The following is a 57671-nucleotide window of genomic DNA, read 5'->3' as shown; positions in this document are numbered from 1 at the left end:
CGCCCCGAAACATCACCCGTACTGACGTGGTCGGCCGCGATCCGGCGGGCCAGTTCGGTGACCTGGACGCCGAGCGCTTCGGGCGGGGCCGACAGGTCGAGGGCGGCTTCCACGATCTGGACGTCCTCGGTACCCGTGATGATGTGGATGTGCGTCTCGTTCTTCGACGCGTAGACGAGGTAGGCACGCCGCAGGTTCATCGCCGTGCAGTACGCGAGTACCTGGTAGAGATCCGATTGGGGCGTGTCGTCCACCTTGTACTTGGCGTCCACGACGGTGAAAGGGCGCCCGTCGGCGGTGTCGAGAACGAGGTCGGGACGCAGCCGGACCCGGTGCGCCCTGTCGAGATGGTGACGCTTGTCCTGGAGCCGCGCGATGTGCCCGTACGGCCGGAGCGCTTCGGCGAGCGCGACGCAGAGGTAGTCCTCGAATACCCGCCACATCTCCAGCATCAACCCGTCCGCGTGGAGGGCGGTGCCGTCGTCGAGTTCGTAGGACGCGCCGCGCAGGACGAGGCCGGCCAGTCCTAGCGCCGACTGGTAGCGGGTGTTGAGTCGCGTGGAGGTCCAGGCGGGCGGCGGGCGGCCGGGGATGAGGCGTTCGACCCCGTCCAGCCTCAGCGGCAGGTGGCGGAGCAGTCTGCGGGTGCCCATGGGAACGCCTGGGAGGGAGAGCAGCCGGTGAGCGGCGGCCAGCAGCAGCCGGTTCTCGGCAATGTCGGTGGTGTAGTCGTCGTACCGGACCTCGACCGGCACCGGGAGGCCGTGGCGGCGCCGGACCTGGTCGATCATGCGGATGCGCCCGCGCACGACGGGCAGGGCCTCCTCCGTGTCCCGGTATCCGAGCAGGACGCCTTGGCGCAGCGCCCGTTCGGCGGAGCGCGCGAAGGCGTGGGCGAGGGCGGGCAGCAGGTCCGGCCGTTCGCCGGCGTCCACGTCCTCCTGTCTCCAGCCGCGGGGGTTCCGCGCGTAGCCGAGGAGGAAGAGGAGCCGGTCGATGGGAGTCTTGGGCTCGACGCGGAGTTCGACGGGAGTCCGCGCCGGCCCCGTCCGCGCGGCACCGACAAGGCCGTTGTCCCGGAGTCGCCACAACCCGGGTCCCGGCCCCGGTGCCACGCGCGCCAGACCGGACGAGAGAAGGGCGGCGGCCTGTTCGGAGGTGAGTTCGTGCTCCGTCCAGGGGGCGTTCTCGCGGAGCCGGACGACGGTCACGTCAGCCTGCTCCGCAACGCGTCCAGCCCGTACCGGGCCGGGACGTCGGTACCGTCCCCGTAGTGGTGCTCTTCCAGCAGGGGAAGGATCTGGGTGCGCCAGATGCGCTCCAGGCCGGTGCCGGTGGCGGCACTTTCCCGCATCAGGTAGGACGGGCCGACCTTGAAGTCGCGGTCCTCGATCCGGCTGTTGAGTTCGGCGAGCAGCCGGGCGGGTTCGTCGGGAAGGTCCTCGCGGTCGAGCCAGCGGGCGAGCATGTCACGGGCCGGGGGCGCGTCGGGGTGGAGCTCGGTGAACCAGAAGCGGCGCCGCATGGCCGTGTCGACGAGGGCGATGGAGCGGTCGGCGGTGTTCATCGTGCCGATGATGATGACGTTGTCCGGCAACCAGAAGCCTTCGTCGCCTTCGGTGCCGTACAGCAGATTGACCCGCTCCTTCCGGTATTCGAGCAGGAAGTACAGCTCGCCGAAGATCTTCGCGAGGTTGCCCCGATTGATCTCGTCGATGATCAGCACGTAGGGGCGTCCGGGGTGGGCTCGGGCGGCGGTGACGACCCGGCGGAGCGGGCCGCGGACAAGGTCGAACGAGACGGTGCCGTCCTCGGTCTTCGCCGGGCGGTAGCCCTCGAAGAAGTCCTCGTAGGAGTAGGCGGGGTGGAACTGGACGAGCTGGACGCATTCCCGGCGGCCGGAGGTCAGGTGGCGGGCGAGGTGCCGCGCCAGGTAGGTCTTCCCCGTACCGGGCGGCCCGTAGAAGATGAGCTGCGGTCGTTCGCGGAGCAGCTCGACGCATTCCTGCAGCCATGCGCGGTCGACCAGGAGGTGGCGGGCGAGTTCGCCGGTCGCGTCGGGGAGGCGCATGGTCCGCTCGGGGACTTCGACGGGCTCTCCCAGCCGCTTCTCCAGGTCCGGCAGCAATGTGGTCAGCTCGACGACCTCGGCGTCGGGGTTGCCCACCAGGACGGAGAACTCGTCGGGCAGCTCGTCATAGTCGGCCGGCCGGTCGGCGTTGCGCCATTCCACGGCCCTTTGGAGATTGGCGCGCTCCCCCACGCTGCTGACGAAGAACGGACGTCCGGTGACGACCCCGAGGTAGATGTCGCTGCCGTTGTTGGTGACGACGATGTCGTTCTCGCCCATGCGGGACAGGAAGGCGTGGTACTCGGCGGTCAGGCGCTCCCGGTCCTGGACGCCGATCCCTGAGTAGTCCTCCCGGACCGCGTGCGCGACCTGCTCGACCGGCGCACCGGGCGGTAGATCGCGCAGCCTGGACGCGGCCAGGGAACACCGGCCCTCGGGGAGCCACAGGTCGGTGATCAGGTCGCCCGCGAGGACGTCCGACGCGCGGACCAGCCACGCGCGCCGCGACCGTGCGTCCTCCTCAACGTCCGGAACGGCCAGGAGGCGCAGGTCGGCGGCGGCCATCCGGTGTTGCGGGTCAGCCCGTCCATCCAGCGCAGGGACGGAGTCCTCGTCCAGGAGACGGAACCACTCCTCACGTTCCGGCTCGGTGAGATGCGCTTCGCGCGGCAGGGCGCCGTCGTCCGCGAGCAGCCGGTGCCATCCTTCCGGCCGGTGGCCCTGGAGCAGCCGGACGAGTGCCGTGGCATCGACGCCAGCTTCGAACGCCACGTCCGCCACCGACGCCCACTGCCCTTCCGGGAGGGCTTCGGCGTACTCGGTGGCGGTCTCGAACCGGTCCTTGTTCCGGCGCCAGTACTGGAACGCCTTGGACGCCTCGTCGTAGAAGGGGACGGGATCTGGGTACTCGTCCAGGGCGGCGCAGCCCAAGCCTGTCGGCCACCATTTGCGGTTGCGCTTGTTCAGCCATCCGGCCTTCTGCAGCCTGGTGGTAGCCCACCGAAACTCCTGCCCGGCGGCATAGCTCCAGCGGTGGTCGTCGGACATCTCCCGCCAGCGGGCTTCCAGATCCGGGACGGCGATGAAGATCTGGTCGGAGAGTTCGCCATAGCGGAGCCCCTCCAGGTCGGCGAACTGATCGCGGCTCGCCAGGATCCGCACGGCGGCGAACGCCATCTCCGCGACTGCGTCGGTACGGTTCGTCACCCGATCAAGGTTCGCAGCCACGAATCGGGCGCACCACGTACTTCGCCACTTCCGGCCGGGTGCCGGGCAAGGTGGTGAGGATGCGACGGCCTCGCCGCACCCGGCGGATTCCGGGAAGAACGTCGGCTCGCACCTACCGTCGTGGGTGGAATGGCCGCAGCGCGTCGAAGGACCACCGCCCGGGGTCGATGCGAGCAGAGGAGCGGATGGTGGGGCTGTGGGCCCCGATGCGGTCGCTGTTCCAGGCTCGGCATGGTCGCAGCGGTCCGCCGTCGCTGGCGTGACGGTGGCCGCACAGGTCCCGCAGCAGCACCGCCCGATGCTCTTGAGTCGCCGTCTGCCGTCCCGCCGTTCGGGAGAGGCAGCGGCCGATGTCGGCTGCTCCGCCTGCGGGAGCCGACAGACGGTCGGCCGTGACGCGCGGCACCGCGAGTCAGGGACCGGGTTGCCGTCAGACGATCGAGCACAGCCCGAATGGCTCACCCGGATCCGAGATCCGGACAAATAGGGCAATCTCATATCGCTTGAATCATTGTCGAACACGCCGTTGATTGCCAATCAAGAGTGTCCAAACCTGGGCGAAGCAACGGCGCTATGGCCAAGATTCGACGTGAGACGCATGGCGGGTGCCGGAATCCCAATGTCGGCACGTGCAAAGTTCGCACGTGCGCGATTACATAGGGGCTCGGCGTGACCGCGACGTCAGCCCCGCGCGTCAAGGCCCATGCCCGGCGAGCCGTTCGAGCGTTGCCCTGACCGAGCGGCCCGTCTCCCCCCAGAGGAAGGGCTGCGAGCGTGGGCGTGGACCACACCGCCGGGACCGACACCCGCACAGAGACCGCCGACAAACCCGCCGCATCCGAACGGCAGCAGAACAACCTGCCCGCCGACAACCCCGGCTTCCCCGGCCAGCCCTCCCGCATCGAAAGCCTGGCCCGCGCCCGCGAAGCCGCCCAGCAGGACAGTGGGACGCAGCAGACCGAGGTGAAAGAAAGCGGCGCCCAACCCGCCGACCAACGCGACGACGAGACAACCGAGTCGTCACAGAGCGACAACGGCGGCAAGGAGACGGAAGCACCTGAACAGACCGAGACCGGGAGCACCGGCCAGGACCAGGGCGAGCGGGGCAAAGATAACGGCGCCTCCGAGACGGGCGAGGCCGGATCGCAGGGACGCCGCGATGAGGAACCTCGTTCCGAAGGCAAGGGCACCCCGGCCGAGAACAAGCCGGAAACCGGCACATCCGGTGACCGCGGGCAGCCCGCCAACCAGTCCCAAGAACAGCGGACCGACACCCGTACCGAAACCGGCGACAGACCAGCCTCACCCGAGCGCCAGTACACCCTCCCGGCCGACAACCCCGGCTCCCCCGGCCAACCGTCCCGCATCGAAAGCCTCGCCCGCGCCCGCGAACCCGCCCAGGAGAACGGCACCCAGCAGACCGAGAACACGAGCATCGGTGACAGGCCTTCTCAGGAGCGTGACGCCCAACCCGCCACAGCCCAGGCCGCGAGCGAGGGCCCGACCAACGGCGTGAACGGCAGGCCCGAGACGGAGCAGGAAGGGGATGCGGGGAGAACGGTCATTGGTCAGGGCACGCCCGAGTCCAGCGACTCTGGTCGGCCTGCGGACGGGTCTGCCCAAGGACGAACCGACGGCCAAGGTGAGACTGCCGACAGACTCGCGCCGTCCGAACGCCAGTACACCCTGCCGGCCGACAACCCCGGCTCCCCCGGCCAGCCGTCCCGCATCGAGAGCCTGGCCCGCGCCCGCGAACCGTTCCAGCAGGAATCCGATGCCCGGCAGGCGCAGGCCACCGGCCAGGAGCAGGACGCGGGCACACCGGCGGCGGACCAGAGTCCTCCCGAGCCCGCGGCCCCCGACGCATCGCCGAACACCGAGCAGGATCCACAGGCCACCGGAAAGCCCGACGCCGAAGGCCCCCAGCCCTACCACGAACGGACAGGCGAGAACACCGAACAGCCCTTCGGCCCGCAGGAGGGCGGGCAAGAAGGCAGGCCCGGCGAACCCCAAGCCCATGAGCGCGCCGCCGAACCGGCCGGTGACTCCGAACAGACCCCGCAGATCCCGGACGGAGAAAGGACCGCCGACGGTCGCAGTTCCCAGCCCCAAGAGGCCGAGCGACCTCCGGAGGAACTCGGCGAGCAGCGCACCACCGATGACGCCGCACGCCCCCAAGAAGCGGCAGGCCGCGACCAGGAGACGTCGGAACGGCAGGGCGAACAAGACGGTGAGCGTGGTAGTAATACCGAGAGCACAGAAGCCACCGAGGCTTCTCCTAATGAGACCAACGAGACAAACCCGGAGGCTCCCCGATATCCCAAACTCTCCGATGTGTATGTCGACAGCTCGGGAAAAGTACACGTCGAACCACGCTACGGACGGGAGCAGACAAGCAACCCCGGTGCCGAACTAGCCCCAAACGAACCCGAAACAACAGACCCAGCAGGCCTACCACCCCGCGAGGACCCGACTAGAGCAGATGTCGGCACGCGAGGACGAGGCGAGTTCGGCAGCCCCGAAAATGATCCAGCCGACCGCGATCCTCGCAAGGAGGATCCTGAGAACTCATCTCGGCGACGGGAATTCCGTCGCGGTGTATTCGACCAGCCCGCTGATGCGAAGAAATCCGTTGACACGCTCGCTGATCCCATTAGGAAGAGCTTTGAGCGAGTCCCGCCAACGGGTCAACATGCAGGCGCCAACAAGGACACGGGTCAGTTCAAATCGCCCGACCATCCGTTGCAAGCAGGCAGCATCGTGATTGCTGCGGCAGGTGCAACGATCGTCGCGATCGAAGGGGCGCGCCGCGGCAAGACGATTGCACGGCGACTGATAGGGAGAAACGATGGCAATCACTGAAAAGCAAGTGGCTGTGTTGCGCGCTCAACTGACCGGACAACACGACGAGCATCTTCGACTTGCAAAGCAACTCGAACACGACGAAGCCAACCGGGAGTATGCAGCCCTGGTAGCCGCCGCTTTCATCGTTGCGGTCGAGCGACGCTTCATTAGAGATGGAGAGTTTGCGGACGAGTCAGAGGTGATCGACTTTGTCGCGCAAGTTCGCGCCAAAAGCCCTGACATGCCGGAAGTCATCGACCCACGGCTCGCTGAAAGCTTGATACTTCATCTACTCGAAAAGGGACCCGTGTTGGATGCCGATGCGGACACCAAGTTCGGGCATCAGATCGTCCTGTTGGCCGCCCTAGCCGGCGATGAGCAGTTCACCGACAGCGAACTCGAAGCCTTCCTTTCTGAGGTTCGCCCCATCGCCGAAGATCTTCTTGAGTAATGGATTACTCGGCAGTTGAGATCCGCGAGGAGAACATCCTCGCCTTGCGCGCCTTTCTGCTGGAAGGGCCGGCAGCTTGGGTGCCCTTGCAAGACGAAATCCAGAAGGACGACGAGACGGCGGCTGGTTACATGGCGCTGCTCTACGGGGCGTTCAACGTCGCTGTGCGCCGGAGGTTCGGGCCGGCCTACAGCATCGGTGAGATCGTCCGCTGCGTCGCCGATCTGCGGATCAAGGCTGGAGAGGACGCGTACCCGATCCACCCGCTCGTGGCCGAGGGCCTGATCCGACGCGCTCTCGACGCCCCTCCAATGAAGGGCGACGGGCCGGACGACCTGAAAGCCGTCCTCCTTGCACAGGTCTACATCTTGCTGTACCTCATCGGCGAGGCGGATTTCGACCGAGCGGGTTTGGAGCAGTTCATCGACGAGGCCACCGCCTACACCGCGCAATGGCTTGCCGTGCGACATACCGAGCCATCCGTGTAACGAGCGGTTCTCGAAGACCTGTCGGGCGGGTCTTGTATGCGGGACGGTCGGGACGGCTCGTGGGCGGCCTACTCCTCGGCGCCGACCACCATTTGGCCGCCCTGGCCAGAAGGACGGATGGGACCACGTGCGTCCTTGGGCGGCGGGGAAATGTGGGCCGCCTCAAGGTCGGCCACAGTGACCAGCGGGCCCGAGCAGATGTCCCCGAGAAGTGACTCCTGGTCGGGTTCGAGCCTTACGAGTAGACCCAGCACGTTCAGTTGGTCGAGAAGTTCGGTGTTGAAATCGTCAGTCCAGTTCCGGGCGTTGATCAGGTCGAGTGGGGAGGCCGCCTTGCGGCGGCGGGGGGTGCGTAACCTGTACCCGACCCACTTGTTCACGATGCGCATGCCTCCGACGTTGTAATCCCAGACGGCGGCGGGCACGGGAGCGATCCGTCCCTGACCGCCGATCAGGAGGGTCTCGGTCTCGGCCTCGTACCGGACGGTCTCGGGCATCTCCTCTGCGGCATACGGGATCTTCTCGATGATGCGGGTACGCTCGGTGTCCGGAAGCCGGGGTGCGGAACGCGGGCGGCCGTCGCGCGCATCGTCGAAGCGCTCGCCGCGGGTGTGCAGCCAGATGACCTGCCGTCCGATATCCAAGGCGCGGTCCCAGAGCGCAACGTCCCGTGTGAGCGGAACCCGGATCCCTGAATTTTCGAGGCTCTCCCTGAAACGTCGCGTGTATGCGGGGTTGGCCACCACTGCGGCGATGTAGGCGAGTAGGTCTTCGCCGGTGACCTGGTCCCCGAACTGGCCGGCGAGATACTTCCGAAGTCCGGGCAGGAAATTGCTTGTTCCCTCACCGTCTCGATAAAGGGGGTGCACACGGCCACCTCGGCCGCCGAAGTGATCGACATCGGGAACGAAGGGGGTCATGGTCAGCCCTGGCCCCTTACTCACGAGATTAGTGTGCTGCTCGCTGACATAAACCTGCTTTTCCCCGGATACTCGCCAGAGATCCGGGCTCGGGCGATCCAGAACCCGTGAATCAAGGATGAGGTACTGCCAATCAAAGCTACGGTAGGCATAGCGTACGATACGAGGTTTCCCGGCTGCTTGATTACGTAATGACGCGGTTTGGCAGAGCTGTCCATGAATTGGACTGGGAACGATGTCCAAGTCACGATCTCTGGTGACCTTCATTAATCGTGCACGTCGATCTGGACGGCTGTTGATCAAGATTAGCCAGCGTTTCTCCAGAATTTCCATGGAAGGGGCGATGACCCAGGTTCGATTCGCTCTTGTCCCTGGCGTCTGCCAAGGCATGATGTCTGCGAGTGATGGGTGGAACGACCAGGCGTCGTCGGAGGGCGGCCGGAATTCGGCGGTCCAGTCGTCGGGGCAGAGGGACCAGCTGGGAGAGTCGAGAGTCAGCGCCCCGAGGGCGTGGAGCTTCTCATCGGCCGTGCCGGTGACCTTGCAGTAGTGGACGTCGGCCGGGGTTTCGGGGTCGGGGTCTCCGTATCGGACGAAGACGGCGATCGCCAGTGGCTGCTGGACCTTGGGGAAGAGCCTGGTCGGAACCGGCGGCTGGTGGCCCTCCGGGGAGAGGTCGATCACCCAGCCTTCATCCGCGACCTGGCGCATGTAGGAGCGCATCCCAGCGAAGGCCGCGCCCGACAGGTAGGAGGACGGAGTGATGAACGTGACCAGGCCCGCCGGGTGGTTCGGATGGGCCTCGAACGCCTTCCAGATCGCCCAGCGCCAGAAGAACACCCAGGTGGCGGCGAGTTTGTAATCAAGCCTGCCGCCCTGACGGAACTCGTCCAGGGACGGGCGCGCCGCGATGTCGGCCGGCTTCTCAGGGGCGCGCCGCTCCTCGATCCACGGGGCGGGGTCGCGGGTGTGGGCACGGTCGAGGTATGGCGGATTTCCGATGATCGCCATGACCGGAACGTCACGCTTGACCCGGTTGGCGCCCTCGCGTGACTTGCGAAGCTCGGCATACATGCGCCCGAAGGCGAGTTCCTGCCTGTCAGGGTCGTCGAACGTGTCGGCGAGGAAGCGCATCTCGTCCGGCGGGACGTCGACCTCGTGCTCTCGCAGCAGGTCGTGCAGGCGGAGTTCGGCGACAGCGAATGGTGTGACCTGCCGTTCGAATCCGATCAGCCGCTTCCGGACGAGTTCACGGAGGCGCTGCTCCGTGGCTCCCCCGCCCTGCGACGCCGCCACGGTCTTCGCAACGGCTTCGACGATCTCGACCAGGAAGGTGCCGGTTCCCATCGCGGGATCCACCACGATGACGTCCTTGGCGGCGAACCCCTCGGGACGATCAAGCTTCTCCTGAAGTATGCGGTCGCTGAATCGCACCATCGCGTGCGCTAGGCGGTCGGGCGTGTAATACGAGCCACTGAGGCGCTTGAGTTGCGGATCGTATTCTTCCAGGAAGAACTCATAGAGCAGCGAATGCGTATCGCTATCCTTCTCGAACCCGTCCCAGTCGACTGCGGAGATGACCCTGCGGAGGGTCTCGATGACGAAGAGGTTGTCGGCCGCCGCAGGGTCGGAGAGCAGTCCGAGCGCTCGGCCGATCAAGGCGTGCTGCTTGCCGAGTTGCCGTCCGATGGCGGGGAGGTCGCGGCCTTCGAAGGAGACTCCTGCGTCACGGGCCAGGAGAAGGGCGAAAGTGATCGTCTGGGCATAGGAATCGGCGAAGTCCGCCGCTTCCGTCATTCTCGGGAAAAGAATGCTCCGCCACTCGTCCGCCAGGGTCGTGAACGGACGGTCTCCGCGAACGAGCTGTTCGTGTTCGAGGACCTCGATGACTTCTTCGCGCAGATAGCGGCATAGGCGGGCCGACGTGCGCAGCAGCGTGCGCAGGTCGGGAGGGGGTGAGGGCGTCCAGTCCAGGAAGCGCCGAACGACCTGGACGAATTCGTCGTCGGCCGGACGGAGCGATCGCCCTGCCCGATCCAAGTCTCCTTCCAGTCGTGCTATGGGCCCCACTCGCACTCCATCGCGATACAAGGTGAACGTGTTCCCGGTCGTCAACAGCAGGTTGGGCAGAAGGCTGAGCTTCTGCCATTGCCGTCCTTCGTGGGAGCGCGTGGGCCAATGTTTCGGGTCTGGACTTTTCGAAGGCCCCTTCACTTCGATGTGGCCGACCCGCCCGCCGGAGAGATCAACGGCGAAGTCAGGGCGGACGGACAGTTCCCGGAGCGACACCTCAGCGTGCAGGGTGACCTTCAGCCCGAGTGCACCTGCGATGTCTCTTACCAACCTTGCCACCGGAGCCTGTATCTGGTGCTCTTCCCCACCGGCTCCGACCGCCAGCGGTTCCCGGACCGCCGCACCGAACGCGGCGACGGCTTCGGCGATCTTGGCGTGGTGGCTCCGCGGCCGCCCGGCGTCGAACGTTGACGAAAGATTGTCCGCGGCAGCGTCGACCATGCATCCTCCCGAGCCTCCGCCTACATTTTCCGCCTTTGCTGCTGAATGGCGATGGCCGATTCCGGCTCACACGGGAAGCGAGGAAAGCGTTTATCAATGAGCCGGTGACAACAATCGCACCGCAAGCCCCTCATACCGCTACCGTCACAGGCGGAGGAACGGCCGTGGGCCGGCGCGGCGTGCGATGAGGGGTCTCAATTTGTCTCGGTTACCGGGGGCTCGGGCTCACGCCGGCCGGGTGTCTGGGCGGTTCGTTGCCGGAACGCAATCTGATCACGAACGGAAGAGCAGTGCCCGATTTGCACGGTTAGCCAGTTTCTTAAACAACTCCGCCAAATTCAGACGTGTCCTCGCAGTGACAATATTCGCACCGGCTCTGGAACGCGTCGACACTGACAATCGAATAGAGTTTTGGCATGGCGGCGGTAACGGTCGACCTCGATCAGGCGCCCACCTCGGAATTGGTGGGCGCGGTATCGGCGATCGCCGCTGAGCTGGCCCGCCGGACCGCGCCGGAATCCCCGGCCGCCTGCGTCGAGCTCGCCCAGCGCCTGGCTGCCGCGAGCGATGTGCAAGAGGCCGCACTCGCCGGATTCATCGGTGTTGTCGATGCCGCCCGGGAAGTACAACGGTGGGGCTTTCCGTCCACCCGCTCCTGGTTGCGCTCACGACTCGGAATGCGTGAGGCCCGCGCCCGAGAACGCCTGACGCTCGCGCGGCAGCGGCACCGCCTCACCGAGGTGTCGAGCCGCTGGGCCGCCGGTGGCCTGTCCGTGGGATACGCCGCCGCGATCGCGGACGCGGTCGCCCGCCTGGCCGACGAGGACTGCGCCGCCGCCGAAGACACCCTGCTCGGCATGGTCGACCAGGGCTTCTCCGCCGGAAAGGTCGCCTCGTTCGGCACGCGCATCCGAGAGGTGATCGCCGTCCGCGACGGTACTGAAACGGCTCCCCGGGACGTCGAGCGCGGCTACGACCGGTCTTGGATCGACTCGACCCGCTCGCTGGACGGCGGCCGCTACATCAAGGGCTGGCTGAACGCCGAAGATGCCGCGATCTGGGACGGCACTCTCGGCCCGGGGGCCAGGCCCGCCGGGCCCGATGACCGCCGCGACCTCTGCGAGCGGACGGCGGCGGCGCTCACCGGCGTCCTGTCCGGCGGGCACCGTGCCACCAAGGTGACCGTCGTCTGCGACCTGGACACCCTCACCGGCGGCACCGCCCCCGCCCGGCTCCCCGACGGCACCCCCATCCCCGCCGCCCAGGCCCGCCGCATCGCCCTGGCAGCAGGCGTCTCCCCTCTCCTCCTCGGGAAAGGGAACCTCCCTCTCTACCTCGGCCGCACCGAACGCTTCGCCAGCCCCGCCCAACGTCGCGTCCTGGAGGCGCTCAACCCGACCTGCGCCGTCCAAGGCTGCGAGATCCCCGGGACACGGTGCGAGGTCGACCACGTTCACGGGTGGGCTCTCGGCTCCCCCACCGACATCGACCAGCTCACCCTCACCTGCGGATGGCACAACAGGTTCAAGGCCGCGAACCCGGCCCGCGTCCACATCGCCCAGGGACCCGACGGCCGCTACACCTACCGCATCCACCCACCCGGAGACGCATCGGCCTCCCCGCCCGGCCGCCCACCGCCCGAGCTCAAGGCCGCGTGATCCTCGGCTCGCCGGACGGTCGCCCGGCCGCCCCTGCGACCGTGCGCGTCATCCGCGGTCGGTGACCGCGCCCGTGAGCGTAGCCGCCGACCGGTGCCGAGGACGGTGGTCGGACACTCGCGCATGCACGGCGCAAGGCACGGCGTGGGCCATGCTGAGGGCCATGCCGGGATGGGACGCCGGACGGACGCCTGCCGCCGAGCCCCACGATGGTTCGTTCGGGCCGTGAGCAAGCAGGGGTGCCGCCCGGTCTGAGCGCGTCGGCTGTCCCCATCGGGCCCGCAGGCCGGACGCTTCTCGGACGTCGACCCGGCGCGGAGTGCAGGTGGGGTCGAAATCCAGCTCGCGTGTGCACATATCCGGCACATCGGTAGCAAGCCGATCTGGGAATTGGACGTCTTGGGGTGAGTCGGGCGCGCAAATGGTGAACGTGCGGAATTTGCCTGTGCCGATATCGGGGTCGTACTGGTTTTCGATGTGCGTAACGCGCATATGTCCGAGGGTGACCGTACGATTACCCGGAGATTGTCGATCGCGCAGCGTTAGCGATCAGTACGGATCGTGTCCGACGCGATATCGGGAGGACGGTCATGCCGAGCCCCTACGTCCGCCGTCGCCAACTGGCGGCCGAGATCCGCAAGCTCCGTGAGAGCCGTGGTCTTACGGCCGATGGTCTGGCCGGCCTCATGTTCTACAACCGCGCGAAAATCTCCCGGCTGGAGAACGCCCAGCGCCGCCCGGACCTGACCGAGATCATGGACATCCTCGACGCCCTCGAAATCACCGGCAGCCAGTACGACCGGATCTGCCAGCTCGCCCGCGAGGCCGCCCAGAAGGGCTGGTGGGACCGGTACGGCATGACCGTGGGTCCCCGCCAGAAGCTCTACGCGGATCTGGAGAGCAGCGCCGACAGCGTCCGCGCCTACAACCAGACCGCGATGCCCGCCGTCCTACAAGCCCCCGATTTCATCATGGCGCTCGTTGCCTTGGACGAGTGCCAGGGCGAGCTCAATTACGTCCCCGAGCGCATGGCCGAAGCCCGGATGCGGCGGCAACGCGAACTCCTCCGTCCGGACGGCCCTGCCTACGAGATCGTCTTGGACGAGTGCGTGATTCATCGGTTGGCCGTGCCGCCCCAAGCGATGATCAGCCAACTCCGGCACATGGTCGGTGTGGTCTCGGCCGAGGAACGGATCAGCATCCGTGTCCTGCTGCATGACGCCCCAATCCCGGGTGGCTTCCTAGCCAAGTCATCGTTCTACCTCTACACGTTCCCTGAGCCAGGCGACTCACCATTGGCGGTAGTGGACACGGTCACCACCGATCTCGTGCTCACCCAGCGCGATGAGGTGACGAGGTATACCGAGATCTACGACCGCCTCAGGGAAGCCGCGCTACCCCGCGAAAGAAGCATCGCCTTCCTCGAACGGGTAGCCAACCGGCTGACCGACCAGACAGGATCGGGAACATGACCAAGGACTTCCATCAGTGGCGCAAGTCACAACACAGTGAACCGAACGGTGAGTGCATCGAAGTCGGGCGAGCAACCGACGGCACAATCGGCGTCCGCGACACCATGCTCAAGGGTAATGGATCGACCCTGGAATTCACCAGGGAAGAATGGCGAACCTTCCTGCATGAGATCTGCATTCGGGAACGCTGAATCTTCGGAACGCCACTGGTCTTGAGGCATGTTTACGCTCCTTAAGGCCGGTGGCGTTCTACGAACGTCACACTCACCTTTCCGGATGGCGAGGTCCTTTTCCTGGAGGGGGATCGAGGATCGTCTTATACTGCCCGCCCGTCTCCATTGCTCGCGCCATCGCATCATAAACACCCAAGATCAGCGCCTTCGTCCGCACAAACCGTTCAGGGTCGTTGCACTGAAAGGCCCCGAAGCTGTCCATAATGTACTCCACGTCCTCACGGGCAACGCCATAGAGATGAAAGTATGCAGCATCCAACTCCGCCCGGATCGCGAATCGCCTCGCATCGTCCCACTTAAATGGCGCCTTGTCATCTTTTAGCTCTTCGGAAAACGATTTCAGCGCCCATGCCATGCAAGAGAGTTCTATTATTCTTTTTTCAATCCACTGCGCGGGAGAGGCACCCGCCTCCCAAGGAGCCCTCTCCTCGTAACTAGCAGGTGGCAACACCGGCAATTGCTTGACGTAGCCATATGTTAGATGAGTGCCGGCCATTTTCTGTCGCAAAATGTAGTCCAATACATACGAGTTCATGTTGGCATATAGACCCGCAACGGGGGAAAATGTCGGCATCATCAGCGGAAGAGTGTGCCCAACGGCCGACAGCAGCAGCACACTGAAGATGGCCGTGCGCTCATCGGTTGCCCGGGCGATGTCACGCCAACCGAGAAGCCATCGCTTATCCCATCGATCTGCGAGCCGATCCACTACATCCTTTTGATCAACCCAGTAACGCGGTAGGACGGTCTCACACGGCGCAGTGGCGGCTTCTGCGGCGGCTCGTCGTGGAAGGGCCGGATGATCTGTTCATCGTCGGGGACCCGCATCAGCGGATTTATGACAGTCATGTGTCGCTGACCAGCCTCGGCATCAATGTCCGCGGGCGCAGCACGAAGCTGAAGGTCAATTACCGGACCACGCAGGAGATCCTGGCCTGGGCGGTGCCGTTGCTGGGGCTCACGCCGGCGCAAGGGCTCGATGACTCGGCCGACACGCTGGACGGTTATCGGTCGCCGATGCATGGGCGGCGGCCGGTCGTCAAGGAGTATCCGGATCCGGACGCCGAGATGAACGGGCTCGTGGAGCAGGTGCGGACGTGGCTGGACGCCGGTGTGGAGCCCAGTGCCATCGGGGTCGCCACCCGGTACGTGTGGGTAATGCGGAAGGCCGCCCGGCGGTTGAAGGACGACGGGATGACGGCCTTTCAGGTGCCCAACAAATCAGCGGGTGTGCAGGTCGGGACGATGCACAAGATGAAGGGGCTGGAGTTCCGCTGCATCGCCGTAATAGGGGCCGATGAGAAGTCGCTGCCGTCGGCGAAGGCCATCACGCCGGAGGATGAAAACGCCAAGGCACATGCGCAGGACGTCCAGAAGGAGCGGTGTCTGTTGTTCGTCGCGTGCACGCGGGCGCGCGACCACCTGTACGTGTCTTATGCGGGCTCACCTAGCCCGTTCCTGCCTAATTGAGGTCGTCGAGCAGCGTGCGTAGTCCGGGGATCTGCGGATGGTCGTCGCCGTAGAGGCCCGTTAGGTCGGCCAGGAGTTCGGTCAGTTCTTTGCGTCCCTGTTCTGTCTCGCCCGCAGCCAGTTTTAGGCGGCCTATTCGTTCGCGGACGCGTAGGGTGAGAGCGTCATAGGGGTTGGCGCTGGAGAGGTCGTCGAGGAGTTCTTGCAGGTGGTCGAGGGCCATGACAGTGGCGCCGACACGGGCCAGGCAGACGGCCTCCTGTTCGCGGCAGTCCAGGACGTGCTTGTCGTCCGGGCCGTACCACTCGGCCAAGCTCACGGCGGCGGCACGGTAGGCGTGGACTGCTCGGCGGTAGTCGCCGCCTCGGAAGAGCAGATCTGCCAGGTCCAGGCGTAGCCCCATGTACTCGGCGTCCTCGTCGCCCAGTGCCAAGCGGGCCGGTTCAGTGAGGTCGGAGAGGATTTCCGCCGCCTGGGTGTAGCGGCCTTCGTCGGCTAGGTCGGCGGCCTCCGCGCGCGCTTGGACGACCTCGTCCAGTGTGGGCAGCTCGACACGTTCTTCTACACGGGCCGTTGAAGGCGCGCCCGTCAGGCGGATCCGGCTGACGGCCGCTGCGTACAGGTGTTGAGGTGCGATCGTGTCGACGATCCCTGGGAGCGGTTCCAGGGAGGACACGAATTCCAGGAGGCGGTGGTACACCTCGTCCGCGTTCGCTGGACGGTCTCCAGGCTGTTTGGCCAGGAGTCGCAGGACGAGGACGTCCAACCCGGGCGGGGTGTCGGGACGCAGAACCCGCGGCGGGGTCGGGGGTTCGTCCTCGTGGCGGCGTAGTACTTCGTAGGGCGTGGCCCCGGGAAAGACCTGGCGGCCGGTGAGCATCTCGTAGAGGACGCAGCCCAACGAGTACAGGTCGCTCTGCGGGCCCGGGCTGCCGTACACCTGCTCCATGGCCGTGTAGCCCGGCGTGTAGGGCGCGCCGAGGCCGGTTGTGGTTCGCCGTACGTCACCGGGCCCGAGACCCACCGCGGCGCCGAAATCGAGGACCTTGACCGATCCGTCTGGGCACAGCATCAGGTTGCTGGGCTTGAGGTCGCGGTGCACCAGCGGACGGCGATGCGCGACGTTCAGTACTGCGCACACCTGGGCGGCTATCAGCGCGGCCCACGAGATGGACAGGTTGTCCTCCGCGTCGAGGACGTGGTCGATCGTCATGCCCTCGACGTACTGCATGACCAGGTAGAAGCAGCCGTTGTGGCTTCCGAAGTCGTAGACGGTGGGGACGCCGGGATGCTCGAACCAGGCCGCGCTACGGGCCTCCTGCTCGAACCGCCCGACGAGCGACTCGTCCGTGACGCGGGTGAACTTCACCGCGAGGCGCCGGTCCAGGAACCGGTCGTAGGCGCGCCACACTTCTCCCATGCCGCCGCGCCCGATCGCCTGATCGAGCTCGTACCGATCGCGCTCCCCGAGGAGATCGCCGCGCCGCAACTGCCACCTCCGCTGCCCGGTGTGCCCGCAGCGTACCGCCGTCAGCCGGACGGCCGGAGCGTCCCCGCGCCGAGCCCTTCGAGGCCGAGGCGCAGCACCTCGGCGCCCAGGTCGCGGGTCGTGCGGAGGGCGGCCTCCAGGTCGGTAAGTGTGCGGAACGCCCGCCCGAGTTCGGCCTGTTCGTCCAGGGTGAGGCGGGGCAGCCGGGCGCGGCGGACGTCGAAGCGGGCCGAGGAGGTGGAGCTGCGGAGCCGGGCGCCCTGTGCGCCGAGCAGCAGCCAGCCGCCGACGAAATGGGGATCGGCGCGCGTGGTGTCGACCTTTACCAGGGCCAGGCCGGGGCCGAGGGCGGCGCCCCCTTCCTCCAGGACCCGGGCGACCGGATGGCGCGCGGCGAGGGAGACGACGATGTCGCCGGGCGATGTCCGGACGTGCTCAGGGTCTGGGGCGGTCCTTCCCGTGGCGGACCTGCCTTCGGCGACGTCCTCCAGGGTCAGGATCGGTTCAGGCCCTTCACCCACGCGTGCCTTGGAGGGCGGCCGGAAGATTTGCAGCACTCCGCCCTTGGCCAACTCCCCCACCGTCGTCATGGGGATTTCCCCCGGTGCCTGAACGTTCCTCAGGGCCGATAGGGGCGCGACCGTCCGAGGCAGGTCCGCGGCCTTCTGCTCTAGTTGCTCGCGGACTGCTGCGAACGAATCTTCCGATGTGGGCGTGCTCCGCTGGGGGAGGTAGCGGGCAGGGGTGAGATCGACCTCGTCGTCCAGCAGATCGATGATGCGCACGACGACGCTTGATTCCGTCCGGTCGGACTTGCCCTTCGTGTAGCGGCGCCAAGCGTCCAGCGCCGTTTTCCGGTAGTTCTCCGGGTCGGACGAGGTGTCGACCATCAGCACATCGTCCGCGGGCTGGTCTCCAGGAGAGGGACGGCGAAGAACCCACACGGTCAGCGCGACGGCCATGTTCGGCACGGCACCGGAGGGAAGCCCTATGACGGCGCGCAGCGCTCCCCGGCGAAGGAGTTCCGCGCGGACGCGCCGTCCAGATCGGCGGTTGGCGACGGCCGGGGGCATGAGCAGGACGACGTGCCCCCCAGGACGGACATGGGCGAGACCGTGTTGCAGCCACGCCAGCTCCGATTCCATGCGCGGTGGGAGCCCGTACTCCCAGCGGGGGTCGCCGGTCAGTTCCTCGTAGCCCCAGCCACGGTCGTTGAAGGGCGGATTGCAGACGACCAGATCGACCGTCCGGCCGGGGAAGGCGTCCGCGAGCAGTGAATCGCCCGCGGAGACCTCCGCAGGGGCGCCGCGCAGCGCCAACTGGATGCCGGACATGCGCGCGGTCGTCTCGTCGATCTCCTGTCCGAGGAGCTGCTCGGCGTCACCGAACAGCTCGGCGGCCAGGTTCAGGTAGGTGCCCGTCCCGCAGGCAGGGTCGAGGACGGTCCGGGCAGGGCCGCCGAGTTCGAGCATCAGCCGCGCGACCGGCTCCGGTGTCAGGTACACGCGGCGGCTGTGGTGCTCCAGGTAGCGGGTGCGGAGGAACTCGAACGTCTCCGCGACGCCCAGTTCGTCCACCAGCTGGGAAAGGGCGCGCGCGATCGAGGCGCGGGGTAGGCCCTTCGGGCCGTCGGGCAGTTCGCCGTCCGCGGCGTCGCTCAGGTCACGTCCAGGTTCGTCGCGCAGCCGGACGAGGCAGGCGCCGGCGAAGGTGAGCACGTCGGCGAGGTCGGCGTCCTCGCCGGCCGCCGACCGGAGGGTCTGCCAGACGCGCTCGCGGACGGGCGAGTCGGCCAGTTTCCCCTGGCCGCGCAGCCAGTCCTCCACCTCGGCGAGGGAGAACGTCGGGCTGGCGGCCGTCCCGCCGACCGGCTGGGGGAAGTCGTCGTGACGGCGGCGCCAGTTGCTCACGGCGGCACGTCCCACCGCGGCCAGGCGGGCGATGTCCGCCGCGGTCACCGTCGCATCGTTCGGCACCCTTCACTCCCATCAGCCGACGAGCACGCTGACCACACCCTAGCGCCTGCAGTGCCGGTTGATCTGATTCACGCTACGCCACGCCCAGACCACCACACAACTCACTATGATCCGAGATTTATAGGTTGATTGCGTTCACAGCATCCTCTGTGGTTCCCTGTGTATCGAACCTCCCCCGGATGAGAGCGGGTCGATGGCCATGCATGTCCCGACGATGGCGCTGCACGAGTTCGACGACGCCCGAGACGCGATGCCCCCCAACGGCCTCGGCCCGCGGATCCAGCGCTTGCGGGCGTGCGCGACCCGGGCCGGGATGTGCGCCTGCTGCGGAGTCGCGCGCCGGCTGCTGCGGCTGTGCTTCGCCGCCGTCCGGCACGGCGACGCCGCCATCGCGGAGATGCTCCTCACCGAGGCCGAGCACTACATCGACACCGGGGCGCACCACCCGAACTGCCCGCAGGTGCCGCGACCCGCCGCGCGCGGCGTCCGGACGCCGGTACAGGGGCGGGTATCCGGCTGGGACGGGTACCCGGGCGCCCTCGTCGCCGCGACCGACGCGAGCTGGAAGCGCGGCACCTGCGGGCTCGGCTATGTCGTCAGCGACGGCCGTTGGGGCATGCGCGGCTGGACGTTCGGGCCGCAGGACCCGACCGGGCCCCGGAAGGTCCTGGTCAGCGAGCTGCGCGCGGTGGCCCTCCTGCTCGACCGCGTCGGGGACGGTCCCGAGCTGACGCTGCTCGTCGACAGCCTGTCCGCGCTGCGCCTCCTGCGGGCGTGGCGGCGCGGCGAGACCGCCCGGATGCCGGACGGCTACGACCTGCGTCCCCGCCGCTCCGGCCCACCCGCCCTCGTCCGGCTGGCGAAGGGGGTCGCGGGCCGTCCCGGCCTGCGCCTGGAACACGTCCGCGGCCATTCCGGACACCCGCGCAACGAGACCGCGGACTCCCTGGCGTCCATCGCCCGGCGCCGCGTCACCGAGAACTTCGATTCCCGTTCCCGCGCGGAGGGCCTCGTCGAGGCGTTCCTCCGCGCCTGGCACGACAGCGACCGCGGCGATATCGCCGCCTGAAGACAACGGAGAAGAACATGACTTACGGACAGCGCCCCGTTCCGCCGGCCATGCCGGGCTACGGGCCTCCGCCCAGGAAGCGCGGGAAGGGCTGCCTCTATGCGGTCTTCGGCGGCATCGCAGGACTGGTCCTGATGGGATCCTGCGTCGCGGTCGTGGCCTCCTCGTCCGGCTCGCCGTCCACGACGTCCTCGTCGTCCTCCACACCGGCCGCGCAGAAGAAGGGCGGGGAGAAGAAGGCGTCGACGAAGCCGGTCACCAACGGGATCGGCCGCGAGTACCGGGACGGCAAGTTCGCCTTCATCGTCACCAAGGTCAAGAAGGGCGTGAAGAAGGTCGGTGACGAATACGTCGGCGACACCGCGCAGGGCCAGTTCGTCTTCATCTACGTGACCGTGAAGAACATCGGGAACAAGGCCCGGACCTTCACCCATCACAACCAAACCCTCATCGACACGAAGAGCCGCAAATTCGAGGCCGACCCAGAGGCGTCGCTGTGGACGGACAAGGACTCCAAGTCGTTCCTTCAGCAGATCAACCCGGGAAACTCGGTCAAGGGCATCCTCATCTACGACGTTCCGCGCGGCACGAGGCTCAAGGCCATCGACCTGCACGACTCGATGTTCTCCGGCGGCGTCACCGTCCCCCTCGGCGGAAAATGACGGGGCGCACCACGGCAACCGGTCACCCGGCCTGAGCGTCCCACCAGACACAAAGGCTTCTCCCATCACATCAGGCAAATTCACCGTCATCGGCGGGCGGGATGACAGGAGTCACGGCTTGACTGATCGCAATTCCACCCTCGCGGAGGAGTAGCGCGCCGTCGATCGCGCATACGCGTGCTACGAGCAAAGGTTCCGGACCAATCGCGAGACGTTCCGCCCTTCGGAGGTCACCGACTCCCATGCGGGTACGGCGTTCATTCCGGACGTGGCACCCGAGGTGCGCTTCGAGGGCGACCTCCACGGTGAGGCCCTGGTCATCGCTCGGGTGGACGTCAGCGAGGACGGGGAGTCAGGGACCTGGTACATCGGGCGCCGCAACGTCCGCGACGAGACCGGCGACACGTTCGTCGTCAACTGGCAGACGCGAAAGGCGACCGAGTGGATGCTGCGGCGGCCGGACGCCCCCGGCGGGATACGGCTGCGTCGCCAGCTTCGCTGCGAACGCGACACGGTCAAGGACTTCCGGGACGAGATCAGGGTGACCGCCGCGGCCCCTCCGCGGACCCTGTCCCTTGATCAGGCCCAGGTCTCCTCGCCCGCCGAGCCGGGCGAGGAGACCGCGCCCGCCCCGGAACACGCGGTCCCACCCGCCGAAGGGCTGAAGGACTTCCTTCTCCAAGACCTGGAGCGGGCCCGCGACGGGCACATGCGCGACATCGTCGAGACGATCCAACGCGAGCAGCTCCTGCTGGTGGCGGACGAGCGCAAGGGCGTCCTCATCGTGCAGGGCGGGCCGGGCACCGGTAAGACGGCAGTGGGGCTGCACCGAATCTCGTGGCTCCTCTACAACCGGCATTTCAAGACCGGCGAGGTACTGGTGGTCGGGCCGCACCCCGGCTTCCTGCGTTACGTGCGCGGCGTCCTGCCGCGCCTCGGGACGCGCGACGTGACGGCGGTCGAGCTGAACAAGCTCTGGGACTCCCCGCGCAGCACCGACCCGCACGCCGCGCGGATGGTCAAGTCGGACGCCCGGATGGCCGAGGTGTTGCGGCGTGCCGTGGTGGGGATCCCGCGCGCCGACGCGCTCGGCCGACTGCGCGACGGCGTATTCGACGTCCAGGTGGACGGTGTCCGGCTTGCCGTGGACGGCGCGGTTCTGCGCGAGTTCACCGAAGGGAACGAAGCCGCGCCCTTCGCGGTCCGCAAGCGCGGCTTCGCGAATCACCTGATCGATCACCTGATGCGGTCGTACGCGGAGGCGGTGCCGGGCCGCACCGACGCGGACGTCCGCCGCAGGATCGCCCGGGATCCGCGGGTCGTCGGGCTGGTGAACACCGTCTGGCCCAACGTCACCGCCGAGAGCGTCCTGCGCGGGCTGCTCGGCGACCCGGCAGTGCTCCGGGCCGCGGCCGACGGTGTGCTCACCTCGGAGGAGCAGGCGGCGATCGGGCGCCCGCCGGCCGCGCGCGTCGGCGAGGAGCCCTGGTCGCGCGAGGACCGCGTCTGTTTGGAGGAGCTGCGCGTCCTGCTGAGCGGCGAGGGCCCGCCCCGCTACCGGCACATCATGGTCGACGAGGCGCAGGAGCTGACCCCCATGCAGGCCCGGTCGCTGGCACGGCGCTGCCCGAGCGGGTCCATGACCGTCCTCGGCGACCTCGCGCAGGCGACCGGAGAGCACGCTTACCAGGACTGGTCCGTGCTCGGCGAGGCCCTCGCGACCGGGGACGGCTGGTATCTGGAGGAGCTGACCATCGGCTACCGGGTGCCGCGGGAGGTCATGGAGTTCGCGGAGGTTCTCGGCCGCACCGTCTCCCCCGGTGCGGCGTTCCCCCGCTCGATCCGGCCGGTCGGCCCGGACGCGATCACGGTGGTTCCGGCGGACGCGTCCGCCCTCCGGTGCGAGGCCGTCGAGCGAGCCCGGTCCCTCCTCTCACCGGACGACGACCGCTCCATCGCGGTGATCGTCCCTGCGGCCCGGCGGGAGGACATCGCGGCGATCCGCGCAGAACTCCCGGACGATGGCCGCGCGACCGTGCTGACCGCGGCGGAGGTCAAGGGCCTGGAGTTCGACCATGTGGTCCTGATCGAGCCGGCCGAGATCGCCGCCGGGGCACCCGGCGGTCTCGGCCGGCTCTACGTGGCGATCACCCGGTGCACAAGGTCACTGGTGATCGTGCACGCTGCTCCGGTTCCACGTGTTCTGCTCCCGGCCACCGTCAACGCAGAGGAAGGCGACTACGTGATCGACGCACCCACGCCCGCGGCCGCACTCCAGGAGACCGGATCCGGGACCGGCTTCGAGGCGTTCATCGCGGACCTCGAGTCGACCGTCCGGGAAGAGCGCCGGAGCACCGTGCACGAAGGCGTCAGGCACGCTCTGATCTCCGAGCTGTACACGGGGGGGCTCGTCCCCACCGTGAACTCCCCCACCGCGGACGTGATCTGCGATGGAAACGGCGGCAGGATTCTCTACGAGGTTCTGGGCGAGGGAGGCAACACCTACCGGCGGATGCGGGACGCCGTTCTGCGCATCCTGGAGGTCCAGCACGCCCAAGGCGAACCAGCGGAGCACCGGTTCCTGGTTCTTCCCGAGGCGCCCGCGGAGACGTGGGCACCCGAGGTCCTCAATGAGGCGTTCGGCATGTCCGTCATCTGGCGCGCCGAGGGTCGGTGGGAGGGCCGCAATCTCGACCTGGCCCTGGGCCGAACCAAGCCATGACGGCGGTCGCCACCGTCCCGCCCTCCGATGAAGCCTGAGATCAGGTCAGCGACGAACCTGGGAGCCCGCGGAGGTGCTCCGGCTGCGTCATGATCCGACGGTGGCCTCGCCGCTTTTCGCAGGCTGCGAGGCGGGTCTTGCGTGGTCGCGGGTGTCCGGTTCGGGGAGGCTACAAAGCTGGTCGGATCGGACCATTTGGTGCCCGGCATATCGTCGGCGACGACGAACTTTTCCCGTGGCGTTGTGCCTAGCATCACCAGCCATGGGTGACCTAGACGACATTCAGGCGTGGCTCGATGAGCGGCTTCCCCGGCTGCTTGAGGAGCACGGTGTTCCGGGCGCGGGGTGGGCTGTTCTCCAGGGCGACCAGGTGGCCGACGGAGCAGCCGGGTTGATCAGCAAGGCGACCGGGGTCGAGGCGACCGCGGATTCGGTCTTTCAGATCGGGTCGGTGACCAAGCTCTGGACCAGCACTCTGGTCATGCAACTGGTCGATGAGGGCACGGTCGACCTCGACCGGCCGGTACGCGGCTACCTGCCGGAGTTCCGCATCGCCGACGACTTGGCGACCGAACGGATCACCGTACGGCAGTTGCTCAACCACACCGCCGGGTTCGAGGGTGACATCTTCACCGACACCGGGGTGGGCGACGACTGCCTGGAGAAGTACGTCGCGACACTGGACACGGTGCCGCAACTGTTCCCGCCCGGCGAGCAGTTCTCGTACAACAACGCCGGCTACTGCGTGCTCGGCCGGCTCGTCGAGGTGCTGCGGAAGAAGCCGTACGACCAGTGCCTGCGTGAACACCTGATCGCGCCGCTGGGGCTCACCCACACCGCCACCGGTCCCTATGAGGCAATCATGTTCCGCGCCGCGGTGGGGCACGTCGAGCCGGAACCGGGCGCCGGGTACGTGCCGGCGCCGATGTGGGCCATGGCGAGGTCGAACGCCCCGGCCGGGTCGATGCTCTCGATGCGGCCGCGGGATCTGGTCGCCTTCGCGCGGATGCATCTGGAGGACGGCGTGGCGGCCGACGGCACCCGGGTGCTGGCGCCGGGGACCGCCGCATGGATGCAGGCCCGGGAGGTCGGCCTGCCCGATCTGGGGCTCATGGGAACGTCATGGGGCCTCGGTTTCGAACGGTTCGACACGCCGGACGGCGTCATCATCGGGCACGACGGCAGCACCATCGGGCAGAACGCCTTCCTGCGGATGGTCCCCGAGGCCGGGCTGGCCGTCGCGCTGCTGACCAACGGCGGCGACGCCGTCCCGCTCTACCGGGAGATCGTCGGCCACGTGCTCGCCGAGCTCAGCGAGGTCCGGCTGCCCGCCCTGCCCGCACCGCCCGCGGAGCCCCGGCGGATCGACGCCGGGCGGTACGTCGGCACCTACTCGGCTCAGGTCTTCGACCTCACCGTCAGCCAGGACGAGGATCAGCGGATCTGGCTAGAGCAGACGCCCAAGGGGGTCTTCGAGGAGATGGGCGGGCGGCCCGAGCGGACCGAACTCGTCCACTACCGCGACGACATGCTCATCCCGGTCGAAGCCGAGCAGGGCATGTACATGCCGCACGCGTTCGTGGGGGACGACGGCAGCGGCCACGCGCTGTATCTGCACCTCGGTCGTGCGGTCCGCCGCGCCGACGCCTGATCACCGAACACGAGGAACCGTGATGAAGCCAACCGCTCTGGGCCTCTGCCTCGCCCTGTCAGCAGCCGCGCTCGCCGGCTGCGGGGGCAACTCGAAGAGCAGCGGGAACGCCGTCGTCGACGGCGGCACCTTCTCCTTCGGGCTCTCCTCGGATCCGGGCAACCTGGACCCGCAGATGGGCGCGGGCACCTCTCTGTTCACCGTCACTCAGTTCGCCTACGATCCGCTGGTCAGCGTCGACGGCCGCACCGGCAAGATCCAGTCGGCGCTGGCCAGGAGCTGGCAGGTCCGGGGCGAGACGGTCACGCTGACGCTGGCCGACGGCATCACCTGTTCCGACGGCACTCGCCTCACCGCCTCCCACGTGGCCGAGAACCTCAACTTCGTGGCCGACCCGAAGAACAAGAGTCCCTTCCTGGGGGCCTTCCTCCCCGCCGGCGCCAAGGCGAAGGGCGATGACGCCACCCGGGTCGTGACGCTCACGCTGGCCGGGCCGGCCCCGTTCGTGCTCAACGGACTGGCCGGGCTGCCGATCGTCTGCCCCGGTGGAATGGCCGACCGGTCCTCGCTGAAGACGGGGACGGCCGGCACCGGGCCCTACAAGCTGATCGAGGCCGCTCCGGGCGACCACTACACGTACGCGATCCGGGACGGCTACACGTGGGGCCCGAACGGTGCGACGACCGCGACCAAGGGGCTGCCGAAGACGATCGTGTTCAAGAGCGTCGAGAACGAGACCACGGCGGCGAACCTGCTGCTCTCGGGCGGGCTGAACGGAGCTCAGATCAACGGGCCCGATGCCGTGCGGCTGGAGAAGGCGGGCCTGTACGCGGCCAAGACCCCGGTTCTCGTCGGGGAACAGTGGTACAACCAGCACGCCGGCCGGGCCACCGCCGACCCCAAGGTACGGAAGGCGCTGACGCAGGCGCTCGACCTCGGCCAGTTGCGGAAGGTGCTCACGTCCGGCCGCGGCGCCGCGGCCACCACGCTGGCCACGAACGAGCCGGTCGCCTGCCGCGGCGACTCGGTCTCCCGCGCCTTGCCGGCCTTCGACCCGCAGGCGGCGGCGACCCTGCTCGACCAGGCGGGCTGGACCAGGGGCGGCGACGGCAGGCGCACCAAGGGCGGCAAGCCGCTGCAGCTGACCTTCCTCTACCAGAACAACAACGGCAGCAGCGGTGACGCCGCCGCCGAGCTCGCGGTGAAGCAGTGGAAGGCGATCGGCGTGGAGGCCACCGCGCACAGCCAGAACGAGACGACGTTGACCAACACGATTTTCAGTGCCGGGAACTGGGACGTCGCCTGGGTCTCGGTCAACCTCAACACGCCGGACCAGCTCGTGCCCTTCCTCTCGGGGCCGGCGGCGCCGGAGGGGAACAACTTCGCCGCGATCTCCGACCCGGCGTACGACAGCGCGGTGAAGTCGGCGATGGCGATCCCGGGCGAAGCCGGGTGCCGCGCCTGGCTCTCCGCGGAGTCCGGCCTGATCTCCAAGGCGGACATCGTGCCGTTCGCCAGCAAGGTCGTGCACACCTTCGGCAAGGGCGCCGAATTCCAGACACCCGGGCAACTCGTTCCGACCAGCATCCGCATGCTGGCCAGGTAGCGAAGGATGGCAGCGGACATGCCGGTGGCGTTGACCGTCCCGGGCAGCACGCGACCACGGCTCCGGGAGCGTCCGTGGGTACGGTTCGGCGTCCGGCGCCTGAGGCGGCTGCTGGTCTCGCTGTGGGTCCTGGTGACGGCGTCCTTCGCGATGATCCACCTCATCCCGGGGGACCCGGTCCGGGGGGCGCTCGGCCCCACCGCGCCGGCGGAGCTGGTGGAGGCACGCCGGCACGCCCTGGGCTTGGACGATCCGCTCATCGTCCAGTACCTCCACTACCTGAAGGGGCTGCTCACCGGGGACCTCGGCACCTCGCTCGCCTCGCAGCTGCCGGTCTCCGACGTGGTCGCCCAGCGGCTGCCCGCCACGCTCGCCCTGGCCGTGCTCGCCTTCCTGACGGCCGTGGTCCTGGCGATCCCGCTGGGCGTCGCCATGGGTGTGCTGACCCGGCGCGGCCACGGGCGGCGGACCGAGCTCGCCTTCACCACGACCGGCATCATCATGGCGACCATCCCGGACTTCCTGATCGGCGTCGCGCTGGTCTACGTCTTCGGGATCCGGCTCGGGTGGCTGCCGGTCGCCGGTGACGACACCGCGTCGGCGTACGTCCTGCCGGTGTTCTCGCTGGCGATCGGGCCGGCCGCGATCCTGGCCCGCATCGTCCGCGTCGAGATGGTCGCGGTGCTGGAGGCGGACTTCGTCCGCACCGCGCGGGCCAAGCGCCTTCCCGCCCGGACGATCTACATGGGCCATGCCCTGCCCAACGCCGTCACGTCCGCGCTGACGGTGGGCGGGCTCCTGCTGAGCGCGCTGGTCGCCGGCACCGTGCTGGTCGAGAACGTCTTCGCCTGGCCGGGCCTCGGCAGCACGATCGTCAGGTCCATCCTCACCAAGGACTATCCGGTGGTGCAGGCGATCGTCCTCGTGTACGGCGTGGGCGTGCTGATCAGCAACCTCGTCGTCGACGCCGCCCTGGCCGTGCTCGATCCCCGCTCGAAGATCCGGGAGGACTGACCGATGCAAGGACGCTGGAGGCGGGTCGTCCGTACGCCGCTGGGCCTCACGGCGACCGTGCTGGTGGTCGCCATGGCCGCCCTGGCCGTCCTCGGGCCGGTCCTGTGGGGATCCGGCGCCGACGCCGTCGACACCGACGCCATCCTGGCCCGGCCGTCCGCCGAACACTGGGCGGGAACGGACAACCTCGGCCGGGACATCCTCCTGCGGGTCCTCGTCGCCGCCCGGTTGTCGATCATGCTCGCCCTGCTCGCCATCGTCATCGCGGTCGTCGCCGGGCTGCTGCTCGGCTCGGCGCCGTTCGTGTTCGGTGGCCGGTCCGGCCGGCTGGTGGCGGCGGGGGTGAACATCGCCGTCGCGTTCCCCGGACTGCTGCTGGCGCTGTTCTTCGCGGTCGTGTTCGGCGTCGGCGCGACCGGTGCGGTCCTGGCCATCGGGCTCGCGGGTGCCCCCGCGTTCGCGCGTCTCACCCAGACACTCGTCGCCGGGGTGGCGGCACGGGACTACGTCGCGGCCGCCCGCACGATGGGGGTCGGCCGGTTCCGCATCCTGGTCCGTCATGTGCTGCCCAACATCGCCGAACCGCTGGTCGTCAACTCCGCCATCGGCGCCGGTAACGCGCTGCTGTCCTTCGCCGGGCTGTCGTTCCTCGGCCTCGGCGTCCAGTCCCCCTCCTACGACTGGGGCCGTCTGCTTTACGAGGGCATCGGCAACCTCTACGTGAACGCCGCCGCGGCACTCGCACCCGGTGCGGCGGTGCTGCTGGCCGGGCTGGCGTTCAATCTCTTCGGCGAGTCGGTCGCCAAGGGGCTCGGCATCCCCATCGGCATCGGCCTGCGTGCGGAGGTACCCGCACGTGCCGGGTCGGCGAGCAGGCCGGAGCCCGCGGACCGCGGCGGCGACGCCGGAGACCGGTCCTCCGACATGGTGCTCGACGTCCGCGACCTCAAGGTCACCGTCTCGGGGCCGTCGGGTCCCGTACGGCCGGTCCGCGGGGTGTCCTTCGACGTACGCCGCGGCGAGGCGGTCGGCATCGTCGGCGAGTCGGGCTCCGGCAAGTCCATGACCGCCCTGGCGGTCACCCGGCTGCTCGCCGACCAGGGACACGTCGACGCGTCCCGGCTCGAATTCCTCGGGAAGGACCTCCTGGCGCCGGACACCGCGGTGCGGCGGCGGATGCTGGGCACCACGCTGGCCATGGTCTTCCAGGACCCGATGACCGCGTTCAACCCCACCCGCCGGATCGGCGCCCAGCTGGCGGAGGTGGCGACGCATCACCAGGGCATGAGCCGCCGGGACGCGATGGCCCGCGCCGTCGACCGGCTGACCTCGGTCCGGATCTCGGGCGCGGACACGCGTGTCCGCCAGTACCCCCACGAGTTCTCCGGCGGAATGCGCCAGCGGGCGATGATCGGCATGGGGCTGATGGGCAGCCCGGCGCTGATCGTCGCGGACGAACCGACGACCGCGCTCGACGTCACCGTGCAGCAGCAGGTACTGGACCTGCTCGCCGCGATCCGCGAGGCGGACGGCGTCGCGCTGATCCTGATCAGCCACGACGTCACCGTGGTCCGCGAGGTCTGCGACCGGATCCTGGTGATGTACGCCGGCAGGATCGTCGAGGACCTGCCGGCCGGCGGCCTGGCCACCGCCGCCCGGCACCCCTACACCCGGGCGCTGGTCGACGCGGTGCCCGACATGACCACCGATCCGGCCGAGCCGCTCGCGACCATCCCGGGCCGCCCGGTCGACCCGGCCGACGTGCCGTCCGGCTGTGCCTACGCCGACCGGTGCCCGCTCGCCGACGCCCGCTGCCGGGCCGAGGACCCGCCGCTGGAGGCCGACCGGGCCGACTCGCCCGGCCACCGGGTGGCGTGCTGGCACGCGGGTGAGCCGCTGCCGGATCCGCCGGCCCTACCGGACGACCAGACCATCGACCACCTGGTGGAGTCGCCATGAGCGAGCGAGCCGAGCGAACCGAACTTCGCTTCGAGGATGTCACGGTCCGCTACGGCCGGACGACCGCCGTCGACGGGGTCAGCCTGACCGTGCCAGAGGGTGAGGTGGTCGGGCTCGTCGGCGAGTCCGGCTCCGGCAAGACCACGCTGGCGCGGGCCGCCGTCGGCCTGGCCCCGCTCACCGGCGGCCGGATCACTCTCGGCGGCGACCCGGTCCCCACCCGAGGCAGGCCGCGTCCGCTGCAGATGGTCTTCCAGGACCCCTACTCGTCACTCGACCCGCGGATGACGGTCGGCCGAGGCGTGGCCGAGGCGATCCCGCCGGGCGGCTCGCGCGCCGAGCGGAGAGCCGAGGTCGAGCGGCTGCTCGATCTGGTCCATCTGAACCCGGACTGCGCCGGCGCCGTCCCGTCGCGGCTGTCCGGCGGCCAGCGGCAGCGTGTCGCGCTGGCGCGGGCGCTCGCGGCACGCCCCCGCGTGATCATCGCTGACGAGATCACCTCCGCCCTGGACGTCTCGGTCCAGGGGGCCGTGCTCAATCTCGTCCGTGAGCTCCAGCGCGAGCTCGGCCTGGCGATGCTGTTCATCTCCCACAACCTCGCGGTCGTCCGCTATGTCGCCTCGCACGTCGCGGTCATGCGGCACGGCCGGCTCGTCGAACAGGGGCCGACGAGCCGCGTGCTCACCGATCCCGACCACGACTTCACCCGCGAACTGCTCGCCGCGGTACCCGGGCGAACGACACGAAGGAACAGGCCATGAGCGAGCGAAGCGAGCGCATCGATGAACACAGTGCCCCTGGTCACTCCACCGACGAAGGAGGACCCATGAGCCGCCGGCTGCGCGTCGAGGACCTCACCGACCTGGCCGTCCCATCTCATCCGGTGCTGTCGCCGGACGGGAGCCGGATCGCGTACGTGCTCCGGACGCTGGACGCGGCCGCCGACCGCGCCATCGATCGGCTGTGGCTGGCCGGCACGGACGGCGCCGCACCCCGGCGCCTCACCGCCGGTCCGGCCGACACCGCGCCGGCCTGGTCGCCGGACGGAAGCCGGATCGCGTTCCTCCGCGACGGTCAGGTGGCCGTGCTCGACGCCGGAGGAGGCGAGCCCGAACGGCTGACCCGCCTGCCGCTCGGAGCCGGGGCTCCGCACTGGAGCCCGGACGGCCGCCGGCTCGCCTTCACGGCGCCGGTCGACCCGACCGGCGGCGCGCGGGCGCCGATGGTCTCCGACGGCCTCGACTACCAGGCGGACGGGGAGGGGATGCGCGGCCCGGTGCGCCGGCAACTGCACGTCCTGGACCTGGACGGCGGCGGGATCCGCCAGGTCACCGACGGACCGGAGAGCGCCGGCGCCCCGGCCTGGTCGCCGGACGGCACCGTCCTCGCCTTCACCCGCAGGGCCGGCGCCGACAGCGACCTGCGCCACCGCACGCCGGTCCACCTGCTGGAGGTGGACGCACCGCACGCACGGCCACGCGTGCTCGCCTTCGCCGACGGGGTCGCCGCCACCGTCGGCTGGGTCGCCGACGGCTCGGCACTGCTCGTGGTCGGCTGGTCCGGCGACCCGGCCGGGCACGCCCGCCTGTACCGCGTCGACGCGGCCGGCGGCGAGGCCACCGACCTGTCGGGCGCGCTCGACCGCAACGTGATGCCCGGCGCTCCCGCCTATCCCGGCAGTCTGCCACGGGAACACGAGGGCCGGGTCGTGTTCTGCCTGCGCGACCACGGCTGCACCCACCTGTGGTCGGTCACGACCGGGGGCGATGACGCGCGCCCGGTCGTCGCCGGGGCGGGCCGGGTCGTCTCGGGGCTGTCGACCGGTGGCGGCCGCGCGGCGTTCGCGCTCACCACCCCCACGTCATTCGGTGAGATCGCGGTCGTGGACCTGGCGACCGGGGCCGAGACCGTGCTGACCGACCATGGCGCCGCGCTCGCCGACGTCGACCTGTACCCCCGCGAAGAGCGCTGGTTCACCATCTCCGACGGAACCGCGGTGCAGGCATGGCTGATGCACGATCCCACACGCAAGGGCCCGCGGCCGCTGCTTCTCGACGTGCACGGCGGCCCGCACAACGCGTGGAACGCGGCGGCGGACGAGATCCACTTCTACCACCAAGAGCTGGTCGCCCGCGGCTGGGCGGTGCTGCTGGTCAATCCGCGGGGCAGCGACGGGTACGGCGAGGAGTTCTACGACGGCGTCCGCGGCGGCTGGGGCGTCAAGGACGCGGCCGACTTCCTCGAACCGCTCGACCGGCTCGTCGCCGAGGGATTCGCGGATCCGGACCGGCTCGCGGTGGCGGGCTACAGCTACGGCGGCTTCATGACCTGCTGGCTGACCGGCCACGACGACCGGTTCGCGGCGGCCGTCGCCGGCGGCACGGTCAGCGACCTGGTGAGCATGGGCGGCTCCAGCGACGACTGCCACTTCCTCAGCACGTACGAACTCGACGGCGCCCCGTGGGAGAAGCCCGCGGAGTACGCCGCGATGTCACCGCTGACCCGCGTGGCCGGCGTCCGCACACCGACCCTGCTGCTGCACGGCGCCGCCGACCTGACCTGTCCGCTCGGGCAGGCGCAGCAGTGGCACACCGCGCTGCGCGAGCGGGGCGTCCCGACCCGGCTGGTCGTCTACCCGGACGCGTCGCACGTCTTCATCCTCCTCGGCCCGCCCTCGCAGCGGCTCGATTTCAACCACCGTGTACTGGACTGGCTCGAACAGCACACCCGCCGGGCGGGGCGTGCGCGCATCGACGGCGCCCACTGGCAGCGGCGGCTGGCCCGGCTCGCCGAGCGGCACGACGTACCCGGCGCGCAACTGGGCATCCTCCGCATCGGGGAGGACGACGACGAGCTGGTCGAGGCCGCGCACGGCGTCCTGCACGTCCGCACCGGCGCACCGGTCGCCACCGACTCGCTGTTCCAGATCGGCTCGATCACCAAGGTCTGGACCGCGACCGTGGCCATGGCCCTGGTCGACGAGGGGTTGCTCGCGCTGGACACGCCGGTCGCCGAGGTCCTGCCCGAGCTGCGGCTCGCCAGTTCCGAGGTCACCAAGTCGGTCACGCTGCGGCATCTGCTCACCCACACCAGCGGCATCGACGGTGACGTGTTCACCGACACCGGCCGCGGCGACGACTGCCTGGAGAAGTACGTCGACGTGCTCGGCGAGGCCGGGCAGAACCACCCGCTGGGCGCCACCTTCTCCTACTGCAACTCCGGCTACGTGCTGCTGGGCCGGGTGATCGAGAAGGTCACCGGGCAGACCTGGGACCAGGCGCTGCGAGACCGGCTCTGCACCCCGCTGGGCCTGACGCACACGGTGACCCTGCCCGAGGAGGCGCTGCTCTTCTCCACCGCGGTCGGCCACGAAGAGCGCGACGGCAGGCCCGACACGGTGCCCGCCTGGATGCTGCCCCGGTCGATCGGCCCGGCAGGGCTGATCGACTCGACCGTCGCCGACGTCCTGGCGTTCGCGCGCCTGCACCTGACCGGCGGCCTCGCGGCCGACGGAACGCGGATCCTCAGCGAGGAGAGTGCCGCCGCCATGGCCGCGCACCAGGCCGACCTGCCCGACAAAGAGGTCCTCGGCGACTCCTGGGGCCTCGGCTGGATCCGGTTCGGCTGGGACGGGCACCGCCTGATCGGCCACGACGGCAACACTCTCGGCCAGACGGCGTTCCTGCGAGTGCTCCCCGACCAGGGCCTCGCCGTCGTCCTGCTCACCAACGGCGGCCGCCCCCGCGACCTCTTCCAGGACCTGTACCGGGAGATCTTCGCCGAGGTCGCCGGCATCACGATGCCGGAGCCGTTCGCGCCATCGCCCGAGCCGGTGACCGTGGACGTGACACCCTACGTCGGCGTCTACGAGCGGGCCGGCTTGCGGACGGACGTCGAGAACCGCCCGCAGGGACCCCTGCTCCGCACCACCATCACCGGCCCGCTCGCCGAGCTGGTACCCGACCCGGTCGAGGAGCACCCGCTGGTCCCGGTCGGTCCCACCTTGTTCGCCGTCAAGTCGCCCGAGGCGGAGACCTGGGTGCCGGTCACCTTCTACGAGCTGCCGACCGGTGAGCAGTACCTGCACTTCGGCGTACGCGCCACCCCGAAGGTGGACCGGTGATCCACGACCTGCTCGCCGACGCGCGCGCCCTCATCGAGTGCGAGTCGCCCTCCACCGATCCGGCCGCCGTCGCACGCTCGGCCGAGGTCGTCGCCCGGGTCGGCACCGCCCGCCTCGGCGTCGCACCCGAGCGGATCGTGCTGGACGGATGTACCCACCTGCGCTGGCGACTCGGGGCCGGACCGTCCCGCGTGCTGCTGCTCGGCCACCACGACACGGTCTGGCCGCTCGGCACGCTGGCCGGCCACCCGTGCACCGTCGAGGACGGGATCCTCCGCGGACCCGGCTGCTTCGACATGAAGGCCGGCCTGGCCATGGCGTTCCGCGCGGCCGCCGGGCTCGACGGCGTGACGCTGCTCGTGACCGGCGACGAGGAGATCGGCTCGCCCAGCTCCCGCGCGCTGATCGAGCGAGAGGCCAGGGCGGTGACGGCCGCCCTGGTGTTCGAGGCGTCCGCCGACGGCGGTGCCCTCAAGACCGAGCGCAAGGGCGCCGCGCGATACGAGATCCGCGTGGCCGGGCGTGCCGCCCACGCCGGGCTCGAGCCGGAGCGGGGCGTGAACGCCACGGTGCAACTCGCCCACCAGGTGCTGGCCGTCAGCGTGCTCGCCGACCGGGAGGCCGGGACCACGGTCACGCCCACCGTCGCCCGCGCCGGAACCACCGCCAACACCGTCCCTGCCGACGGCGCGTTCGCCGTTGACGTAAGGGCCAGGACCGTGGCGGAACAGGAACGGGTCGACCGGGCGCTCCGCGCTCTGGGGCCCACGGTGCCCGGCGCGCGCGTCGAGACGATTCCCGGCCCGAGCCGCCCTCCCCTTGAGGCCGCGGCCTCGGCACCGCTCTATGGGTTGCTGTGCCGGATCGCCGGGGAGCTGGGACTGCCCGGGCCGTCCCAGGCCGCCGTCGGTGGCGCATCCGACGGGAACCTCACCGCCGGCGTCGGCACGCCCACCCTGGACGGCCTCGGCGCGGTCGGCGGCGGCGCCCATGCCGCCGACGAGCACGTCCTGGTCGAGGAGATGCCCGCGCGGACCGCGCTGGTGCGCGCGCTGGTCGAACGGCTGGTGGCCGCCGCACCGGATCCACTCGCCACGTCCACCGCGGCACGGCCGTGACCGCCGACGAGCTGAGGAGCAGGAGCGCCGTGACCGAGCGGAGCGAGAGAACCGACAGCCCCGGCACCGTGGTCACGGGGCTGGCGAAGGAGACCCGGTGACCGATATCAGCGTCGCGAACGCGGAGCCGGTGCTGGTCTCCGCGGCCCTGGCCGCGGAGACCGCGGCCAGTGCGGCCGGCGTCTCCGTGCGCGAACTCACCGACATCACCGAGCTCGCCGACGTGGTCAGCCTGTTCGCCGCCATCTGGGGCCGGTCGGACAACCCGCCGGTGACCATCGAACTGCTGCGCGCCTTCGCCAAAGCCGGCAACTACGTGGTGGGCGCGTTCGACGGCGACCGGCTGATCGGCGCCTGCGTGGGCTTCTTCGCTCCGGCGGGCGGCGTCCTCCACAGCCACATCGCCGGTGTCTCGGCGGACGCCACCGGCCGCAGTGTCGGTTTCGCGCTCAAACAGCACCAGCGGGCCTGGGCGTTGCTGCGCGATGTCGACGAGATCGCCTGGACGTTCGACCCGCTGGTGGCCAGGAACGCCTACTTCAACCTCGTGAAGCTGGCCGCGCGGCCGGTGGAGTACCTGCCGAACTTCTACGGCCCGATGGTCGACGCCATCAACAGCGACGGAGAGACCGACCGGCTCCTGGTGCGCTGGCGGCTCCGCGACGACGCGGTGGCCGTCGCCTGTCTCGGGGGTGGTGCCGGCGAGGTGGCCGCGGACGAGCTGAAGGCGGGCGCCGTGGTCGCGCTGGACATCGCCGAGGACGGCGGCCCGGTGCCCGGCAGGCTCGACGGCGCGACCTCACTCGTCGCCGTGCCCTGGGACATCACGGCACTCCGCGCGAACGAACCGGAGCTGGCACGGCGCTGGCGGCTCGCCGTCCGCGGGGCGCTCATCGGCCTGGCCGAGCGCGGTGGGCGGATCGACGGCTTCGACCGCACGGGCTGGTACATCGTACGGAGTGAATCGTGAAACTCACCGACGTCGAACTGCGACGGATCTCCATGCCCCTAGTGGCGCCGTTCCGCACCTCGTTCGGCACCGAGAGCGCCCGCGACATCCTGCTCGTGCGCGCGATCGCTGAAGACGCCGAAGGCTGGGGCGAGTGCGCGGCGATGACCGGTCCCCGCTACTCCTCCGAGTACGTCGACGCGGCGGCGGACGTGCTGCGCCGGTTCCTCGTTCCCGCGGTGATGGCGGCCGGGTCGCCGGCGGCCCACTCCGTCGCGGAGGTCCTCGCGCCTTTCAAGGGCCACCGCATGGCCAAGGCGGCGCTCGAGATGGCGGTGCTGGACGCCGAACTGCGCGCCGAGGGCCGCTCGTTCGGCCGGGAGCTCGGCTCCGTGCGCGAACGGGTCCCGTGCGGTGTCTCGGTCGGGATCATGAACAGCGTTCCCGAGCTCCTCGACGCCGTCGGCGGTTACCTCGCCGAGGGCTACGTCCGCGTCAAACTCAAGATCGAGCCCGGCTGGGACGTCGAACCGGTTCGCGCGGTCCGCGAGCGGTACGGCGACGACCTGCTGCTCCAGGTGGACGCCAACACGGCGTACACCCTGGCCGACGCGCGGCACCTGGCCCGGCTGGACCCCTTCGACCTGCTCCTGATCGAGCAGCCGCTGGACGAGGAGGACATGCTCGGCCACGCGGACCTGGCCGGGCGGATCCGGACACCGATCTGCCTGGACGAGTCCATCACCTCGGCCCGCGACGCCGCGGCCGCGATCCGGCTGGGCGCCTGCCAGGTGGTGAACATCAAGCCGGGGCGGGTCGGCGGATACCTGGAGGCCCGCCGGATCCACGACGTCTGCGTGGCGCACGGCGTCCCGGTGTGGTGCGGCGGGATGCTGGAGACCGGCCTCGGCCGGGCCGCCAACGTCGCGCTCGCCGCGCTGCCCGGGTTCACGCTGCCGGGCGACACCTCGGCTTCCGGCCGGTACTACGCGTCCGATATCACCCGGCCGTTCGTGCTCGACGAGGGCCACCTCGCCGTCCCCACCGGGCCCGGACTCGGCCTGGTGCCGGCGCCGGACCGGCTCGCCGAGGTCACCACCGCGACTGAACGGATCACCTGTTGAGCGGTCAGGCTGGATGACCGCCGTGGGGCGCGTCTACCGTGAGATCGTGCAGCACTCGGTCACCGCGGGCCCACGCGCGAATCTCAGCCGGGTCGTCGCCGACCTGGGCGCTACCCTGCTCGAACTCGTGCACGGCGACCCCGACCGTCCGGGAGAGATCAGCGCGGTCGTGTTCCACGACCCGCTCGACCAGCCGGTGCTGCCCTCCCACGCGCTGGTGCTCGGTGTCGGAGTCGAGGCTCCCGGCCGTGTCGCCGCCCTTCTGCGTACGCTGGGGCGCCAGAACGCGGCCGCGCTCGTCCTCCGCGAGCCGGTCCCGCTCACCGACGCGGTACGGGCCGCCGCCGACGAGGCGTCGGTCGCCGTGCTCGGCCTGCGCCGCGGCGCCCCGTGGGGCCACCTCAGCGAGATGCTCCGGTCCCTGCTCAACCAGGGCGCGGCCGCCGGTCCCGCCGAGGAGGAGTCACTCGGCGGGCTGCCCGCGGGCGACCTGTTCGCGGTCGCCAACGCCATCGCGGCGCTGCTGGACGCACCGGTCACCATCGAGGACCGCAACTCCCGCGTGCTCGCCTTCTCCGGCCGCCAGGACGAGGCCGACCCCTCCCGCGTCGAGACCATCCTCGGCCGCCAGGTGCCGGAGCGGTACGCGCGCATCCTGCACGAGCGCGGGATCTTCCGGGATCTGCTCCGCAGCGACCAGACCGTCTTCATCGAACCCATCGCCGACGGGGCGGGCGGCTACACGCTGCCACGCGTCGCCGTCTCCGTGCGTGCGGGCGATGAGGTGCTCGGTTCCGTCTGGGCGGCGATACCCGAACCCCTCAGCGACGAGCGCGACGAGGCGCTGCGCGAGTCGGCCAAGCTGGTCGCCCTGCACATGCTCAGGGTCCGCGCCGGCGCCGACGTGCAGCGGCGGATGCGGGCCGACCTGCTGAGCACCGCGCTCGAAGGCGGCGTCGGCGCGGGTGAGGCGCTCGAACGGCTCGGCCTGTCGGGCCAGCCGCTGCTGGTCCTGGGCGTGACTCTCGACGAACGCGGCCTGCACTCCACCGACAGCGCCACCGTGGTCCACGACCGGCAGTCGCTCAACGACGCGTTCGCCCTGCACCTGTCCGCGATCCACCCCCGGTCCACGGCGGCGGCGATCGGCGCGGTCACCTACGGGCTGGTGCCCCTGACCGGCCCCCCGGACAAGGCGGAGACCGGCGCGGTGCGGATCCTCCAGGACTTCCTGGACCGGGTGGGCGACCGGCTGCCGCCGATCAGCGCGGTGGGCCCGATGGCGCTCGACCTGTCCGGTGTGGCCCACAGCCGATCCTGCGTCGACCGGGTTCTGCGGGTGCTCCGCGAGGGACGCCTCCATCGGCGGATCGGCCGTTTCGACGAGCTGCAGGGCGAAGCGCTGATCTCGGAGCTGCGCGACCTCACCAGGGCCCGGGGCGAGAAGCCGGCGGGAGCGCTGGCGCGGCTGATCGACTACGACCGCCGGCACCGCGGCAATCTCGTCCAGACCCTCCGCGCCTGGCTGCACGCCTTCGGCGACGTGGCCGCGGCCGCCGAATCGGTCGCCGTCCATCAGAACACCTTCCGCTACCGGCTCCGGCGGATCGCCGAGGTCGGCCAGTGTGATCTCGGCGACCCCGACCAGCGATTCGCCATGATGGTGCAACTCCAGGTCCTCCGCGTCAACACACCACCCGACGCCTGATCTCCGCCGACCGAGAGCGCCCGACGCCGATCGACGCGTCGCTCAGCAGCCTTCCTTCGGACATCGTCGACCTTTCGCGTGGTCAGGTGGGGAGGGTGGAGAGGGCCTTGGTGTAGAGGTGGGTCGGGTCGTTCGGGGCGGGGGTGTAGTAGCCCGGGAGCGGGGGGAGGTCGCGGGCGTGCGGGAGTAGGGCGTGGACGACGTCGGCGGCGCTGGTGGGGCGGGTGGACGGGTCTTCGGCGAGGAGGGTGTCGATGACGTGCGCCAGTGGTCCGGGGAGGTCGTCGCGGAATCCCGCGGGTCGCTCGGCCGGGTGACGGCCGGTGAGGAGTTCGTGGAGGACGCAGCCGGCCGAGTACAGGTCGGCGCGGGCGTCGGCGGCGGCGTAGCCGTCGAGTTCGGGGGCGATGTAGCGGGCGGAGCCGGGGGCCTCGCCGGGGCGGGTGATCGCGGAGAACTCGGCGGGGTCGAGGGCGGTGGCGACGCCGAAGTCGAGGATCCGCACGGTCCCGTCGGGGGCGAGGACGATGTTGGACGGGGTGAGGTCCCGGTGGATCAGCCCGGCGCCGTGCGCGGCGGCCAGGGCGGCGCAGAACTGCGCGCCGATCAGGGCGGCCCAGGGGACGGGGAGCGGGTCGTCGCCGCGTTCGGCGATGAGGTCGCGGAGGCTGACGGCGCCGGGGACGAGTTCCATGACGATGAACAGTTCGTCGTCGTGGGCGCCGAAATCGTACAGGGCGGGGATGCCGGGGTGGCGGAGGCGGGCGAGGATGCGGGCCTCGCGGTAGAAGCGGCGGCGGGCGGCGGAGCGGTCGGGCAGACCGGGACGGATGATCTTGATGGCGACCGTGCGGTTGAGGCGGTCGTCGGTGCCCTCCCAGATCTGCCCCATGCCGCCGACGCCGAGGGGCTTGCCGCGCGCGTAACGGCCGCCGATCTTCACCGGTGCCCCAGGAACGGGCTCGGTTCGCCGTGCCAGGTGACGTGGAGGGTGTCGCGGGCGCGGGTGGCGGCGACGAACAGCAGGGAGCGGGCGCGCTGGAGTTCCCGCCGGTAGCGGGCCGGGTCCGACTGCTCCCATCTGCGCAGGTAGGACTGCGGGACGAGACCGTCGGAGACACCCGCGACGATCACGTGCTGGTATTCGAGGCCCTTGAAGCGGTGCATGGTGCCGATGTGGACGACGTCGTCGACGCGGGGCCCGTCCGGCCCGATGGAGGCGGCGGGGATGCCCGCGCGGGCGAGGCGGGCCTCCATCTCGGCGACCATGGCGCGTTCCGGGACGCTGATCGCGATGGACGGCGAGGGCCCGTCGATCAGCTCGCTGACCGTGGCGGCGATGTAGTCCTGCTCGTCCTCCCAGGTCGGGGCGCCGTGCAGGACGGGCCGGGAGCCGCGCAGGACGGAGCGGTAGCCGCCGAGCTCGTCGGTCTCGCCGTCGAGGTCGTCCCAGGACTCCTCGCCGAGGAGCCGGACGGCGGAGCCGAGGATCTCGTGCGTGGTGCGGTAGCTGAGGGTGAGCCGGGAGGAGCGGCGCCCCCGGATGTTGATGCCGAGGACGCTCAGCGAGACGTAGTTGTCGTAGAGCCGCTGGTGGACGTCGCCGACGAGGAAGATGTCGTCGGGGCCTTCGGGGACCATGGCGCGGAGCATCTTCCAGTGCGCGGCGGCGAGGTCCTGGGCCTCGTCGACGACGATGTGGGAGTAGCGCGGGCGCATCCGGGCGACGGAGGCGTCCTCGCGGTGGATGTTGAGGCCGCCTTCCCGGTGCCGGCGCATCTTCTCGGCGCGTTCCTGTTCGAGGCGGGCGGCGTGCTCGGCGACCTGCCGGTAGGTCCACAGGTTCTTCTCGTCGAGGCGGAGCCGGAACTTCTCGACGAGCCGCCAGATCTCGGCGCGCTGGGCGCGGCCGATGCTGCGTCCGCGTCCGGGGCGGCGGGTGCGGAAGTAGTCGGCGCGGGAGTTGCCGGACATGCCGAGGATGACGTGGGTCCATTCGGCGTGCAGGAACTCGGGGTCCCAGCGGGTCTCGCCGAGTTCCAGGAGCAGGTCGCGCCATTCCCGGACGGCTTTGGCGTCGTCGATCCAGCGGCGTTTGCCGCCGGGTTCGGCGCGGGCGACGACGTCGGCGGCGAGCTTGTCGATGTTGACGATCTCGACGCGGGACGCGGTTTCGGGGCCGCCGAGTTCGAGGAGGCGTTTGCGGAGGTCGGCGGCGAGGTTCTTGTTGTAGGTGGTGAGCAGGACGGGCTTGTCGTCGCCGGGCGGGAGCCGGTCGACGAGGTGCTTGACGCGGTGGAGCGCGACGATGGTCTTGCCGGTGCCGGGGCCGCCGCTGACGCGGGCGGAGCCCTTGTAGGCGCGCTCGACGAGCTTGCGCTGGCTCGGATGGAGGAACACCTTCCAGCGGCCGAAGTCGTCTTCGAGGACGGCCTGCAGTTCGGTGTCGGACGTGGTGACGCGGGTGGCGGGGCGGCTGAGGGCGGTGGCGTAGTCCTCGGTGTCGACGTCGTCCTCGGCCTGGACCGGCGTGGTGATCTTGTCGAGGACCTCGTCGAACGTCCCGCCGAAGTACAGTTCGAGCAGCACTTCCTCGGTGAGGGCCGGGGCGAGTTCGGTGAGGCCGAGCAGCTCCTCCTCGGTGGTGATCTTCCTGATCAGGGGGAGCAGGGCGGCGGCGACGCCGAGTTGCAGGAGCTGGTCGTCGGTGAACCCGCCGAACAGCGGCGGCGCCTCGGCGGGTTCCGCCGGCGCGGCCGGTTCCGCGGGCGCGGGCTCGCGGGTGACCGGTGGCGGCGCGGGCGCGGCGCGGGGGGTGGAGACGTTCTCCTCGACGCTGACGAGGTCGACGAACTCGATCCCGCCCGTCACATCGTTGATCTTGTACTGGTAGCGGTCGAGGTTGTCGTAGACGTCCTTGCGGTGCCGGACGGCGACGAGGATGTAGTCGCGGTTGCCGGCGTGCAGGAGCAGCGCCCGGTAGTCGGCGCTGATCCGGGCGGAGTACAGCCGGTCGTGGCCCTGGAGCTGCTTGAGCCGCAGGCCGCGCGCGTCGGGGTTCTTGCGGAAGTCGTGCTGGAATTCGTAGATCGCGCCTTTGACGACGCGCGGCAGCTTCTGGATCTCCTTGTCGGCCTTGTCGAGCAGCCGCAGCGTGGCCTCGCCCTGCGTGGTCATGAATTCGCCGCCTTGGTTCGTTCCGCCAGTTCGTCACAGTCCCACCAGGCCGCCGAGCGGGTCTCCCAGCCGGCCTTCGCGTAGGCGTGGTAGCGGCCGGTGGCCTCGTCGTCGTTGCCCGCGAGGACGACGGCGACCTTGGCGTCCGGCCAGGCCAGTTCGGCCTGCCACGCCTGTTCGCCCAGCTCGTAGCCGACCTCGGGGGCGGGGGCGCCGTGCGCCATCAGGCAGCGCGCGAGGTCGGCGAGCTGCGGTTCGTCGGGGTCGAGGAGGTCGAGCGCCTCGGCCCAGGCGGGGTCCGGCGCGGCCGCGCCGGGCGGCGGGGGCGCCTCGGCGTCCGCAGGGACCGGCGGCGGGCTCGGCTGGCGCGGGCTCGCGTGCGGGATCGGCTGGTGCGGGTCCGGCCTGGGAGGTTCGGGTTCCGGCCGACCTTCCGGGACGCTGCCGGGCGGCAGGTCGTCGGGGTCGAGCGGCAGCAGGCCGAGCGTCGACAGCAGGCCCGCACCACCCGTGACGGCGAGCGCGGCGGGGTCGAACCCGGAGAGGTCGGTGTGGGCGAGTTGGACACCGTCGCCCTCCCCGTACGACAGGAACTGCAGGAGGTTGCCCCAGTACAGCCAGGCGTGCCAGCGGCGGCGGTGGGCGTCCTCGTCGGCGGTGATCGCGGCGGTCCGGTCGTCGATGACGGCGAGGGCCGTCCAGGCGCGCGTCCGGGCGTTCGCGACGACGGTGACGGGGCAGCCGGAGGCGTCCTCGGTGCGGACGAGCATCAGGTCGCCGGGCGGCGGTTCGGGCAGGGCGTCGTCGCCGCGGACGGCGGCGGTGAGCAGGTCGCCGATCCCGCCGGGCGAGGCGCGCCGCATCTCGGCGCCGGGCATCACGAGGCCGGTCGCGGCCGCTTCGGCACGGCGCCGCCAGCGGTCGGCGTCGGGGTCGGACAGGAAGGCCAGCAGCGTCTGGATCGGGTTGGCCCAGATCAGGTCGGCCAGCTCGGCCGGGTCGCCGCCGCCGTGGAGGTAGCCCTCGCGGGCCCGTCCCTGGGCGATGCCCTGGTACGGGACCCACGCGGGCGACTCTGGGAACAGGCCTCTCTCCCAGTGCTCGACGTCGTCCCAGGTGATCTGGAAGACCACGCGGCCGTGGGCGCGGAGACGGGCGCGTTTGGCGGCGTCGCCGGCGAGCCGGTTGGCGTGCGGGGCGGCGTGGTAGTTGTAGCCGTCGAGGTAGACGGCGACTTCCAGGGGCGCCCCGTCCAGCCGTTTGAAGTAGATGTCGGGCCGGGTCTCCTTGATGGTGTTCTGCAGGATGACCTGCCAGTGGACGACGTCGTCCCCGGAGGTGATGCGCAGGTCGGCGGTGCGCCGGTCGTTGAGCCGGGGGCCGGAGCTGAGGGCGCGGCCGCTTCCGGGCTTGCGCGCCCACCGCATCAACGCGTCGAGGAACCGGGCCTCCAGTTCGCTTTCGACCTGGTTGACGAGGGAGATGTCGTCGGTACTGGCGACGGACGCGGTCTCCCAGTCCTCCAGGAGTTCGGCGAGCATCTCGACGGCGAGGCCGCGGTCGGCCTTGTCGAACTCCTCGCCCCGGACGTGGCGGAGCAGGCAGCGGTGGCAGGCCGCCTTGCCCTCCTCGTTGGCGCACGGGCAGTGGAACACGACCTCGTACGCCTCGTGCAGCACTTCGCGGAAGCCCGCCTCGGTGGACATGCGGTGCAGGTAGCCGGTGCCGCCGGGCAGCGTGTCGTGCAGGACGAGGAACCGCCGCCGGTGGCCGCTGTGGTGCAGGTGGTCGGGCATGGTGGCGGTGACGATCCGCAGGTGGGCGGGGTCACCGCCGTACCTGCGGGCGATCCCGGCCATCAGCGCGGCCTCGAACGTGACGGTCCGCTCGGGGATCATCGTGGTGGCGATGGGGACGAGGATCCGCAGGGCCTCGGTGCGCAGCTCATGGGCGAGGATCAGCGGTTCGTGCTCGACGTCGCCGCCGCGCCGCTGCGGGCACCAGGGGCGGTGGTGGCTGCGGGACGCGTCGTATCCGGAGGTGGTGCCGGTGGGCCTCCCGTCCCCGTCGGGCGGGCCGCCGGAGGTGGCGCCGCCGCACGTCCGGCACACGTGGAACGGGTTCAGCCGCCGCAGGTCCCCGGCGAAGGGGTCGCCGGCGGGGCGGTCCATGCGCAGCGACCCGAGGTTGAAGCGGCGGATCACGGCGCGGCGGGTGAAGTCGACGCCGAACACGCGTCTGGCGTGCCGCCAGGCGCCGGGCGCGATCTCGTCGCGGGGGATGTCGACGGCGACGGCGGTCTCGTAGTAGCGGCGCTGCCGGTCGTCGTGGTCGTCGCGGATGCGGGCGTCGTCGCGCAGGTCGTGGGCGGTGACGCGGGTGGGGATGAGGACGGTGTGCAGGCCGCTTCTGTCGCCGATGCGCTCGTTGCCGCAGCGGGGGCAGGGGCCGTGGTCCTCGGCGGCGGCGGTGGTGCGGACGTAACCGCATTCCTGGCAGACGCGCCACTGCCGGTAGGCGGGGCGCTGCGGGGTGCCGATGTCGAGTCCGGTGATCTCGTGCCGGTAGCCGCGGATGTAGAAGTGGTTGCCGGGGGCGAGTTCGGTGAGGGCGGTGGACGCGGACCGCTCGTATTCGCGGAGTTCGCTGGAGAAGCGGCGGTCGCCGCGCGCCCTGTTCGTTCGCTGCCCGCCGGTCCGCTGCCGGTCGGCGGGCGCGGGCGCCTCGCCGGCCTCGTCGCCGACGCGCTCCTCCCAGGTGAGGGTGGCCTCCAGTGCGGTGGAGGTGTCGATGAGCGAGTAGTTGGGCAGCAGCCCGAGTTCGACGAGGGTGCCGTGGGCGCCGCCGCGTCCGATCTCGGCGATGCGGGCCTGGACGGCGCGGCGTTCGGCGCGCAGCTCGCCGCGGCGGTTCCGCTGCTGCAGATCCGAGTCGATCATCGCGGCGATGGCGGCGTCGATGACGTCCAGGCGGGCGCGCAGGTCGGCGAGCCGCTCGTCCCAGACGCGGGTCGCGGCGGCGATGCCCTCCTTCAGTCCGGTGACGGCGAAGTCGCGCAGCCGCCGGGCGGCCTCCTCGGTGACGCCGGTCTCGGGGTCGCCTTGGGCGAACAGGGCGAGGAACCCGCCGGCGAGGGCGTCGCCTTCGGCGAGGACGGCGTCCTGGAACGCGGTCAGCCATCCGGACTCGCCGAACAGCGCGGACGCGAGGCGCGGCATCGGGGGCAGCCCGTCGAAGCGTTCGCGGGCGGCGAGGTCGGCGAGGTGCGCGACGTACTGGCGCTGGAGGATCTCGACGGCGGACAGGTGGCAGCCGGGCGGGACGATGTCGCCCGCGATCATGTCGGTGGGGTCGGTCAGGTAGTACCGGTCGCGGGGGTTCCGCCCGATGAGCGTCAGCAGGAAGGCGTTGCCGGTCTTGCGTCCGGCGCGTCCCACCCGCTGGACGTAGCCGGCCGGTGAGCGCGGCAGCGACGCGAGGACGACGGCGGACAGGTCGCCGATGTCGATGCCGAGTTCCAGCGTCGGCGTGCACGCCAGAACGTTCGGGTCGCTGTAGCGGGCGCCGTCGCGGAACCTCCGCTCGACGTCCTCGCGCTGCGGCCGGGTGAGCTGGCCGGTGTGCTCGGCGGTGATGACGCTGAACGGGCGGGCGCTGCGGTAGAGGCGGCGGTAGTAGTCGTTCTCGTACAGGTCGCTGCGGCGCGTGTCGGTGTCTAGGTGTCCGGTGCAGCGGTAGCGGGGGCAGGGCGCCTCGACCCATTCGCGCAGGCTTTCGGGGTGAACGGTCTGCTGCCAGTTGCAGACGGGGCAGTAGACGCCGGCGTTCTCGACCTGGTCGTCGTCGAGTCCGCGGACCTGGACGTGGCCGGGCCGCAGCCCGAAGACGGGGGTGGCGCCGTCCCCGGCGGTGCGGCGCGCGATGACGTCCTCCTCGGTGAGGACGTTCAGCAGCCGGGACAGGTAGTGGCCGGACGCGCCGTGTTCGATGCCGAGGCAGCGGGCCGTCCAGTCCTGGAGCCAGCTGTGGCGCCCGGTGATGCCGTCGAACTCGCTGCGGTTCTTCGGCGCGCCGAGCACGAACCGCGGCGCGGACAGGCCGCGCGGGAACGCGGGCATCCCGTCGGGGCGCTTGCCCCAGATGGTCATGTACCGCTTGGTTCCGGCGCCGTCGATCCACGCGTCGAGCCAGTGGTGCTGGACGGCGCCGCGCATCCGCATGCGTTCCAGCAGCCCGCGCACGTACGCGACGTAGGTGTCGTGGCCGGGGAGGCCGGTGAGGGCGGCGGGTCCGGCGAGCTGGAGGTCGCGGGCCAGGCCGGCGATGCGGTCGATGTCGCGGACGGCGACCTCGGCGGCGACGGTGCGGGTGAGTTCCAGCGTGCGGCCCTGCCGGGAGCGGAGCCCGAACTCCAGGACGGACGCGAACGCGAGCCGTTCCCCGATCAGCGTCCAGGTCCGCGCGGACCCTTCGGATTCGCCGGCGAGGAGCGCGTCCACGTCGTCGCGGTCGTGCAGGTCGGGCGGCACCACCGAGGGGAGGTATTCGGGGACGCTGGCCTCCTTGACGGTGTCGGAGATCAGCTCGTGCAGCGGTTTCGGCCCGTCGGCGTCGTCCAGCTGGGACGCGAGGAGCAATCGAAGTGAGAACCCGAACGACCGGTTCGCGACGAACCCGGCGCGGTGCGCGGCGTCCTGCACCGAGTCGTTGAACAGGAGGGTCTTGCGTTCCTGCTTCTGGAGCTGGCCGCCGGTGAACAGTTCCGTCACCGCGACGGACGCGAGCGCGGCCAGCCCGGAGCCGAGGAACCGTGTGCCCTGTTCCATGCCGCAGGCGGGGCAGCGGTCGTTCTCGGCGTCCCGGTTGCTCTCCTTGCCGTGGGAAAGGTCGGCGAGGACGAACACGTCCCGGAAGTCGGCCTTGGCGGAGTTCTCCAGGTCCTTTTCCGGGTCCAGCGGCCGGACGTGCCGGCCGTTCGCCGCCAGCACGAGGACGTTCGGCCCGCCCTGCTCCCCCGCCGCCCGCGCCTCCACCTCGCGCCGCGTCGCGGTGATCAGCGGCCGGACGAGACGCTTCTCGGAGATGCCGGACCGGTAGATGCGGGCCGGTTCGGCGACGAGGTCGTGCGGGTCGCGTTCCGGGGAGATCGCCGCCCAGCCGGACCGCCCGCAGTGGCGGCAGTACACGGCGGGCAGCATCTCCCGTCCGCCGCCGGTGACGGTGGTCTCCGCGTCGAGTGGCGGAGGGGCCTCCCCGTACCAGGCGAACCCGGGCCGGGGGCCGACCGCGCGGAGCAGCCGCGTCACCGACCGCACCCACAGGTGCGTTTCGATGTGGAGGAAGGGGCGACCGGCGTCCTCTGGATCCCTTGCTTCGGACAGCAGGGCGACGAACCGCGCGAGAGCCGTCGCCGCGTGCACGGGGGACAGTCGTATCGCCGTGCCCCAGCTGTAGGCGCCTTTGCGCGGGAGGAGTTCGAGGATCTCCCCGAGCGTGTGCGGCTTCCCGTCGAGGACCTCCAGGACGGCGCTGGTGAGGATGTGCTGCCGGAGGACCTTGCCGAGTTCCTGCGGGGTGAGCGAGTCCCGTCCGGTGACGGCCTGCATGATCTGCGCCATGGCGCCGTCATCGCCGTGCGGGTCGGGAACGGACGCGAGTTCCTGCGGGTCGGGAAGGGGGAGGGTGTAGTCGATCCCGGCGTCTTCGATGAACTCGTCGGTGCTCTGCCGGTCCTCCCCGATCACCGAGTCGGGGCCGAAGGGAGTACCGAACACCGCCTCGGCGACCCGCCGGATCTCGGCTCCGTCCCCGCTCTCCCCCAGCGTCGCGCTCGTCGCGACCGGGCAGATCCCGCCGAGGGGCCTCCCGGGCTCGCTGTGCCCGAGCGCCGCCGCGAGGCGCCGCAGGAGCATCGCCACATCGGTGCCCTGCGCGCCGTCGTAGGTGTGGAACTCGTCCACGACGACGTAGGCGAGGTCGGCGTCCTCCCAGAGCGGGAGATCGTCGGCGCGCTGGAGGAGGAGGTCGAGCATCTTGTAGTTGGTGATGAGGATGTCGGGCCGCGACCGCCGGATCTCGCCCCGGTGCGTGTACACGCGCGGGTAGCCGGTCTCCGGGGTGTCGCCGATGTAGAGGCCCGCGGTGACGTCGCCGAGGCCGGGCTGCCGGAGGTAGTCGTCGAGCCGCTGGGCCTGGTCGGTGGCGAGCGCGTTCATCGGGTACAGCAGGACGGCCTTCACGCCCGTTTTTCCTTGAGCGCGTGCCCTGCGGCAGTGGTCGAGCACCGGGATCAGGAACGACTCGGTCTTGCCGGAGCCGGTCCCCGTCGTGATCAGCGTCGGCTGCGCCTGGTGATCGAACGTCGTCAGGCGCCGGAACGCGGCGGCCTGATGGCGGTACGGGACGAACCCGGCCGGCGCCCATTGCATAAGGTCCCGCCACCCGTCGCCCTCGACGCGGAAGGGGGTGCGGATGCGCAGGTAGGGGCCACGGAAGATGCCCTGCTCAGGATGGTTGAGGAAACGTTCCAAACCCTCGCGGACCTGCTCATCCGCCAGCGCGAACGTCGTCGTGAGGTACTGCGTCAGATTCCGCCGAACCTCATCGGCCGCCAACGTCGGCCTCATCCCGCGCCCCTCTCCATCAGTCACTCCCCCGCCGAGCTGGCCGATCTTGAAGCGAGCGACTCATTCCAAGATCGGCCCGCGTGCTCATCAGGCCCGGTCGAGAGCCCCTTCCTTGATTGCTTGCATCAGGCTTCCGAGCTGCGCCCGGTTCACGACGAGCCGTCCGCCGTCCGGGTCCATTGAGTCCCTGACCCCGACTCCTTCGGGCAGCACGGCCAGTTCGATGCACGCTTCATCGGTCGCGCCACCGCTGTACGAACTCTTGCGCCACGCGGTAGTCATGCGTACTCCTCCATCACCTTGCAGATCAGAGCCCTGGAGGCGTCCTCATGGAGGGCTTTCGCTCCAATCCGCTCGAAGTCGATGCTCAGTTGCCTTACCTCGGACGGGACCTCCACCAGGCGGCCTCCACGAAACGCCCCAATGTAGGCGATGTCCCGAGCTTCCAGACTCATGATCTGAAACGGGCCGTCAAGACCTATATACGCCCCGGCCGACCTCGGGATGACGCGAATGATCACATTGGAACGCTCGCCGAACTCCAGCAGGCGTTGAAGCTGCGCCTTCATCACCTCTGCGCCGCCGACTGGACGGTAAAGGACACCCTCGTCCAGCAACACGAGCAGCAGCGGGCCAGAGGAGCCACCCAGAAGCGTCTTCTGACGAGCCATGCGTGCAGAGACGGCAGCCTCGACGTCAGCAGTACCGCCGACCTCCACGAACGCGCGGGCGTAGTCCTCAGTCTGGAACGGGACGGGGATGACCTGGCCCTGATAAACCCTGATCACAGTCGCCTGTGACTCGTACTGGGTGTACTGCCTGAACCAGTCGGGCTCATGCGCTGTACGGGCGAACCAAATCAGCATTTCGAAAAGCCTAGGCGTGTTGTACTTTTTGTCCAGCGCTCTCGCTTGGTCGTCGTGCAGCTTGAGGCGCCCGGCCTCCATGTTGGAAACAGTCGAGCGAGCAGCGTTGATGATCTGCCCGCATTGGGTCAACGAGTGATCATGCTTCTCTCGTTCGAAGCGCAGTGCGTACGCCAGAAAGTGCCACAGAGAGATCTTGGGGTCGAGCGGCTCCCTGGTGTTGGCCATGCACCCTCCACTGTTTCCGGATTTCCCAGATACGCGCGAGGTTATCTCCTCTGCCTGATCCTGGAGATAGAAATCCGGAAACACACAAGGGAAGGCGGGGCGATGCTCACAACGCCCGACTGCCTGCTGATGCCTATGCTGGCCTCGAAGGCCGCGCCTGGCCTCGCACGCACACTGACGCGAACGCGACTGCACAATTGGGGCTGTACGCACATTTCGGACGATGCATTCCTGATCGTCTCGGAATTGATCACCAACGCCGTGGCAGCGACGCCCGGCAAGGAGATCCGCTACCAGTGCAGCCGCGACACCGCCGGCGTCCTCATCGCGGTATGGGACGCCAGCCCGACCCCTCCACGAGTACACCCGCTGACCGAGCTGACGCTCGAAACGCTGGACGTCTCCGAGGAGAACTGGGACGACAACGGCGGCCGGGGCCTCCCGATCGTCACGGCCCTCGCCACCGAGTGCGGCCACACCCCCGACCCATCCGGCGGCAAGTGGGTCTGGGCTCGTCTCAAGCCCTGACAGGACGGCGAAGCCAGCGGCGTGCTGTTCACGCGGAAGGTTCCTCCGACCAGCACGCCGCACCGCCCCCGGCGGCACGCCTTCACCGCAGCCTCGCCGCAGAGGCTGCCCTGTGGCTCCTCGCCGGACCAATCCGATCACGAGGTAGCCCCTCGCCGCCTGCCTGGAAATGCATCCAGCAAGAGTTGCCCGGCCCATGGCAGAAGACCACCAGCGAGCCCCGCAAGGACACCTGCGATGAGCAGGGCGCGGTTACCTGCGGCCTCTCCCGACAAGTATGTGTACGCCGCATACTCCTGCTGCATGGTGGCCGACTCCTGCGGGAAAACTCCCAACCTCTCAGGCTCTTTATCAGAGGCTTGCAAGGTAACTCCGAGCCGGTCATCCCTGCCCGCTCCCGAGTCTCTTCTGTACTGCGAGGTCAGATACAAAAGCCTGACGACAATATTCCACCTCTTAGGGCTGGAAGTCTTCAGAGACTCATCACGGACCGGAAAGTACTCAACGTCGCGGTCAAATACAGCCCTGGGAACATTGACGACCCAAACGGTTGGCGTCGTCACCGAAAGACGAAAACCGGACACGCTGAAGAAGCTTTGCAGCAGATCGCCTGAAACGGAGACTTCATGACGCCCCTTGCCATCGCCGCATGACATACCTTTGACACGCTGGACGCCTCGCTCTTCCGCCGGTGATCCAGCCGCGGAGACCCCGGAAGACGCTTCTATGTTGCGCAACTTCGCCTGATTGAAGAGCCCCAACGCCCAGGGCATGCAAGCTTGCGCCTTCCGCGCCCCTTGCATCTTCACTGTCAGGTACATCTGGGTATTTACCTGACCTTGCTCCGATGGGGGTTCCCCAGTAGCGAGTGCATGCTTGACTTCTACATCAACAAGATCAGTCTTCTCGGGGAGATAGACGGTTATCACGCCGTCGAAATGTTCTGACGGCGCTGGCGGCGCCGAAACAGTGAAGCGATCCCAGGCAGCAACAGCCAAAGCAATCCCGAGCCCTGCAAAAACGAAAGCCAACACGACTTTCAACTTGGAGTTCTGAGCTCCAACTTCCTGAGACGCCGGGGAACGGCCCGGCGGCTCTCCTTCTCCCCCTTGAGGGTTATGTTGCCGCTGGCCCGAAGATGCCTGACGCAACAGACGAATCAGAGCGGCCGCTAAGGTCAGCCCACTAATGAGCGTCAAGACCTTACGCAAGCCAGCCCAGCCCCTCTCACCTTCGGGCAACCTGCCATCCAACGGATGAATAACAACCGCCCGGCCAGCAGGACGCAATCGAGTCCAGCGCAACCCATCTACGCCGAGGAATCTTCGCCGCCGGGCGTCCACCCCTCAGCCTTCGCCCGCTCCAACCGCTCCGAGAACACAGCATGCGCCTGCCGATACTCAGCCTCCCGATCGGCCTTGTAGAACGGCGCTCGGTACCCCACTGGAACAGATGAGTCGGCACCCGAAGCAAGATAGTCCATCAATTGATCAAAGTGCACCCTTGATTGGACGTACCCATAAGCGTTGTGATTCTTCGCGATCTTTCGGCCGTCAGCGTCGAACCAAATGTTCGATTCATAGTCAGCAAGAACTGGGTAGCGCGAGCGGTAGACCGCAATCAACTGCTCAACGGTCATCCCGAGCAGCAATGAAACCAGCGCGTCAATCTCAACCAAAGCCGCTCTACGCTCTCGCTCTGATCGCAACGGTGTAACAGGACCCCATTCTCTGTCTACGGCCTTAGGGGAACTCAATGGCTTAATCCCCGGCCAATATGCAGCCCATTCATCACTCAACCAAGAGTCGTCATACAATTCACCCCAAAGACCAGCATAGTCTCTGGTAAGGCAGTTGAGGCGAAGGGTTCTTAGCAACAAGCTTCGCGCCAAAGGATGATCAGAATCAGGTGCTGGCATAACCCGGGCGTCCGCCTTGCGAAGATCCGAGCGGCCGCTTATTCGCAGCAAGTAGTCGAGCGGGAGTGCCGCCCAGAAGCCCGCCGTCAAAGCGGTGAAGCGATTGTCAATGACAGCCATCGTATGAACGGCATCTACATGAGCCGGCCCTGGCGGCAGTATCGCGGCGTAAAGCGACCGCTCTCCATTGAAAGGAATCATGCGTCGCCAGGCCAGCCGATAAAACTTAGTGTATACCCCGGCTCGACCATGGATAGACCATCGGTCTTGCGCGTTGCGATATTCGTCAAGCCCTGAGGCTCGTCTGTAGTTTGTCGCCGGGATTGCGTCTACCGGTAGGTCATTTAGGTCTTGAGCACGGTCCGAACTCTTGAACCTAGGCGGCTCCTTAGCGAAAGGGGTAGCAACACTGATGTGAGATCCCTGGAGGATGACTTCTTCCAATACCTCCGGTCTCCCTACCTGCCAGCGGATCAGCCCGTTGCTCTTGTCGTTCGCCTCATCATATCCCCGACTGATAGCGGGATTACTAGCACCCAATCTCCTTTTGTAATTTGCCAGAACGCCGATTGCGTCGACTTCACCTGTTGTAATCGGATAGAGGAGGGGAGTCTGCTCGACTGGCACGTTCGCTGCACTCAGAAGTCGTCGCCATTCAGCCAGCACACTTTTATTCACTTTAATAATTCTTGCCCTATGCGGCCTTACATCCCACTTGCCTTGGTATTTAATTCCGGGCGTTTCTCCCGTTCCGTCATCATTAAGTGATCCAAGAATCACGTTACTGTCATAGAGGTCACTGAAATGGAGGAAGTCCACGTCACCTTCGACGCCATAAATATGGAGACCAAATTCTTGTGTACGACTAAGATCCTCGAATGCCCAGTTTGCTGCGTTGATGAATTTTGCATGAATACGAAGGTGCCTATAGGCTCTTGAGCGAAGCAAACCTTCCTTCACTCCACCGAAATGCGTGTCTGGGTGAATGAATCCAATAACCCCAGTTGGGCTAATGTTCCGCCAAGCACGACACATGAATGCACGGTAGAGGTCAGGTTGCGTTCCCGAGAGCAGTGAGTAGACGCTCCCTGATCCAATAAACTCCACCATGCCTGCGTGTTCGGCCATGGCATGCAGGAAGTATTCCACTGTCACCGGCTCCTGCAAGAGAGCACTCTTACGGGAGAGGCGGTCAGATAGGCTTGGCTTATCCACGAGCACGAACCAAGGCTCAACCTCAGCAAGAATTGCTGCCTCTTCCCAGCGCGGACGCACCCAGGGAGGGTTGCCCACCTGAAGGTCGAAGCCACCCCTTTGGAAGATTTGTGCGAACTGGAGTTCCCAGTGGAAGCAGCCCTGCTGCCTGGCGATGTTTTCGACAGTGTTGAGCCAAGGGAAACGCTCATTGAGCTTGAATTCGTTGTCCATGCCCATCCAGGCAGGGAGTTGGTCTTCGTGCTCGCCCAACTCTCCCAACGACGCGAAGTGGGCACCGAGGGAGTCTTCCGGGATGTCCGTGGTGCCGAGGAGGGCCTCGGCGAAATCGAGCCAGTCGTCCAGGTCCGCGAGCGGGATTACTGAGCGGCGCTCGACGCGGGCGGGCTTGCGGGGTGACTTGGGCCGCGGCTTCGACTGGTTGATCGGGATCTGGACAGGGGTCTCCCCGAAGAGCGACGCCGCCTCCCAGCTTTGCGGGAATCCGGTCGGGTCGGGGTCCGGCGCCTCAATGACGGCGGGGGCGGGCGGGACGCTGTCGAGGACGTTCTCCTTCAACCGCTCGTAGATGCCGTCCGAGCCGTCCAGCAGGCCGGCCTTGTCGAGGGGCCAGAACCAGAGGGCGCACCACGTGTCCATCAGCGTCTTGAGGCGCCAGAAGGGCGTGCCCGGATACATCAGGTCTTTGAGAATTTGCTCGCGGGAGACGATCTCCTCCCCCGGCTCGCGGAGGTCGTCCGCTCCCCAGACCTGAATACGGCGGCTGATGTCCTTCTCGGACAGCTCCAACCGCTTGATGACCAGCTCCCACAGGTACTCCGCGCGGCAGGCGAGGCCCTGGAGGCGTTGGACCTGGGTGAGCTTCTGTCCCTGCTTCTTCTTGGTGGACGGGTCCTTGAGCATTCCCTTGCGCCAGTCGCCGAGGCGCTTGGCGTCGTCGAGCGCGAGGTTCTTGGCTTCCTTCTCGCTCGCCACCGCACCCCAGCCCTGGGCGGGCAGCAGAAAGTGATGGATGTGGCCGTCGGGGATCGGCCCGTCGCGGAAGGGGTGGTCCTTCGGCGCGGTGGTGAGCCACGCCTTCTTCTTGAGGTGGTGCGCCTCGTACAGGCGGCGGCCCGCGCCGATGAGCGAGTTGCCCCGGCGCAGGTGCAGGCCGAACCATGGAGCTTGCAGGCCTCGGTGCATGACGTTCAGCCACAGCGAGACCTCGGCCAGTTCGACGGCCGTCTCGTTGAGGTCCACCCCATACGAATTGTGCAGGGCGATGTACGCCTTGACCTTCTGGAGTTCTTCCGTGTAGCGGTCGGGTTCGAGGCTCTGGTTCTTCTCGGCCTGTCGCCTCTTGAGGTACTCGGCGGCGACCTGGTTCATGGCCTCGTTGAGGAACGCGCCGGAGCCGAGGGCGGGTTCGCAGATCGTCCAGTCGAGGATCTCGCGGGCCTTGGTGGTCGTCCCGTCCTGGTCGAGGCGTTCGCGAAGCGCGAGCTGCACGGTGACCTGCGTCAGGGACTCGGGTGTGTAGTAGGACGCGCTGGTCTGGCGGTCGCGGCCGGCGAGCCGATAGACAAAGGCGCCGGGCTTGTAGCGGACGCGCTCGTCGGTCTTGATGCCGTTCTCGTCCACGCGGCGGACGAAGACGGCGTCCTCGTAGTCGTCGGCCTTGGAGGCGGGGATCATCCAGGAGCCGTCCTTGGGGTCGCCGTTCTTGGCGACCTCGTACAGCTCCTCCTTCGCGATGAACCCCGTGTACGACATCAGCCCCTCGTACACCGCGCCGAGCTGGTTGATGCCGAGTTGCGCGTACGAGATGAAGCCGCCGCGTTCCTTGCGCTTGCCCTTGGCGAGCATGAGGAGGCGCAGCACCTTGTACAGAGCCTCGTTGCGGAGGCGGGTGTCGATGGGCTTGGAGTCGGGGTCGTCCTCGTCGAGGTCGATCGCGGCCTTGCCGATGAAGCGGGTGCGTTCGGGGTTGAAGAGGTCCGACTTGAGGGGTTCGAAGCGGAGACCTTCACCGTCCGAGCCGAGGGTGCGGCCGGCGCCGCGCGGGTTGCGGCCGTCGTTGACCATGCGGAACAGCAGGTCGAGCGACTCGTAGAGGTGGACGCTGCGGCGCGACTCCTCCGAGACCAGGTCGCGGACGATCAGGTCGCCGAGGCGGGCCATGCTGTAGCCCCTGACGTACGCCTCGTCGTCGGTGGGGAGGATGCCGAGTTCCGGGCGGGCCTCGGCGTACAGCAGGAACAAGATCCGGTAGAGGTAGCGGAGGGCTTCGCGGCCGAGTTCCTTGGCAAAGGCCGCCGGTTCCATGACCTCTTCGGGGCGGACACCCTGTTCCCTCATCCGGTCGAGGACCTCGTTGGCGATGATCTCGACGGATTCGCGGAGTCCTTCGCGCAGCTCCTTGGACACGCCGACGGCGTGCTGGCGGGAGCCGGAGAGCAGTTCGGCGAGGGGTTCGGCTCCGCCCTCCTCGGGCGGGAGCAGCGAGTCGGCGCTGAACAGGGCGGCGATCGTCTCGATCTCGGCGGTCGCGGCGGTGCTGCGGCCGAGCGCGACGTCCAGGCTGACGGCGAGGTACCGTCCCTCGCCCCACGTCATCCGGTCCGCCAGGATCACCACGCCGCCCACGAGGATCAGCACGTAGCGGGGCGGCTCGTCGGCGGCGAACAGCCACGACGCGAGCTTGTCCCCGGTGCGGAGCATGTGCGGGTGGTCGAGTTCGACGGGGGTGAGGAGCCGTCCGGCGCTGCTGGTGTCGAGGGCGGCGTCGACGTCCGGGGCCCATCCGCACTCGATCGCTATGACGCTGGAACGGTCGGCCGGCTCGGCGTGCGCGACGGCGACCTCGTACTGCTTGTCCGACCGCTCGACCGTCAGGACGCGCGGCTCGGCGTCGAAGCCCAGGGCGCGGAGGACGTCGCCGTGCAGATCGTGGAGTGCCTTCTTCCACTCCTCGATCTTCGGAAGGTCCTTGCCGTCGCGGACGGTCTCCATGGCGTCGGCGAAGAACGGACGGTCCTTGAAGTAGCTGCGCTTGAGGCCGCGCAGGCCGGTGCGCGGGGTGGGGTGCCCGTCCTTCTCGGCCTCGGTCCAGCGGGCGAGCAGCCCGTCCTTCTTCTTCAGGTCCTTGGGGAGGACCTCGGCCAGGTAGTGGGCCGAGAAGTAGTCGCCGCGGTTGACGATCGAGTCGTACGTCACGAGTCCCCCTCAAGGACGGCGAGGATGCGCAGCAGCGGCTCACCCGTCGTCTCCAGGCTCTTGAGCAACTGCTTCTGGTCGGCGACGGTGCCGGTCACCTGCCCGCGCTTCTTCGCGCCGTGCGATGTCCCGTCCAGGCTCTTCAAGCTCTCCCGCTCCCACAGTTCGAGCTGCCCGTCGTACTCCCGGAGGGGCCGCGCCACCTCGTCGTCGTGCCGGTCGCGCTGCTCGTCCAGGTGGCGGCGCGCGGCGTGGATCGCCGGCTCGATGAGGGGCGTGAGTCCTTCGATGTCGGGCGTCCGGCTCGTGTTGATCATCGTGGGGCCGACCCCGGCCTCGGTGAGGACCTCGGTCATGTCGCGGACGACCGGCGCGCCCGGCAGGCCGCTGATCGCCATCCAGTCGACCACCGTGGGCTGACCCAGCGCGTTGGAGTAGATGCCCTGGACGAGGAACGTCGGCTCGTCCACCCTCGCGGCGATGACGGGCGCGGCCCGCCGGACGAGCTGCACCTGCACCTTGTCCACCAGCCACTCGACCATCGGGTGCAGGTCGGACAGGTACGCGATGTCCGGCCACATGGTCTTGGTGCGGCGGGCCTCGTCCAGCTTGCGCTGCGCGAGGCCCCGGTCGAAGGTGACCTTCATCCGTTCGGTGATCTTGTGGGTGCGCAGGTAGGACGCCGGCAGCGCGGACAGCCGATGGACGAGGTCGGGGGGCGGCTCGAACGCGAGCAGCCCGCCGTCGTCATCGACGCGCAGGTGCGGGCACACCGTGCGCAGCGCCTCCCGGACGAACTCCTCCGTCGACCCGAACAGCTTCGGGACGCGGGCGCGCCTGACCTCCGCGCGTGCCTCGCCCTGCTCCACCGCGCCGAACAGCTCGGCCATGAAGTCGACCGGCGGCGCCTCCGCGAGGGACTCCTCGACCGACTTACCCCTGAGGAGGTCCTTGATGAGCCGGTCCTCCTCCTTCTTCGCCGTGAATTCGCGGGTGACGGCCTCCGCCGTCCCGATGCTGCGGTGCGCCTCCTCCTCCCGCTTGAGGAGCTTCTCGGCGACGGTCGTGTCGTCCAGCGCGCCCTCGGTCCGCGAGGTCAGGACGATCGCACGGAACTGCGGCTCGTGCTCCTGCCCGTACCGGTCGATGCGGCCGTTGCGCTGCTCGATCCGGATCAGGCTCCACGGCAGGTCGTAGTGAATCAGGTGGTGGCACTGGCGGTGCAGGTTAACGCCCTCGGACGCCACGTCTCCGGTGAACAGCAGCCGGACCTTGCTGTCGGAGAGGGAGAACTCCTCGACGATCTCCTGCTGCCGCTGGTCGGAGAAGCCGCCGTGCATAATCCGCACCTGGTCGGCGGCAAGGCCCAGTTCGGCGGGCACGATCCGGGCGAGCCA

Annotated in this window: 35 protein-coding genes (2 of these 35 only partly in view); 21 read left to right on the top strand and 14 right to left on the bottom strand. The window is 69.0% G+C overall.

Annotated features, from left to right (window positions below; translation table 11 throughout):
- A protein-coding gene (locus BM339_RS08965; RefSeq protein WP_075020491.1) for an McrC family protein crosses the window boundary here: on the bottom strand, nt 1-1211 show its 5' portion. 25 nt of this gene lie to the left of the window's left edge; only the first 1211 of its 1236 coding nucleotides appear in the window; the start codon lies at nt 1209-1211; its stop codon lies off the left edge, out of view.
- Nucleotides 1208-3277, bottom strand: a complete 2070-nt coding sequence (locus BM339_RS08960) for an McrB family protein (protein WP_143118321.1) — start codon at nt 3275-3277, stop codon at nt 1208-1210. Before BM339_RS08960 ends, BM339_RS08965 begins: the two co-directional genes overlap by 4 nt.
- Nucleotides 3278-4072: 795 nt before the next feature.
- On the opposite strand from BM339_RS08960, the gene BM339_RS48525 reads away from it, so the two are divergent.
- The 3 genes from BM339_RS48525 to BM339_RS08945 are packed head-to-tail and all read left to right on the top strand — an operon-like array spanning nt 4073 to nt 7081.
- Entirely contained in the window at nt 4073-6160 is a 2088-nt protein-coding gene (locus BM339_RS48525; RefSeq protein ID WP_143118320.1) for a hypothetical protein, read from the top strand.
- The gene (locus tag BM339_RS08950) at nt 6147-6593 is read left to right on the top strand and encodes a hypothetical protein (protein ID WP_075020488.1); all 447 of its coding nucleotides are present in this window, start codon (nt 6147-6149) and stop codon (nt 6591-6593) included. The genes BM339_RS48525 and BM339_RS08950 overlap by 14 nt, the downstream gene beginning before the upstream one ends.
- Nucleotides 6593-7081 (top strand): hypothetical protein, encoded by a 489-nt coding sequence (locus BM339_RS08945; protein WP_075020487.1) that lies wholly within the window; start codon nt 6593-6595, stop codon nt 7079-7081. The genes BM339_RS08950 and BM339_RS08945 overlap by 1 nt, the downstream gene beginning before the upstream one ends.
- 68 nt (nt 7082-7149) lie before the next feature.
- Here BM339_RS08945 and BM339_RS08940 read toward each other — a convergent pair whose 3' ends face one another.
- The gene (locus tag BM339_RS08940; RefSeq protein WP_083597457.1) at nt 7150-10515 is read right to left on the bottom strand and encodes a type ISP restriction/modification enzyme; all 3366 of its coding nucleotides are present in this window, start codon (nt 10513-10515) and stop codon (nt 7150-7152) included.
- Between the two features lie 416 nt (nt 10516-10931).
- On the opposite strand from BM339_RS08940, the gene BM339_RS08935 reads away from it, so the two are divergent.
- From BM339_RS08935 to BM339_RS08925, 3 genes are all read left to right on the top strand, one after another.
- Complete coding sequence (locus BM339_RS08935) at nt 10932-12173, top strand: HNH endonuclease signature motif containing protein (protein ID WP_075020486.1); 1242 nt, start codon at nt 10932-10934, stop codon at nt 12171-12173.
- Between the two features lie 590 nt (nt 12174-12763).
- The gene (locus BM339_RS08930; protein WP_075020485.1) at nt 12764-13645 is read left to right on the top strand and encodes a helix-turn-helix domain-containing protein; all 882 of its coding nucleotides are present in this window, start codon (nt 12764-12766) and stop codon (nt 13643-13645) included.
- Nucleotides 13642-13836, top strand: a complete 195-nt coding sequence (locus BM339_RS08925) for a DUF397 domain-containing protein (RefSeq protein ID WP_075020484.1) — start codon at nt 13642-13644, stop codon at nt 13834-13836. Before BM339_RS08930 ends, BM339_RS08925 begins: the two co-directional genes overlap by 4 nt.
- 73 nt (nt 13837-13909) lie before the next feature.
- On the opposite strand, the gene BM339_RS48520 is transcribed toward BM339_RS08925, so the two are convergent.
- Nucleotides 13910-14587 (bottom strand): hypothetical protein, encoded by a 678-nt coding sequence (locus tag BM339_RS48520; protein WP_177287631.1) that lies wholly within the window; start codon nt 14585-14587, stop codon nt 13910-13912.
- A 77-nt stretch (nt 14588-14664) separates the two neighbouring features.
- Here BM339_RS48520 and BM339_RS08920 point away from each other — a divergent pair, with 77 nt between their 5' ends.
- Nucleotides 14665-15348: a 3'-5' exonuclease gene (locus BM339_RS08920; protein ID WP_256255271.1), complete on the top strand. Its 684-nt coding sequence runs from the start codon at nt 14665-14667 to the stop codon at nt 15346-15348.
- On the opposite strand, the gene BM339_RS08915 is transcribed toward BM339_RS08920, so the two are convergent.
- Nucleotides 15341-16837 (bottom strand): serine/threonine-protein kinase, encoded by a 1497-nt coding sequence (locus BM339_RS08915; RefSeq protein WP_075020482.1) that lies wholly within the window; start codon nt 16835-16837, stop codon nt 15341-15343. The two genes, BM339_RS08920 and BM339_RS08915, sit on opposite strands and share 8 nt — an antisense overlap.
- Before the next feature lie 41 nt (nt 16838-16878).
- Entirely contained in the window at nt 16879-18813 is a 1935-nt protein-coding gene (locus tag BM339_RS08910; RefSeq protein WP_075020481.1) for an N-6 DNA methylase, read from the bottom strand.
- A gap of 193 nt (nt 18814-19006) precedes the next feature.
- Here BM339_RS08910 and BM339_RS08905 point away from each other — a divergent pair, with 193 nt between their 5' ends.
- From BM339_RS08905 to BM339_RS08845, 13 genes are all read left to right on the top strand, one after another.
- Nucleotides 19007-19882: an RNase H family protein gene (locus tag BM339_RS08905; RefSeq protein WP_075020480.1), complete on the top strand. Its 876-nt coding sequence runs from the start codon at nt 19007-19009 to the stop codon at nt 19880-19882.
- Nucleotides 19883-19899: 17 nt separating this feature from the next.
- Entirely contained in the window at nt 19900-20544 is a 645-nt protein-coding gene (locus BM339_RS08900) for a DUF4352 domain-containing protein (RefSeq protein ID WP_075020479.1), read from the top strand.
- A 268-nt stretch (nt 20545-20812) separates the two neighbouring features.
- On the top strand, nt 20813-23266 hold the full coding sequence (locus BM339_RS08895) for a HelD family protein (protein WP_075020478.1): 2454 nt from the start codon (nt 20813-20815) through the stop codon (nt 23264-23266).
- 262 nt (nt 23267-23528) lie between these two features.
- Complete coding sequence (locus tag BM339_RS08890; RefSeq protein WP_075020477.1) at nt 23529-24917, top strand: serine hydrolase domain-containing protein; 1389 nt, start codon at nt 23529-23531, stop codon at nt 24915-24917.
- A 22-nt stretch (nt 24918-24939) separates the two neighbouring features.
- Nucleotides 24940-26523, top strand: coding sequence for an ABC transporter substrate-binding protein (locus BM339_RS08885; protein WP_021592506.1), 1584 nt, complete (start codon nt 24940-24942; stop codon nt 26521-26523).
- An 18-nt stretch (nt 26524-26541) separates the two neighbouring features.
- Nucleotides 26542-27537: an ABC transporter permease gene (locus BM339_RS08880; RefSeq protein WP_075020476.1), complete on the top strand. Its 996-nt coding sequence runs from the start codon at nt 26542-26544 to the stop codon at nt 27535-27537.
- A gap of 3 nt (nt 27538-27540) precedes the next feature.
- Nucleotides 27541-29496, top strand: coding sequence for a dipeptide/oligopeptide/nickel ABC transporter permease/ATP-binding protein (locus tag BM339_RS08875; protein ID WP_075020475.1), 1956 nt, complete (start codon nt 27541-27543; stop codon nt 29494-29496).
- Nucleotides 29493-30257: an ABC transporter ATP-binding protein gene (locus BM339_RS08870; RefSeq protein WP_021592503.1), complete on the top strand. Its 765-nt coding sequence runs from the start codon at nt 29493-29495 to the stop codon at nt 30255-30257. Before BM339_RS08875 ends, BM339_RS08870 begins: the two co-directional genes overlap by 4 nt.
- A 65-nt stretch (nt 30258-30322) precedes the next feature.
- The gene (locus BM339_RS08865) at nt 30323-33619 is read left to right on the top strand and encodes a serine hydrolase (RefSeq protein ID WP_075020474.1); all 3297 of its coding nucleotides are present in this window, start codon (nt 30323-30325) and stop codon (nt 33617-33619) included.
- Nucleotides 33616-34737, top strand: coding sequence for a M20/M25/M40 family metallo-hydrolase (locus tag BM339_RS08860; RefSeq protein WP_075020473.1), 1122 nt, complete (start codon nt 33616-33618; stop codon nt 34735-34737). The genes BM339_RS08865 and BM339_RS08860 overlap by 4 nt, the downstream gene beginning before the upstream one ends.
- Nucleotides 34738-34834: 97 nt before the next feature.
- Entirely contained in the window at nt 34835-35707 is an 873-nt protein-coding gene (locus BM339_RS08855) for a GNAT family N-acetyltransferase (RefSeq protein WP_075020472.1), read from the top strand.
- A complete protein-coding gene (gene menC, locus BM339_RS08850) occupies nt 35704-36810 on the top strand; it encodes an o-succinylbenzoate synthase (protein WP_075020471.1) in 1107 nt (368 codons plus the stop codon). The genes BM339_RS08855 and menC overlap by 4 nt, the downstream gene beginning before the upstream one ends.
- A 46-nt stretch (nt 36811-36856) precedes the next feature.
- Entirely contained in the window at nt 36857-38518 is a 1662-nt protein-coding gene (locus tag BM339_RS08845; RefSeq protein ID WP_075020632.1) for a helix-turn-helix domain-containing protein, read from the top strand.
- A gap of 82 nt (nt 38519-38600) precedes the next feature.
- Here BM339_RS08845 and BM339_RS08840 read toward each other — a convergent pair whose 3' ends face one another.
- The 5 genes from BM339_RS08840 to BM339_RS08820 all read right to left on the bottom strand — a co-directional run bounded on the left by BM339_RS08840 (nt 38601) and on the right by BM339_RS08820 (nt 49415).
- Nucleotides 38601-39461, bottom strand: a complete 861-nt coding sequence (locus BM339_RS08840; protein ID WP_075020470.1) for a serine/threonine-protein kinase — start codon at nt 39459-39461, stop codon at nt 38601-38603.
- Nucleotides 39458-41695 (bottom strand): UvrD-helicase domain-containing protein, encoded by a 2238-nt coding sequence (locus tag BM339_RS08835; protein WP_075020469.1) that lies wholly within the window; start codon nt 41693-41695, stop codon nt 39458-39460. Before BM339_RS08835 ends, BM339_RS08840 begins: the two co-directional genes overlap by 4 nt.
- A complete protein-coding gene (locus BM339_RS08830) occupies nt 41692-48321 on the bottom strand; it encodes a DEAD/DEAH box helicase (protein WP_075020468.1) in 6630 nt (2209 codons plus the stop codon). The genes BM339_RS08835 and BM339_RS08830 overlap by 4 nt, the downstream gene beginning before the upstream one ends.
- A gap of 87 nt (nt 48322-48408) precedes the next feature.
- Entirely contained in the window at nt 48409-48603 is a 195-nt protein-coding gene (locus BM339_RS08825; protein WP_075020467.1) for a DUF397 domain-containing protein, read from the bottom strand.
- Nucleotides 48600-49415, bottom strand: a complete 816-nt coding sequence (locus tag BM339_RS08820) for a DUF5753 domain-containing protein (RefSeq protein ID WP_075020466.1) — start codon at nt 49413-49415, stop codon at nt 48600-48602. The genes BM339_RS08825 and BM339_RS08820 overlap by 4 nt, the downstream gene beginning before the upstream one ends.
- Between BM339_RS08820 and BM339_RS52430 the strand changes: the two genes are divergently transcribed.
- Nucleotides 49329-49943: an ATP-binding protein gene (locus tag BM339_RS52430; RefSeq protein WP_337959903.1), complete on the top strand. Its 615-nt coding sequence runs from the start codon at nt 49329-49331 to the stop codon at nt 49941-49943. The two genes, BM339_RS08820 and BM339_RS52430, sit on opposite strands and share 87 nt — an antisense overlap.
- A gap of 137 nt (nt 49944-50080) precedes the next feature.
- Here BM339_RS52430 and BM339_RS48510 read toward each other — a convergent pair whose 3' ends face one another.
- From BM339_RS48510 to BM339_RS08805, 3 genes are all read right to left on the bottom strand, one after another.
- The gene (locus BM339_RS48510; protein ID WP_143118316.1) at nt 50081-50986 is read right to left on the bottom strand and encodes a hypothetical protein; all 906 of its coding nucleotides are present in this window, start codon (nt 50984-50986) and stop codon (nt 50081-50083) included.
- Nucleotides 50987-51252: 266 nt separating this feature from the next.
- Nucleotides 51253-56274 carry a restriction endonuclease gene (locus tag BM339_RS08810; RefSeq protein ID WP_075020464.1) on the bottom strand — a complete coding sequence of 1674 codons (5022 nt, stop codon included), beginning with the start codon at nt 56272-56274 and terminating at the stop codon, nt 51253-51255.
- Nucleotides 56271-57671, bottom strand: the 3' portion of a protein-coding gene (locus tag BM339_RS08805) for a DEAD/DEAH box helicase (protein ID WP_075020463.1). Its footprint extends 1377 nt past the window's final position; 1401 of the gene's 2778 nt are visible here — the last part of the coding sequence; its start codon lies off the right edge, out of view; the stop codon is at nt 56271-56273. The genes BM339_RS08810 and BM339_RS08805 overlap by 4 nt, the downstream gene beginning before the upstream one ends.

The organism is Actinomadura madurae (assembly GCF_900115095.1).
Taxonomy (GTDB): domain Bacteria; phylum Actinomycetota; class Actinomycetes; order Streptosporangiales; family Streptosporangiaceae; genus Spirillospora; species Spirillospora madurae.
This window is presented reverse-complemented; position numbering and strand designations above follow the sequence as displayed.

Bases quoted from the DNA above. Each gene is read 5' to 3' on its own strand.
- BM339_RS08905 (WP_075020480.1), top strand. From the start codon at position 19,007: ATGGCCATGCATGTCCCGACGATGGCGCTGCACGAGTTCGACGACGCC.
- BM339_RS08835 (WP_075020469.1), bottom strand. From the start codon at position 41,695: ATGACCACGCAGGGCGAGGCCACGCTGCGGCTGCTCGACAAGGCCGAC.
- BM339_RS08830 (WP_075020468.1), bottom strand. From the start codon at position 48,321: ATGAGGCCGACGTTGGCGGCCGATGAGGTTCGGCGGAATCTGACGCAG.
- BM339_RS08875 (WP_075020475.1), top strand. From the start codon at position 27,541: ATGCAAGGACGCTGGAGGCGGGTCGTCCGTACGCCGCTGGGCCTCACG.
- BM339_RS08940 (WP_083597457.1), bottom strand. From the start codon at position 10,515: ATGGTCGACGCTGCCGCGGACAATCTTTCGTCAACGTTCGACGCCGGG.
- BM339_RS08885 (WP_021592506.1), top strand. From the start codon at position 24,940: ATGAAGCCAACCGCTCTGGGCCTCTGCCTCGCCCTGTCAGCAGCCGCG.
- BM339_RS08925 (WP_075020484.1), top strand. From the start codon at position 13,642: ATGACCAAGGACTTCCATCAGTGGCGCAAGTCACAACACAGTGAACCG.
- BM339_RS08900 (WP_075020479.1), top strand. From the start codon at position 19,900: ATGACTTACGGACAGCGCCCCGTTCCGCCGGCCATGCCGGGCTACGGG.
- BM339_RS08880 (WP_075020476.1), top strand. From the start codon at position 26,542: ATGCCGGTGGCGTTGACCGTCCCGGGCAGCACGCGACCACGGCTCCGG.
- BM339_RS08865 (WP_075020474.1), top strand. From the start codon at position 30,323: ATGAGCCGCCGGCTGCGCGTCGAGGACCTCACCGACCTGGCCGTCCCA.
- BM339_RS08950 (WP_075020488.1), top strand. From the start codon at position 6,147: ATGGCAATCACTGAAAAGCAAGTGGCTGTGTTGCGCGCTCAACTGACC.
- BM339_RS08870 (WP_021592503.1), top strand. From the start codon at position 29,493: ATGAGCGAGCGAGCCGAGCGAACCGAACTTCGCTTCGAGGATGTCACG.
- BM339_RS08935 (WP_075020486.1), top strand. From the start codon at position 10,932: ATGGCGGCGGTAACGGTCGACCTCGATCAGGCGCCCACCTCGGAATTG.
- BM339_RS52430 (WP_337959903.1), top strand. From the start codon at position 49,329: ATGCTTCTCTCGTTCGAAGCGCAGTGCGTACGCCAGAAAGTGCCACAG.
- BM339_RS08890 (WP_075020477.1), top strand. From the start codon at position 23,529: ATGGGTGACCTAGACGACATTCAGGCGTGGCTCGATGAGCGGCTTCCC.
- BM339_RS08930 (WP_075020485.1), top strand. From the start codon at position 12,764: ATGCCGAGCCCCTACGTCCGCCGTCGCCAACTGGCGGCCGAGATCCGC.
- BM339_RS08820 (WP_075020466.1), bottom strand. From the start codon at position 49,415: ATGGCCAACACCAGGGAGCCGCTCGACCCCAAGATCTCTCTGTGGCAC.
- BM339_RS08945 (WP_075020487.1), top strand. From the start codon at position 6,593: ATGGATTACTCGGCAGTTGAGATCCGCGAGGAGAACATCCTCGCCTTG.
- BM339_RS08825 (WP_075020467.1), bottom strand. From the start codon at position 48,603: ATGACTACCGCGTGGCGCAAGAGTTCGTACAGCGGTGGCGCGACCGAT.